General features: G+C 73.1%; 54 protein-coding genes, 1 tRNA gene, 1 pseudogene and 1 riboswitch (1 of these 57 only partly in view). Of the genes and pseudogenes, 37 read left to right on the forward strand and 19 right to left on the reverse strand.

The genetic code is table 11. The features are described from left to right. Window positions 1-469: 469 nt before the first annotated feature. The 5 genes from AC0AIB_RS19070 to AC0AIB_RS19090 all read right to left on the reverse strand — a co-directional run bounded on the left by AC0AIB_RS19070 (window position 470) and on the right by AC0AIB_RS19090 (window position 5,427). Window positions 470-1,579 carry a magnesium and cobalt transport protein CorA gene (locus AC0AIB_RS19070; RefSeq protein ID WP_442930735.1) on the reverse strand — a complete coding sequence of 370 codons (1,110 nt, stop codon included), beginning with the start codon at window positions 1,577-1,579 and terminating at the stop codon, window positions 470-472. 77 nt (window positions 1,580-1,656) lie between these two features. After that, window positions 1,657-2,289 carry a class F sortase gene (locus tag AC0AIB_RS19075; RefSeq protein WP_328347173.1) on the reverse strand — a complete coding sequence of 211 codons (633 nt, stop codon included), beginning with the start codon at window positions 2,287-2,289 and terminating at the stop codon, window positions 1,657-1,659. Window positions 2,290-2,444: 155 nt separating this feature from the next. Next, entirely contained in the window at window positions 2,445-2,933 is a 489-nt protein-coding gene (locus AC0AIB_RS19080) for a hypothetical protein (RefSeq protein ID WP_465097173.1), read from the reverse strand. A gap of 324 nt (window positions 2,934-3,257) precedes the next feature. After that, complete coding sequence (locus AC0AIB_RS19085) at window positions 3,258-4,118, reverse strand: class I SAM-dependent methyltransferase (RefSeq protein ID WP_328347170.1); 861 nt, start codon at window positions 4,116-4,118, stop codon at window positions 3,258-3,260. 211 nt (window positions 4,119-4,329) lie between these two features. Then, window positions 4,330-5,427, reverse strand: coding sequence for a serpin family protein (locus tag AC0AIB_RS19090; protein WP_465097174.1), 1,098 nt, complete (start codon window positions 5,425-5,427; stop codon window positions 4,330-4,332). Window positions 5,428-5,510: 83 nt separating this feature from the next. Here AC0AIB_RS19090 and AC0AIB_RS19095 point away from each other — a divergent pair, with 83 nt between their 5' ends. After that, window positions 5,511-6,701, forward strand: a complete 1,191-nt coding sequence (locus AC0AIB_RS19095; RefSeq protein WP_465097175.1) for a lycopene cyclase family protein — start codon at window positions 5,511-5,513, stop codon at window positions 6,699-6,701. 17 nt (window positions 6,702-6,718) lie between these two features. Here AC0AIB_RS19095 and AC0AIB_RS19100 read toward each other — a convergent pair whose 3' ends face one another. After that, window positions 6,719-7,825, reverse strand: coding sequence for a serine hydrolase domain-containing protein (locus AC0AIB_RS19100; protein WP_465097176.1), 1,107 nt, complete (start codon window positions 7,823-7,825; stop codon window positions 6,719-6,721). A gap of 152 nt (window positions 7,826-7,977) precedes the next feature. Between AC0AIB_RS19100 and rnhA the strand changes: the two genes are divergently transcribed. Further along, window positions 7,978-8,454 carry a ribonuclease HI gene (gene rnhA, locus AC0AIB_RS19105; RefSeq protein ID WP_328347164.1) on the forward strand — a complete coding sequence of 159 codons (477 nt, stop codon included), beginning with the start codon at window positions 7,978-7,980 and terminating at the stop codon, window positions 8,452-8,454. A 54-nt stretch (window positions 8,455-8,508) separates the two neighbouring features. On the opposite strand, the gene AC0AIB_RS19110 is transcribed toward rnhA, so the two are convergent. Both AC0AIB_RS19110 and AC0AIB_RS19115 read right to left on the reverse strand, forming a co-directional pair. After that, window positions 8,509-8,742 carry a hypothetical protein gene (locus tag AC0AIB_RS19110; RefSeq protein ID WP_465097177.1) on the reverse strand — a complete coding sequence of 78 codons (234 nt, stop codon included), beginning with the start codon at window positions 8,740-8,742 and terminating at the stop codon, window positions 8,509-8,511. A gap of 51 nt (window positions 8,743-8,793) precedes the next feature. After that, window positions 8,794-9,672 carry a pentapeptide repeat-containing protein gene (locus AC0AIB_RS19115; protein WP_328347162.1) on the reverse strand — a complete coding sequence of 293 codons (879 nt, stop codon included), beginning with the start codon at window positions 9,670-9,672 and terminating at the stop codon, window positions 8,794-8,796. 268 nt (window positions 9,673-9,940) lie between these two features. Here AC0AIB_RS19115 and AC0AIB_RS19120 point away from each other — a divergent pair, with 268 nt between their 5' ends. Beyond that, window positions 9,941-11,449, forward strand: coding sequence for a flavin-containing monooxygenase (locus AC0AIB_RS19120; protein ID WP_442930734.1), 1,509 nt, complete (start codon window positions 9,941-9,943; stop codon window positions 11,447-11,449). A 90-nt stretch (window positions 11,450-11,539) separates the two neighbouring features. Continuing rightward, complete coding sequence (locus tag AC0AIB_RS19125) at window positions 11,540-12,454, forward strand: SDR family NAD(P)-dependent oxidoreductase (protein WP_465097178.1); 915 nt, start codon at window positions 11,540-11,542, stop codon at window positions 12,452-12,454. A 39-nt stretch (window positions 12,455-12,493) separates the two neighbouring features. Here AC0AIB_RS19125 and AC0AIB_RS19130 read toward each other — a convergent pair whose 3' ends face one another. After that, the gene (locus AC0AIB_RS19130; RefSeq protein WP_465097179.1) at window positions 12,494-13,939 is read right to left on the reverse strand and encodes a cryptochrome/photolyase family protein; all 1,446 of its coding nucleotides are present in this window, start codon (window positions 13,937-13,939) and stop codon (window positions 12,494-12,496) included. Between the two features lie 218 nt (window positions 13,940-14,157). Here AC0AIB_RS19130 and AC0AIB_RS19135 point away from each other — a divergent pair, with 218 nt between their 5' ends. From AC0AIB_RS19135 to AC0AIB_RS19155, 5 genes are all read left to right on the forward strand, one after another. Next, window positions 14,158-15,663, forward strand: a complete 1,506-nt coding sequence (locus AC0AIB_RS19135) for an MFS transporter (protein ID WP_465097180.1) — start codon at window positions 14,158-14,160, stop codon at window positions 15,661-15,663. 68 nt (window positions 15,664-15,731) lie between these two features. Then, window positions 15,732-16,820, forward strand: coding sequence for an S-(hydroxymethyl)mycothiol dehydrogenase (locus tag AC0AIB_RS19140; RefSeq protein ID WP_328347154.1), 1,089 nt, complete (start codon window positions 15,732-15,734; stop codon window positions 16,818-16,820). Further along, on the forward strand, window positions 16,817-17,446 hold the full coding sequence (locus tag AC0AIB_RS19145) for an MBL fold metallo-hydrolase (RefSeq protein ID WP_465097181.1): 630 nt from the start codon (window positions 16,817-16,819) through the stop codon (window positions 17,444-17,446). The genes AC0AIB_RS19140 and AC0AIB_RS19145 overlap by 4 nt, the downstream gene beginning before the upstream one ends. 58 nt (window positions 17,447-17,504) lie before the next feature. After that, window positions 17,505-17,963 carry a VOC family protein gene (locus AC0AIB_RS19150; protein ID WP_328347150.1) on the forward strand — a complete coding sequence of 153 codons (459 nt, stop codon included), beginning with the start codon at window positions 17,505-17,507 and terminating at the stop codon, window positions 17,961-17,963. Between the two features lie 306 nt (window positions 17,964-18,269). Further along, entirely contained in the window at window positions 18,270-18,962 is a 693-nt protein-coding gene (locus AC0AIB_RS19155; protein WP_465097182.1) for a hypothetical protein, read from the forward strand. A gap of 64 nt (window positions 18,963-19,026) precedes the next feature. Here AC0AIB_RS19155 and AC0AIB_RS19160 read toward each other — a convergent pair whose 3' ends face one another. The 3 genes from AC0AIB_RS19160 to AC0AIB_RS19170 all read right to left on the reverse strand — a co-directional run bounded on the left by AC0AIB_RS19160 (window position 19,027) and on the right by AC0AIB_RS19170 (window position 22,551). After that, window positions 19,027-20,652, reverse strand: coding sequence for an alkaline phosphatase D family protein (locus AC0AIB_RS19160; RefSeq protein ID WP_328347148.1), 1,626 nt, complete (start codon window positions 20,650-20,652; stop codon window positions 19,027-19,029). A gap of 95 nt (window positions 20,653-20,747) precedes the next feature. Then, entirely contained in the window at window positions 20,748-22,223 is a 1,476-nt protein-coding gene (locus AC0AIB_RS19165) for an MFS transporter (protein WP_465097183.1), read from the reverse strand. 91 nt (window positions 22,224-22,314) lie between these two features. After that, the gene (locus AC0AIB_RS19170) at window positions 22,315-22,551 is read right to left on the reverse strand and encodes a hypothetical protein (protein WP_328347146.1); all 237 of its coding nucleotides are present in this window, start codon (window positions 22,549-22,551) and stop codon (window positions 22,315-22,317) included. Between the two features lie 130 nt (window positions 22,552-22,681). Between AC0AIB_RS19170 and AC0AIB_RS19175 the strand changes: the two genes are divergently transcribed. Beyond that, window positions 22,682-23,830 (forward strand): geranylgeranyl reductase family protein, encoded by a 1,149-nt coding sequence (locus tag AC0AIB_RS19175; RefSeq protein WP_328347144.1) that lies wholly within the window; start codon window positions 22,682-22,684, stop codon window positions 23,828-23,830. A 28-nt stretch (window positions 23,831-23,858) separates the two neighbouring features. Here the strand turns inward: AC0AIB_RS19175 and AC0AIB_RS19180 are convergent, their stop codons facing one another. Beyond that, window positions 23,859-24,893 carry an NAD(P)-dependent alcohol dehydrogenase gene (locus AC0AIB_RS19180; protein WP_465097184.1) on the reverse strand — a complete coding sequence of 345 codons (1,035 nt, stop codon included), beginning with the start codon at window positions 24,891-24,893 and terminating at the stop codon, window positions 23,859-23,861. A 79-nt stretch (window positions 24,894-24,972) separates the two neighbouring features. Between AC0AIB_RS19180 and AC0AIB_RS19185 the strand changes: the two genes are divergently transcribed. Beyond that, window positions 24,973-25,158, forward strand: a complete 186-nt coding sequence (locus AC0AIB_RS19185; protein ID WP_328347140.1) for a hypothetical protein — start codon at window positions 24,973-24,975, stop codon at window positions 25,156-25,158. A 59-nt stretch (window positions 25,159-25,217) separates the two neighbouring features. Here the strand turns inward: AC0AIB_RS19185 and AC0AIB_RS19190 are convergent, their stop codons facing one another. Then, complete coding sequence (locus AC0AIB_RS19190; protein ID WP_328347137.1) at window positions 25,218-27,020, reverse strand: bifunctional metallophosphatase/5'-nucleotidase; 1,803 nt, start codon at window positions 27,018-27,020, stop codon at window positions 25,218-25,220. A gap of 271 nt (window positions 27,021-27,291) precedes the next feature. Between AC0AIB_RS19190 and AC0AIB_RS19195 the strand changes: the two genes are divergently transcribed. Then, window positions 27,292-28,194, forward strand: coding sequence for an SDR family oxidoreductase (locus AC0AIB_RS19195; protein ID WP_465097185.1), 903 nt, complete (start codon window positions 27,292-27,294; stop codon window positions 28,192-28,194). Window positions 28,195-28,262: 68 nt separating this feature from the next. Here AC0AIB_RS19195 and AC0AIB_RS19200 read toward each other — a convergent pair whose 3' ends face one another. Beyond that, on the reverse strand, window positions 28,263-28,916 hold the full coding sequence (locus AC0AIB_RS19200; RefSeq protein WP_465097186.1) for a nucleotidyl transferase AbiEii/AbiGii toxin family protein: 654 nt from the start codon (window positions 28,914-28,916) through the stop codon (window positions 28,263-28,265). Next, entirely contained in the window at window positions 28,913-29,242 is a 330-nt protein-coding gene (locus AC0AIB_RS19205) for a hypothetical protein (RefSeq protein WP_328347131.1), read from the reverse strand. The genes AC0AIB_RS19200 and AC0AIB_RS19205 overlap by 4 nt, the downstream gene beginning before the upstream one ends. Window positions 29,243-29,636: 394 nt before the next feature. On the opposite strand from AC0AIB_RS19205, the pseudogene fdh reads away from it, so the two are divergent. The 8 genes and pseudogenes from fdh to AC0AIB_RS19245 all read left to right on the forward strand — a co-directional run. Beyond that, a pseudogene (gene fdh / locus AC0AIB_RS19210) lies at window positions 29,637-32,876 on the forward strand (formate dehydrogenase); the annotation flags it as partial. Window positions 32,877-32,934: 58 nt separating this feature from the next. After that, window positions 32,935-34,083, forward strand: a complete 1,149-nt coding sequence (locus AC0AIB_RS19215) for a 4Fe-4S dicluster domain-containing protein (RefSeq protein ID WP_465097187.1) — start codon at window positions 32,935-32,937, stop codon at window positions 34,081-34,083. Between the two features lie 227 nt (window positions 34,084-34,310). Further along, a complete protein-coding gene (gene nrfD, locus AC0AIB_RS19220; protein WP_465097195.1) occupies window positions 34,311-35,255 on the forward strand; it encodes an NrfD/PsrC family molybdoenzyme membrane anchor subunit in 945 nt (314 codons plus the stop codon). Window positions 35,256-35,300: 45 nt separating this feature from the next. Then, a tRNA-Sec gene (locus AC0AIB_RS19225) sits at window positions 35,301-35,396 on the forward strand. A gap of 22 nt (window positions 35,397-35,418) precedes the next feature. Then, window positions 35,419-36,717, forward strand: coding sequence for an L-seryl-tRNA(Sec) selenium transferase (selA, locus tag AC0AIB_RS19230; RefSeq protein WP_328347123.1), 1,299 nt, complete (start codon window positions 35,419-35,421; stop codon window positions 36,715-36,717). A 1-nt stretch (window position 36,718) separates the two neighbouring features. Further along, complete coding sequence (gene selB, locus AC0AIB_RS19235; protein ID WP_328347121.1) at window positions 36,719-38,479, forward strand: selenocysteine-specific translation elongation factor; 1,761 nt, start codon at window positions 36,719-36,721, stop codon at window positions 38,477-38,479. A gap of 87 nt (window positions 38,480-38,566) precedes the next feature. Continuing rightward, window positions 38,567-38,764: a hypothetical protein gene (locus AC0AIB_RS19240; RefSeq protein ID WP_091240450.1), complete on the forward strand. Its 198-nt coding sequence runs from the start codon at window positions 38,567-38,569 to the stop codon at window positions 38,762-38,764. Window positions 38,765-38,908: 144 nt separating this feature from the next. Continuing rightward, a complete protein-coding gene (locus AC0AIB_RS19245; RefSeq protein ID WP_328347116.1) occupies window positions 38,909-39,085 on the forward strand; it encodes a hypothetical protein in 177 nt (58 codons plus the stop codon). Between the two features lie 54 nt (window positions 39,086-39,139). On the opposite strand, the gene AC0AIB_RS19250 is transcribed toward AC0AIB_RS19245, so the two are convergent. After that, window positions 39,140-39,796, reverse strand: a complete 657-nt coding sequence (locus tag AC0AIB_RS19250) for a hypothetical protein (RefSeq protein ID WP_465097188.1) — start codon at window positions 39,794-39,796, stop codon at window positions 39,140-39,142. 140 nt (window positions 39,797-39,936) lie between these two features. Between AC0AIB_RS19250 and AC0AIB_RS19255 the strand changes: the two genes are divergently transcribed. After that, complete coding sequence (locus AC0AIB_RS19255) at window positions 39,937-40,137, forward strand: hypothetical protein (protein ID WP_328347112.1); 201 nt, start codon at window positions 39,937-39,939, stop codon at window positions 40,135-40,137. Between the two features lie 139 nt (window positions 40,138-40,276). Here the strand turns inward: AC0AIB_RS19255 and AC0AIB_RS19260 are convergent, their stop codons facing one another. Then, a complete protein-coding gene (locus AC0AIB_RS19260; protein WP_328347110.1) occupies window positions 40,277-40,486 on the reverse strand; it encodes a phosphatidylethanolamine-binding protein in 210 nt (69 codons plus the stop codon). Window positions 40,487-40,566: 80 nt separating this feature from the next. Then, entirely contained in the window at window positions 40,567-41,445 is an 879-nt protein-coding gene (locus AC0AIB_RS19265; protein ID WP_465097189.1) for a universal stress protein, read from the reverse strand. A gap of 260 nt (window positions 41,446-41,705) precedes the next feature. Between AC0AIB_RS19265 and AC0AIB_RS19270 the strand changes: the two genes are divergently transcribed. The 16 genes from AC0AIB_RS19270 to gcvP all read left to right on the forward strand — a co-directional run. Then, complete coding sequence (locus AC0AIB_RS19270) at window positions 41,706-42,872, forward strand: PP2C family protein-serine/threonine phosphatase (protein WP_328347106.1); 1,167 nt, start codon at window positions 41,706-41,708, stop codon at window positions 42,870-42,872. Between the two features lie 47 nt (window positions 42,873-42,919). Continuing rightward, a complete protein-coding gene (locus tag AC0AIB_RS19275) occupies window positions 42,920-43,387 on the forward strand; it encodes a MarR family winged helix-turn-helix transcriptional regulator (protein WP_328347104.1) in 468 nt (155 codons plus the stop codon). Between the two features lie 267 nt (window positions 43,388-43,654). Next, window positions 43,655-44,290: a CDP-alcohol phosphatidyltransferase family protein gene (locus AC0AIB_RS19280; protein ID WP_328347102.1), complete on the forward strand. Its 636-nt coding sequence runs from the start codon at window positions 43,655-43,657 to the stop codon at window positions 44,288-44,290. Further along, window positions 44,287-45,237, forward strand: coding sequence for a DUF881 domain-containing protein (locus AC0AIB_RS19285; RefSeq protein WP_328347100.1), 951 nt, complete (start codon window positions 44,287-44,289; stop codon window positions 45,235-45,237). Before AC0AIB_RS19280 ends, AC0AIB_RS19285 begins: the two co-directional genes overlap by 4 nt. Continuing rightward, a complete protein-coding gene (locus AC0AIB_RS19290; protein ID WP_067311500.1) occupies window positions 45,234-45,566 on the forward strand; it encodes a small basic family protein in 333 nt (110 codons plus the stop codon). Before AC0AIB_RS19285 ends, AC0AIB_RS19290 begins: the two co-directional genes overlap by 4 nt. A gap of 9 nt (window positions 45,567-45,575) precedes the next feature. After that, complete coding sequence (locus AC0AIB_RS19295) at window positions 45,576-46,520, forward strand: DUF881 domain-containing protein (RefSeq protein ID WP_465097190.1); 945 nt, start codon at window positions 45,576-45,578, stop codon at window positions 46,518-46,520. 55 nt (window positions 46,521-46,575) lie between these two features. Further along, the gene (gene gcvH / locus AC0AIB_RS19300) at window positions 46,576-46,956 is read left to right on the forward strand and encodes a glycine cleavage system protein GcvH (protein WP_328347094.1); all 381 of its coding nucleotides are present in this window, start codon (window positions 46,576-46,578) and stop codon (window positions 46,954-46,956) included. Between the two features lie 220 nt (window positions 46,957-47,176). Then, window positions 47,177-47,629, forward strand: a complete 453-nt coding sequence (odhI, locus tag AC0AIB_RS19305; RefSeq protein WP_067311506.1) for an oxoglutarate dehydrogenase inhibitor Odhl — start codon at window positions 47,177-47,179, stop codon at window positions 47,627-47,629. A gap of 50 nt (window positions 47,630-47,679) precedes the next feature. Continuing rightward, a complete protein-coding gene (gene ftsR / locus AC0AIB_RS19310) occupies window positions 47,680-48,375 on the forward strand; it encodes a transcriptional regulator FtsR (protein ID WP_328348793.1) in 696 nt (231 codons plus the stop codon). A 167-nt stretch (window positions 48,376-48,542) separates the two neighbouring features. After that, the gene (locus tag AC0AIB_RS19315; RefSeq protein ID WP_130401049.1) at window positions 48,543-49,007 is read left to right on the forward strand and encodes a bifunctional nuclease family protein; all 465 of its coding nucleotides are present in this window, start codon (window positions 48,543-48,545) and stop codon (window positions 49,005-49,007) included. A 174-nt stretch (window positions 49,008-49,181) separates the two neighbouring features. After that, complete coding sequence (locus tag AC0AIB_RS19320) at window positions 49,182-49,799, forward strand: MerR family transcriptional regulator (RefSeq protein ID WP_328347088.1); 618 nt, start codon at window positions 49,182-49,184, stop codon at window positions 49,797-49,799. 407 nt (window positions 49,800-50,206) lie between these two features. Next, on the forward strand, window positions 50,207-51,400 hold the full coding sequence (locus tag AC0AIB_RS19325) for a nitric oxide synthase oxygenase (RefSeq protein WP_328347086.1): 1,194 nt from the start codon (window positions 50,207-50,209) through the stop codon (window positions 51,398-51,400). 2 nt (window positions 51,401-51,402) lie between these two features. Further along, window positions 51,403-52,629: a globin domain-containing protein gene (locus AC0AIB_RS19330; protein ID WP_328347084.1), complete on the forward strand. Its 1,227-nt coding sequence runs from the start codon at window positions 51,403-51,405 to the stop codon at window positions 52,627-52,629. Continuing rightward, window positions 52,626-53,264: a hypothetical protein gene (locus AC0AIB_RS19335; RefSeq protein ID WP_328347082.1), complete on the forward strand. Its 639-nt coding sequence runs from the start codon at window positions 52,626-52,628 to the stop codon at window positions 53,262-53,264. The genes AC0AIB_RS19330 and AC0AIB_RS19335 overlap by 4 nt, the downstream gene beginning before the upstream one ends. Before the next feature lie 103 nt (window positions 53,265-53,367). Next, window positions 53,368-54,255: an NAD-dependent protein deacetylase gene (locus tag AC0AIB_RS19340; RefSeq protein WP_465097191.1), complete on the forward strand. Its 888-nt coding sequence runs from the start codon at window positions 53,368-53,370 to the stop codon at window positions 54,253-54,255. Window positions 54,256-54,312: 57 nt separating this feature from the next. Beyond that, window positions 54,313-54,410: riboswitch (glycine riboswitch) on the forward strand. Between the two features lie 75 nt (window positions 54,411-54,485). Beyond that, window positions 54,486-56,004, forward strand: partial view of an aminomethyl-transferring glycine dehydrogenase gene (gcvP, locus tag AC0AIB_RS19345; RefSeq protein ID WP_328347078.1) — the 5' portion only. 1,325 nt of this gene lie beyond the right edge of the window; only the first 1,519 of its 2,844 coding nucleotides appear in the window; its start codon is at window positions 54,486-54,488; the stop codon falls past the right edge of the window.

Consider the following 56,004-nt stretch of genomic DNA (forward strand, 5'->3'; position numbering starts at 1 on the left):
GGCCTGCGGGGGTAAGGGGGGATGGCCCGGCGGTCGGGGGGACCTGCTTCGGGTGTCCGAGGGGGTGTAACCAACCCGGTGGGGACCGCATTCCGTGGTCGGGGTTCCGGGGGCCGTCTCCCGGGGGCGGGAGAGTGGCGGTGGTATGCCAGGTACAACGCCGCGGCCCCGGCGGCGATTCCGCCGTGGGGGTGGCCCCGGCCACGGGACACCGGGCCCGGAACCGGACGCGCCGGTGGTCACCACACCACCGCCCGGCGGCGGAATCGGACACCGGCGGCGGGCACCCGTCCCCAGGATCACCGCCCCAACCGGGGCCGCCTGGACGAGTGGCCGGTGGACCGCGCCGCCGTCCGCCCACGGGACGACACCGCCGCCGCCCCGACCGACCCCGTGCGGGGTCGAAACGGACATTCGGCGCGATGGGGCGGAGTCGCCCCGGCCGCAGGGTCAGAACCGGCCGGCAGGGTCAGAGCCAGCCGGAGCGGCGGAACATCCGGTGCAGGGTGAACGCCGCCGTCGCCATCAGCGCCAGCGCGGCCGGGTAGCCGTACCGCCAGGACAGTTCGGGCATCCGGGCGAAGTTCATCCCGTAGACGCCGGCCACCGCGGTCTGGGTGGCGGCGATCGCCGCCCACGCCGCGATCTTGCGCATGTCGTTGTTCTGGTCGACCGCGAGCTGGGTCAGTCGGGACTGGAGGATCGAGTTGAGCAGCTCGTCGTAGGAGGTGATCCGGTCGACGGCCCGGGTCAACCGGCCCTCCACGTCGACGTACCAGCGGCGCAGCCCCGCAGGCGGGCCGCCGTCCGGGCCGGCGATCAGGGCGCGCAGCGGCTCCTGCAGGGGCAGCACCGCCCGCTTGAACTCCACCAACTCTCGTTTGAGCTGGTAGATCTGCTGGATGTCGGCGTTGCGGTCGGGGGCGAAGACGCTCTCCTCGACCCGTTCCAGGTCCTGCTCGAGGTGGGCGGCGACCTCCAGGTAGAGGTCGACCATCCGGGCGGTCACCGCGTACGCCACCGCCCACGGGCCCTCGGCGAGCAGTGACGGGCGGCCCTGGATCTCATGGCGGACCGGCGCGAGGGCGCCGGAGGCGCCGTGCCGGACGGTGACCACGAACCGGTCGCCGAGCAGCACCATCACGTCACCGGTGTCCACCACCTCGGAGGTCGCGGTCAGCTCGCCCTGGGCGACGTAGGCGGCGGTGCGCAGCACCAGCAGGGTGACCGGGCCGTGTCGTTGCACGGTGGGCCGGTGCCCGTCGGCGAGGGCCTGTGCGACGGTCAGCTCGTCGAGGCCGAAGACCTGCCCGACGGCGGCGAGCACCGCCGCGCCCGGGTCGTGCAGACCCAACCAGACGAACGTGTTGCGGCTGCGCCGGGCCCGGGCGTACGCGTCGGCGTAGTGCGGTCGGCCGGTCTCCCGGCGGCCGTTGACATAGACCGCGCAGTCGACGACGGCATCGGGGTTGACCCGTGGGGTGCGGCCGGTGGCGGTCTCCCCGGCCTGTCGGCGCAGCCGGCCGACCAGGGTGTGGAGCCGGGGACCGAGCAGGGTCGTCAGCGCTCGCCGCTCCACCGCGTACCTCCGCCTCGCCGCCCGTCCGCCGGCCCACCGTAGTAGGCCGGCGCGACAGTGGTGCGGTCGGGCGACTGTCAGCCGACGGCGGTGGCCCGCACGACGATGTTGTCGGAGTAGTCGCGGGACCGTTCGTCGAACCGCCCTCCGCAGGTCACCAGGCGCAACGCCGGCCCCGGTCCGCCCGGACCATAGACCAACGCGGTGGGAAAACTCCGCTTCGGGTACGTACCGACCCCGTCGACTGCGAAGTTCACCGCCCGCCCGTCGGCGCGGGTGACCCGGACGGTGTCGCCGGGGCGCAACCGCCCGAGGTCGAAGAAGACCGCCGGCCCGTCCCGGGTGTCGACGTGCCCGACGACGACGGCGTTGCCCGCCTCGCCGGGGCTGACCCCGGGCCGGTACCAGCCGGCGACGGTGGGGCGGTCCAGTGGCGGCACCTCGAGGGTGCCGTTCGGGTCACCTGCCACCGGCACCAGTTCGGCGTGTACGCCGATGGTCGGGATGTCGATGCGTACCGGGGTGGAACGGGGCAGCGCCGGGATCGGGGAGCGGCTGCCGTTGCCGCCGCTGACGTCGATGCTCGGCTGGGGTGGCCCGACCGGACCGATGGTCAGGCCGGCGGCGATCAGGGCGATCCCGGCGGTACCGCTGACCGTGACCGCCGTGACGGCGGTACGGGTCCGGACCGCCCATTCGCGTACGCCCATCGCCCGTCCTCCCCGACGTCCGATGTGATCGGGTGCCCGCACCGGTCCGCACCGGCGCGGGCACCCGTCCCAGGGATGGTGTTCTCGTCGTCGGCACCGCGGTCGCCGTGCCGGTCGGGCCGGTCTCGGCCGGGTCGCCGGGTGCGGTCGCGTCCTCAGCCGACGGTGGTCACCGCTCGGCGGCGGCGACGCAGCAGCACGGTGGCGCCGAGCGCGGCTGCCCCGGCGAGCGCGCCCCCGGCGGCCAGCAGGCCGGTGTTGTCGGCGCCGCCGCCCCCACCCGCGGGTGCCGCGCCGATCGGCGTGACGGCGAAGGTGGCGCTGCCGGCGGAGCTGCCGTCTCCACAGGTGGCGGCGACGGTGTAGGTGCCCAGGGTGAAGCCGGCGGTGAAGAGTTCGGCGCTCAGTCCGCCACCTGCGGCGGCGGTGGTGGAGCGCACGTTCTGGTCCCGGTCCGGGCCGGTGACGTGAAAGAGCACGTCACCCGCTTTGGGGTTGCAGGTGGTCGCGGTGAGCACCACCGTCCCGCCGACCGGCGTGGAGGCCGGCGACACCGTGGTGTCCGCGAGTGCGGCCGTCGGGAGCAGGAGCGTGCCGAGTCCCACGCCGAGCGCCGTCGATACGAGAACCTTCTGTGCCTTCATACGCGTCTTCCCTCACTTTTCGTCCGCTGTCTGCGTGGGACGTCGTTCGGGTGGCCAACTCCGTAACTAGCACCGGTGTGCCCAACACTAGGAGGGTTGGCCCCTCGTGCCGGGCAAAATGAGAAATCTTCGTTGCCGTCACGTGTTTTCCCCCGCGCCGCAGAGCGGCGGAAATGCCGGGACAGTGCGGACACCTGACCCCGACCCACAACCCAGCCTCCTAGGATGCTCTAGCGGGTGTGACCCACCGCGCACGACTTCACCGCATCAACCCGAGGAAGTCGCCGGCCGTCTCCCACCCTTGGGGCAGGAGACGGCCGGCGGTCAGCGGCGGCGGGCCTGGAGGGTGTAGGTCTGGGGGAGTCGCCACGGGCGTTCGGTCAGCCGCCACTCGCCGTGCGCGTCGCGGACCTGCCGCCCCGGCAGCGCGTCCCAGGGGGCGCTGTCGTGTTCGCGCAGCATGGTCAGCTCCAGCCCGGCGTCGAGCAGGGCGGTGACCACCTCGCCGAGACCGTGGTTCCACTCGTGCGTGGTGTTGTGCGTGAAGGTCGCCTCGGTGCTCACGTAGGTGCCGCCCTCGTCCCAGACCACCGGCTCGGCGCGCTCGAAGTACGGGTGGTCGACCACCAGCAGGCCGTCCGGGCGGGTCTCGTCGAGGGCCCACAGCATCGGGTGTCCCTCGCGCAGGAACAGCCGCCCGCCGGGACGCAGCAGGGCGGCGATCACCCCGGCCCAGCGGCGGATGTCCGGCAGCCAGCACAGCGCGCCGATGCCGGTGTACACCAGGTCGAAACCGCTGGTGCCGAGGACGTCGGGCGCGTCGTAGACGTCGGCCTGGACGAAGTCGACGGCCGCGCCGGTGCGGTCGGCCAGCGACCGGGCCTGCGCGAGGGAAGCACCGGAGAAGTCCAGCCCGGTCATCCGCGCGCCGAGCCGGTGCAGCGACACGGTGTCGGTGCCGATGTGGCACTGCAGGTGCACGCCGCGCAGCCCGGCCACGTCACCGAGGCGGGGCAGGTCGAACCGGACCACCTCACTGAGGTGGTCCGGTTCGGCGGCGAAGCGGTCCACGGCGTAGTCCGGCGAGGCGGCGTGGGCGGCGGCCCGGTCGTCCCAGCTGGCCCGGTTGAGGGTGCGGTAGTCGGTGCCGGGCCGACTGTGGCTCGTGTCGTCATTGTCAGTCACCGGCTGACGGTGGCAGATGTCGGTGGCACGCTCAACGGCAATTCGGCGGCCGAGCGGGTGCGCCAACTCGCTCAGCTGCACGTGTGCACCGCGTGCCGGGGGTCCACCGGCAGCGGTCCGCCCGCCACGCTGGTTCCCCGATCGTCGGCGCTGGTCGTCCGGTCGCACCGAACCTACGTGTCGCCGGGGGAGCGCCGGTGGCCGGTCCGGCTCAGGCCCCCGTCGGGTCGGTCACCCAGCCGGCGATCAGCACCAGGCCGGTGGGGTGGTGCACGGCGAGGAAACCGAACGGCCGGTCGACGTCGAAGCGCACCCGCCGTCGGCGGACGGTGGCGCGGGGTGGTGCGCCACCGGCCCGCATGGCGGCGGCGGTGACGGCTGCGGCGCGGAAGCCGGTGGCGGTGAACTCGGCCCGTGCGCTCTGCCGGGCGTCGGACACCGACAGCTGAGGGCTGATGTCGGGGAAGTGGTCGCCGTCGCGTCCGGCGGTGACCAGGCCGAACAGGTCGGCGTGGTCGAGGAGGTCGTGGTCGCCGGTGACGGTGAAGCCGACGGTACGCACCAGCAGCTCGGGCCGGTCGTCGTACCCCTCGACGGTGTCCTCGGTGACGCCCGGTCCGGCGGGTGCGGGCAGGGTCGCGGGGTGGTCGAGCGCGCCGAGGGCGGCCGGGAGCACCCGGGCGGCCGGCTGCCCGGCCGGGCCGAGGGCGAGCAGCACGTCGACGTCGGCGTTCCCGGCGACGGTCAGCAGGCTGATCGGGCCGGCGGGGGTGTCGGCCACCCGCAGCGCGGCCGGGTCGCCGCCGGGCCGGTGCAGTCCGGCCAGTGGGCGGTCCTGCCACGGTCCGGTCGTCGGCTGGCAGCGGTCCGGCCGGAACGGGGTGGCCCAGTCGACCAGCACGGTCAGCGCGTTCGCCAGCACCAGCGCGGTGCCCGGCCCGACCTGGACCGGCATCCGGTCGACCAGGCCGTCGGTGCGTTCCCGTGCCCACCGGTCGAGCCGTGGCTGGTCGACCGCCGGGTCGCCGGTCAGCTCGCCCCGGGTCGAGCCGTCCAGTTCGGCGAGCCACCGCCGGCCCAGCGGCAGGCCGGCGCGGGACCAGAAGCCGGTTGCCAGCCGGGTGCCGGGGGAGTCGACGGGGGTGGCCGGGGTGGGGGCGACGGCCTGCAACTCGTCGCGGGCCGGGCCGGTCGCGAATCGGGCCAGCAGGGCGAGCAGCGGATACACCCCGGCGCCGGACAGGACGGTCTGCCGGTCGTCCAGTCGGGACGCCCAGCGGGCGGTGAGGGCGTTGGCGGACGGGCTCATGGGGCGGCACGGTACCCGGGCTGCCCCGGCAGGTGGGGTGGGGTCCGTGCCGTCGCCGGCCGGTGGTGTGACAGCGTGGCCGGGTGAACTCCCGCGTACCGGTCGATGTCGACCTGGCCGTCGTCGGTGGTGGCGGGGCCGGGTCGCTGGTCCTCGCCGCGCTGGCCCGGCAGGAGCTGCCGGGGCTGCGGGTGGCCGTGGTGGACCCGGTGCGCAAGCGCGGTCAGGATCGCACCTGGGCGTTCTGGGGTGCCCCCGGTGGTGACCTGGAGCCGATGCTCAGTGCCAGCTGGTCGCGGGTGGAGGTGACCACCCCGGCCACCGCCCGGGTGCTGGAGCTGACCCCGTTGCGGTACGCGATGCTGCGTTCCGCGCCGGTGTACGAGCGGGCCGCCGAGGCGGAGCGGCGGCTCGGTGCGATCCGGCTCGACGCGGCGGTGGGGGCGCTCGACGACGACGGCGGCTCGGCGGTGACGGTCCGGGACACCGACGGGCGGGTGGTGGTGCGGGCCGGTTGGGTGCTCGACTCGCGTCCCCGCCCGCCCCGCCGGCCCGGTCGGACGGCCTGGTTGCAGCATTTCCGGGGCTGGTGGTTGGAGTCGTCGACGCCGGTGTTCGACCCGGGGCGGGCGGTGCTGATGGACTTCCGCACCCCGCAGCCGGCCCGGGGGGTCTCGTTCGGCTACGTGTTGCCGGTCAGCGACCGGTACGCCCTGGTGGAGTACACCGAGTTCTCCCCGACGGTGCTCGACGACGCGGGGTACGACGCCGGGTTGCGCGGTTACGCGGGGTTGCTCGGGTTGGACCTGGCCGAGCTGCGGGTGCGGGAGGTGGAGGACGGGGTGATCCCGATGACCGATGCGCCGTTCGACGCCCGGCCCTCGCCCCGGGTGGTCCGGCTGGGCACCGCCGGTGGGGCGACCCGCCCGTCGACCGGGTTCACCTTCTCCGCCATGCACCGGCAGGCCGGGCAGGTCGCCGCCGCGCTCGCGGCCGGTCGGCCGCCGGTGCCCCGGCCGGCGTACCCGGGGCGGCACCGGTGGATGGACGCGGTGGCGTTGCGGGCGTGGGATTCCGGTGCGGTAGGTGGTCCGGAGTTCTTCGACCGGCTCTTCGACCGCAACCCGGCGTCGCGGGTGCTGCGTTTCCTCGATGGGGCGACGAGCCCGCTGGAGGATCTGGCGGTGATGCGGTCCAGTCCGTTGCTGCCGATGACGTCGGCGGTGGTCGGTGACGCCGCCGGCCGGTTGCGGGCCCGGTTGTCCCGTCGCTGAGCGGGTTGCCGGGCCGGTCAGGTCGTGGCGCGGACGGTGTCGCGGATCAGCGCCCGCAGGCCCTCCATCGGGTCGCCGTCGTTCGCGCCGAGCCGGTTGCGGGTCGCCGCCACGGTCAGGCCCAGTTCCGGGTACGCGTAGGCGAGGCTGCCGCCGCTGCCGGCGGTGCCGAACGATCCGTCGTCGTCGACCGCGTAGCCGAGGCCGTACGCCGTCTCCTGGCCGAACACCCATTCGACGCCCCGGACGGCCACCGCGCCGAGCTGGCGCAGCCGGTCGGCGGAGACCAGGCGTACCCCGTCGACCTCGCCGATGAGCGCGGCGTACATCCGGGCGGCGGCGCGGGCGGTGAGGGTGCCCACGGCGGGCACGTCGGCGCGCAGCACGTCCGGTCGGCTGCCGATGGCGGCGTCGGGGCGTACGGCGGGTGGGGCGACGGCGTCGAAGTGCGGCAGGTGGGTGGAGGCGAACTCCATCAGGTCGGCCAGGCCGTTGTCCTCCAGGGTGGCCAGCCGGGGCAGGTCCGCCTCGGGTACCCCGAAGAACAGCTCCCCGGGTACGCCCAGCGGGGCGGCCACGTCCTCGGCCAGCACTGTGGAGATCCGGCGGCCGGTGACCCGACGGACCACCTCGCCGACCAGCCAGCCGTACGTCCACGCGTGGTAGGCGACCTGTTCGCCGGGCGCCCAGCGGGGCACCGCGTCGGCGATCAGCGCGCACATCGCGTCCCAGTCGGTGAAGTCGGCCGGGGTGGTGTCGGCGGGCAGGGCCGGCACCCCGGCGGTGTGGGTGAGTACGTGCCGCAGTGTGACGGCGTGCTTGCCGTGCCGGGCGAACTCGGGCCAGACGTCGGCGAGGCGCAGGTCGTAGTCGAGCTGGCCCGCTTCGGCGAGGACGTGCACGACGGTGCTGGTCAGGCCCTTGCCGGTGGAGACGCTGAAGATCGGGGTGTCGGCGGTCAACGGCCGTCCGGTGGCGGTGTCGGCGGTGCCGGCGGTCTCGTCGACGATCAGGCGACCGTGCCGGTAGGCCGCCACCTGCACGCCCGCCTCCCGGCCCGAGTCGACCAGGTCGTCGATGATCCTGCGTACCCGGGCCCGCAGGCCGTCCGTGCCGTCGGTCATGGTCGCCGACTCTGCCAGAACCGGTGCCGGCTCCGCCGCCGGTTTTCGGTGCGGGTCCGTGGGTGCCGGGGCGCTGGTCCTGGTCGGTGGGCACCGGTGTGGTGGCGGGTGCCGTGTGTCCGGTGTGCATCGGTACCGGTAGGTTCGGCGGCATGGTGGACGCGGCGGCCGACAGGGTCGTGGAGATCTGGACCGACGGGGCGTGCAGCGGGAACCCGGGGCCTGGTGGGTGGGGTGTGCTGCTGCGCTACGGCGGGCACGAGCGGGAGCTGTGCGGTGGCGAGGCCACCCCGACCACCAACAACCGGATGGAGCTGACCGCCGCGATCGAGGCGTTGGAGGCGCTGACCAGGCCGGCGACCGTGCGGCTGCACACCGACAGCACGTACGTCCGTAACGGCATCACCGGGTGGTTGGCGTCGTGGAAGCGCAACGGCTGGCGTACCGCCGCGAAGCAGCCGGTGAAGAACGCCGACCTGTGGCAGCGGTTGGAGGCGGCGTGCGCCCGGCACGAGGTGAGCTGGCACTGGGTGAAGGGGCACAACGGTCATCCGGAGAACGAGCGCGCCGACGCGCTTGCCAACCGGGGGATGACCGAGGCGCGCTCGGCGGTCGGCACGCCCCGCTGAGCGCTACCGATGCCGCACTCCGGCTCCGGTGTCGTCGGTCGTTGGTGGGTCGGGTCATTCGGTGGGTGGGTTGGCCGCTTCCTCCTCGGCGGGGTCACCCGCACCGGAGACCGCGTCCACGTCGTAGCCGGCGCGGCTGGTGTCCCGGGCCGACAGGTCGGCGAAGTCGTCGCCGGTGTCCCCGCCGCCGCCCAGCGACTCGCCCGGCGGGCGCAGCGACGCCTCGTACGCCGGTACGCCGTCCGGTTCGTCGGTGTCGGCCAGGTCGGTACGTGGTTGCTCCGTCATAGCCGTCTTCGTGCCCACCAGGCTGCCCGGCAAACCCGCCGTACCGTGGGTTCAGCGGCGGGGGCGGCGACTGCGGCGGGTGGTGCCGGCGGTGCGGGTGGCGGGTGGCCGGATCGGCGTGAGGGTCAGCCCGGTCCAGTGCCCGGGGTGCCGCAGCGTCGGCGGGAGGGCGGTGCGCCGGTCGCCGCGGGCCGCCTCGAGTTGAGACTGGTGCAGGAAGAGGGTGCTCGACAGGTCCGCCCCGCGCAGGTCCGCCCCGCGCAGGTCGACGCCGGTGACGTCGGCCCGGCGCAGGTCCGCCCCGCGCAGGTCGGCGCCGACCAGGCGGGCCCCGCGCAGGTTCGCCCCGACCAGGTCCGCGCCGCGCAGGTCGGCGCCGAGCAGCATCGCGCCCCGGTGGTCGGCCCCGGCGGTGCCGGCGCGGGCGGCCTCGCTCGCGGCCGAGAGCAGCGGATTGATCCGGTCCCGGTGGGCGTCCACGTCGACCGTGGGCAGTTCCCCGGGGGTGCCGGCGGCCATGATGTCGGTGTCGTCGCGGGCGGCGCGCAGCTGGTCGCGCAGCGGGCCGGCCGGGGTGAGGGCCAGCGCTTCGGTGAGGTACCAGAGCAGTTCGTGCAGGGGCCGGGCGACGGCGAACGCGGCGAACATGCCGGCGGCGGTGGCCGGGTCGTCGCGCCAGTCCCGCCCCGGGTAGGTGACCTGGCTGACCCGCTGGCCGGCGCCGAAGCAGTCGAACACGACGCAGCCGGGGTAGCCGCGGTCGCGCAGTTCGTCGTGGATGCCGCACCGGGAGTCGGTGCGCAGGTTCGGGCAGGGGCGGCCGGCGGGTTTGTGCTGGGCGAAGTCGGCGGAGGCGGCGAAGGCCGGGGCGACGCAGCACAGCCCGACGCAGCGGGCGCAGTCGCCGCGCAGCTCGATGGTTTCCGCCATGCTGCCTGGTTTCTCCCTGCCTCGACTGTCGTGCCGGCTGATCGGACGCGCCGACGACCCGACCGGGCAGGGCCGAGCCGGGCCTGGACCATTGTCCCTCGGGCGGCACCCCTGCCGGCGGTCGGGGCGGGCACCGGTCGCCCGCCCGGAGCGGTCGGCCATGCGCACGCCTGCCGGCCCGACCTGCCGGGGCGGGTCGGGCGGGTCGGGGTGCCCGCCGGGCCGGGCCGGGAGGGCACACGGCACGCGTCCTCACCGAGGGTGGGATATGGTCCGGGTCACCGCCTCGGACCCGGGAGATGCGATGGCCGACCACGTCGACGTGCTCATCGTCGGCGCCGGGCTGTCCGGGGTCGGTGCGGCCTGTCACCTGCGGCGCGACTGCCCCGACAAGACGTACGCGGTGGTCGAGGCCCGCGACGCGATCGGTGGCACCTGGGACCTGTTCCGCTACCCGGGCATCCGCTCCGATTCGGACATGTTCACCCTCGGCTACTCGTTCGCGCCGTGGACCGACCCGAAGGCCATCGCCGACGGCGACGCCGTGCGCCGCTACGTCCGCGACACCGCCCGGCGGTACGGCGTCGAGGAGCACATCCGGTTCCGTCACCGGGTGTCGCGTGCCGAGTGGGACGGCACCACCGCCCGGTGGACGGTGCACGTCCGACGCGACGACACCGCCGAGGACGTGGTGCTGACCTGTGACTTCCTCTTCGCCTGCACGGGCTACTACCGGTACGACGCCGGGTACACCCCGGACTTCCCGGGCGTCGAGCGGTTCGCGGGGCGGGTGGTGCACCCGCAGCACTGGCCCGCCGACCTCGACCACTCCGGTCGGCGGGTGGTGGTGATCGGCAGCGGCGCCACCGCGGTGACCCTGGTGCCGGCGTTGGCGCAGCGGGCCGGGCACGTCACCATGCTCCAGCGGTCGCCCACGTACGTGATCGCGTTGCCGGCCCGCGACCGGGTGGCCGACGTGCTGCGCCGCCGGTTGCCCGCCCGGCTCGCATACCGGCTGGTACGCGGGAAGAACGTGTTGTTCGGCATGGTCAACTACCAGCTCAGCCGGCGGGCACCGAAGCTGGTGCGGTCGTTCCTGCGGCGGGCGGCCAAGGGGCGCCTGCCGGTCGGTTACGACGTGGACCGGCACTTCTCGCCCCGCTACGACCCCTGGGACCAGCGGCTCTGCGTGGCACCCGACGGGGACCTGTTCGCGGCCCTGGCGTCCGGCAGTGCCTCGGTGGTGACCGACACCGTCGACACGTTCACCCCCGACGGCGTCCGGCTCGGCTCCGGCGTCGAACTGCCCGCCGACGTGGTGGTCACCGCCACCGGGCTGCAACTGCTGGCCCTCGGCGGGATGACCCTCACCGTGGACGGGGTCGACGTCGACCTCGGCGCGACGGTGGCGTACAAGGGCATGATGCTCTCCGGGGTGCCGAACTTCGCGTTGACCATCGGTTACACCAACGCCTCCTGGACGTTGAAGGCCGACCTGGTCGCCAGCTACGTCTGCCGGTTGCTGCGTCATCTGGACGCCACCGGTCAGCAGGTCGTCACCCCGGTCGCGCCCGCCGACGGCGAGCTGTCGCCGATCATCGACCTGCGTTCCGGGTACGTGTTGCGCAGTGTGGACACGCTGCCCAGACAGGGCCCCCGGGCACCTTGGCGGCTTTATCAGAACTATCCCCGGGACGTCCTGCTGATGAAACACGGCCGGCTCGACGACGCGGGGGTGCGCTTCTCCCGGGCGACCGCCGACGCCCCGGTCGGCTGAGCCGTCCCCGACTTCCGACCGTCCCTTCACACCGCAACGATCGTCCCTTCACGCAGCAACGATCGTCCCTTCACGCAGCAAGGAGGCCGCGTGCGTAGCTTCGACTTCACCGCCGGGACCGCCGTGGTCACCGGTGCCGCCAGCGGAATCGGCGAGGCGCTCGCCCACGGGCTGGCCCGGCGCGGCAGCGACCTGGTCCTGCTCGACCGAGACGGTGACCGGCTCGACGCGGTGGCTGCCGCGATCCGTGCCGCCCACCCCGGTCGTCGGGTCGACACCCACCTGGTCGACCTGGCCGACCTGTGCACCACCGCCCGGGTGGCCGAGGAGATCCGGGCCCGGCATCCCCGGATCCGGCTGCTTGTCAACAATGCCGGGGTGGCCCTCGGTGGCCGGTTCGACCAGGTCACCATGGACGAGTTCCACTGGGTCGTCGACGTCAACTTCCGGGCGCCGGTGCAGCTCACCCACGCCCTGTTGCCGGCGTTGCGGGCCGAGCCCGGCGCGCACCTGGTCAACGTGTCCAGCCTGTTCGGGCTGATCGCCCCGGCCGGGCAGACCGCCTACGCGGCAAGCAAGTTCGCCGTCCGTGGCTTCACCGAGGCGCTGCGGCACGAGTTGACCGACGACGGCATCGGGGTGACCTCGGTGCACCCCGGCGGGGTGGCCACCCGGATCGCCCGTAACGCCCGGGTCGGCAGCGGGATGGCCCGTGAGGAGTTCGAGACCGCGCGGCGGCAGTTCGAGAAGCTGCTGTCCATCCCGCCCGCGCGGGCAGCCGAGGTGATCCTGCGTGGGGTGGAACGTCGTCGCGCCCGGGTGCTGATCGGCTGGTCGGCGAAGCTGCCCGATCTGCTGGCCCGGGTGGCGCCGGGCTCGTACGGCCTGCTGCTCGCCGCCGGGATCCGCGTCGCGGCCGGTGCGGCCCGGCATACCCCGGCCACCCGCGCCCCGGCCGCCGCCGAGCTGCCGGCCGGGGAACTGCCGGCTGGGGAGATCGCCTGACCGCACCCGGGGTGCCGGGGAATGCCCGGCCCCCCGGGATCAGGGCGGGTTGCTGCCCCGCTTCTCCTCCTGCGCCAGCACCGCCTCCCGGCGGTCCGGGTCGTCCCGGGCGGCCAGTTCGGCGGCGAGCCGGGGGTCGGCCACCAGCTTCTCCCGGTTACGGTGCAGGAACGCGGCGAACCCCCCGGTGTACGGGCAGGCGAGGTCGCCGAGTTCCCGGTCGGGCCGGTAGCGGCAGTCGGTGCAGTAGTCGCTGATCTCGTCGATGTACCGCCCGTCCACCGCGTACGGGCGGGTGTCCACCCGGGCCAGGTCGGCGTACTGACTCATGCCGATCACTGTGGTGTTCATCACCCAGTCGACGCCGTCGACGAAGCTGCGTTGGAACCAGTCGGCCAGCTCGGTCGGCCGCCAGCCGCGCTGCAACGCGTGGTTGCCGAGCACCAGCAGCCGTTGGGCGTGGTGCACCCAGGCCCGGTCCCGGACCCCGGCGAGCACGTCGGCGAGGCAGCGGGCCTCCACCGCGTCGGCGTCGAGGTCGACGAACCACTGCGGCAGGGACTCGGTCGCGGCCAACCAGCCGGTGCCCCGGTAGGGCGGCTCGACGTACCAGTAGAGCTGCCAGAGGAACTCCCGCCAGCCGAGCAGGCCCCGGACGAACGCCTCCACCGAGGCCGAGGGGGCCTCGCCGGCCCGCCAGGCCGCCTCCGCCCGGTGCAGGGCCACCGCCGGGTCGAGCAACCCGAGGTTGAACGAGGAGGAGAGCATCCCGTGCGCCAGGACCGGGTCGTCGGCGCTCATCACGTCGCCGTAGCGGCCGAACGCGGGCAACCGGTAGCGCAGGAAGTGCGCCAGCCGCTCCTCGGCCTCGGTGTGGCTGGCCGGATGCGTGCGGGGGGCGTCGCGACCGACGAACCGGACCCCGTCGCGTTCCCACCGGTCCAGGTCGGCCCGGACTCCGGCGTCGATGTCGTCCTCGACGATCGGCGGCGGGGGCGGTACGTCCAGGGTGGGTCCGCTGGTGGTGGTCGGCCGTCCGGTCGGTCCCGGGCCGGTGAGCACCCCGTGCCGGCGCTTGGCGTACCGGTAGAAGTCGACCATTCGCAGTTGCCCGCGTCGGGGCCGGTCCGCCCAGTCGGCGAAGTCGGCCAGGTCGGTGACGAAGCCGCGGGGTGGCAACATGGTCAGCCCGGGGACGGACCTGACGAAGTCGAGGGTCGCCCGGGTGCTCGGGTGGCAGACCTCGACCGGGCCGTCGACCGATGCCAGGGCCTCCCGGAACGTCCCGGTACGCAGCAGCAGCGCCCGGTCACCCAGTTCGGCGGCGCGGTGCCGTAGGGCGCTGAGGATCAGATGCGCCTTCTGCCGGTGCAGCCGCCGACGCCGGAACAGCTCGCTGACCTCGACCAGCAGCACCGGTTGCCGGTCGTCGTCGAGGAAGTGCGGCCCGAGTTGATCGGCGAGCAGCCACCGGCGGGGAGACATGGGTCGATTGTGCCCAGTCGCCCGGTCACCCCGCGTGGCGGGGTCGATCGGCGGGGTGATGATCCCCGGTGGTGGCCCGCCGGACGGGGCAGATCCGCCCACCCGCTCAGCCACTCGGGGCCCTCCGCGAGGGTCCGCCCGCAGTGGCGCGGACCACCGGCGGTGCACCCGCCGTCGCCGGTCCGCCCGCCGGGGACGCACCATTGGGGTATGACGCAGTGCGGTACGTCGATGCCGGCGGTCGTCGCGTCGACTTCCGGGTGGGCCTGCCGGCGGCGGCGAGGGTGCGGTGTCGGGGTGGGCCGGTCGCCCGGCGGGTCGGCGCGGCGGTGAACGTCCTTCCCGCATCCGGGCGTCGCCAGGCCGGTGTGGTCTGGGCAGTGGCCGTCACCGCCTACCTGGCGGCGGTGTTCCACCGCAGCTCCCTCGGGGTGACCGGAGTGGACGCCACGCACCGCTTCGGCCTCAACGCCTCCGCCCTGGCCGTGTTCTCGGTGGCCCAGCTCGCCGTGTACGCGGCCATGCAGATCCCGGTCGGGGTGCTCCTGGACCGCTACGGTTCACGTCGGTTGCTGCTGGCCGGTGGCGCGCTGATGGTCGCCGGGCAGCTCTGCTTCGCCGTCGCCACCGACGTCCGGCTCGCCGTCGCCGCCCGGGTGCTGGTGGGACTCGGCGACGCGATGACCTTCATCAGCGTGCTGCGGATCGTTGTGTACTGGTTCCCGGGCCGCCGCAATCCGCTGCTGGTGCAGCTCACCGGCACCTTCGGTCAGCTCGGTGCGATCCTCGCCGCGGTGCCGCTGGTGGCGTTGCTGCACCACGCCGGTTGGACCCCGGCGTTCCTGTTCGCCGCCGGGCTCGGGGCGACGGCGGTGCTGCTGGTGCTGGTCGCCGTCCGCGACGGCCCGCACGTCGGGCGGGACACCGTCGCCGCCCCGACCCTGTCCACCGTACGGCGGGAGCTGGTGGCCGCCTGGGCGCAGCCGGGCACCCGGCTGGGCCTGTGGTCGCACTTCGTGGCCCAGTTCTCCGGTGCGGTCTTCGCCCTGCTGTGGGGGTACCCGTTCCTGGTGCAGGGGCAGGGTCTACCGCCGACCGCCGCCGCGTCCCTGCTCACCCTGATGACCGTCGGCGCGCTGCTCGCCGGGCCGCTGGTCGCCCACCTGTGCGCCCGGCACCCGTTCCACCGGTCGGTGCTGATCTTCGCGGTGACCGGGGCCAGCGCCGGGGTGTGGGCGGTGGTGCTGGCCTGGCCCGGCCGGTCCCCGCACTGGCTGCTGGTGATCCTGGTGCTCGTGCTGGCCCTCAACGGCCCCGGCGCGGTGGTCGGGTTCGACTACGCCCGGACGTTCAATCCGGTGCACCGCATCGGCAGCGCCATCGGCATCGTCAACGTCGGCGGGTTCGTCGCCTCGATCGTGCTGGTGCTGGCGATCGGGGTGGTGCTCGACCTGACCACCCCGGCGGGTGCGAGCGCTCCACCGCTCTACGCGTTCCGTTGGGCGTTCGCCGTGCAGTACCTGCTCTGGGCGCTGGGCGCCGTTCAGGTGCTGCGTTACCGCAACGCCGCCCGCCGGCACGCCGGTCGACCCGACGGCACCGGCACCGTCCGCGTGGCGGAGCCGGGTGCGGTGGTGCGCGTACCGCCGGGGGACCGGGCCGGGGGTGGGGGCGACCGGTCGGCGGGCGGTGAGTCCGGCGGACCGGTGGGTTGGGCGGCATGATCGCGGTAGGTTCGCCCGAGGAGCGGGAACCACCCGGCCGTCGTGCCGGCAGGCAGGGAGGACACAGCGTGAGCCAGGAAGTCCGGGGCGTCATTTCACGGAGCAAGGGCGCTCCGGTCGAGGTCACCACCATCGTGGTGCCCGACCCGGGGCCCGGCGAGGCGGTGGTGCGGGTGCAGTCCTGCGGGGTCTGCCACACCGACCTGCACTATCGCGAGGGCGGCATAAACGACGACTACCCGTTCCTGCTCGGTCACGAGGCGGCCGGGGTGGTGGAGCAGGTCGGCGAGGGGGTGACCGAGGTCGCCCCCGGTGACTTCGTGGTGCTCAACTGGCGGGCGGTGTGCGGTGAGTGCCGGGCCTGCCGGCGGGGCCGCCCGTGGTACTGCTTCGACACCCACAACGCCGCCCGGAAGATGACCCTCACCGACGGCACCGAGCTGACCCCTGCCCTGGGCATCGGCTCCTTCGCGGAGAAGACGCTGGTCCACGCCGGCCAGTGCACCAAGGTCGACCCGGCGGCCCGGCCCGCCGCCGTCGGGCTGCTCGGCTGCGGGGTGATGGCGGGGCTCGGCGCGGCGATGAACACCGGGCAGGTCACCCGGGGTGACTCGGTCGCCGTCATCGGTTGCGGCGGGGTCGGTGACGCGGCGGTCGCCGGTGCCGTCCTGGCCGGGGCGACCACGATCATCGCGGTGGACACCGACGGTCGTAAGCTCGACTGGGCGCGGAAGTTCGGCGCCACCCACACCGTCGACGCCTCCGCCGAGGACGCCGTCGAGGCGATCCGGGCCGCCACCGGCGGGTTCGGTGCCGACGTGGTGATCGACGCGGTGGGCCGACCGGAGACCTGGAAGCAGGCGTTCTACGCCCGGGACCTCGCCGGCACCGTCGTCCTGGTCGGGGTGCCCACCCCGCAGATGACAGTCGACCTGCCGCTGCTGGACGTCTTCGGCCGTGGCGGCGCACTCAAGTCCAGCTGGTACGGCGACTGCCTGCCCAGCCGGGACTTCCCGCTGCTCACCCAGCTCTACCTGCAGGGCCGGCTCGACCTGGACGCCTTCGTCACCGAGGAGATCGCCCTGGACCAGGTGGAGGAGGCGTTCCGCCGGATGCACGACGGTGACGTGCTGCGTTCGGTGGTGGTGTTCCCGTGACCGCCCGGATCGACCACGCCGTCACCTCCGGCACGTTCTCCCTCGACGGGCAGACCTTCGACGTCGACAACAACGTCTGGGTCGTCGGCGACGACACCGAGTGCGTGGTGCTCGACGCCCCGCACGACGTCGCCGCGATCCGCCGGGCCGTCGGCGACCGCCGGGTGGTGGCGATCCTCGCCACCCATGCCCACGACGACCACGTCCGGGTCGCCCCCGAGCTGGCCAAGGTCACCGGTGCGCCGATCCTGCTGCACCCCGACGACCGGGTGCTGTGGGATCTGGTGCACCCCGGCCTGGCCCCCGACGGGGAACTGTCCGACGAGCAGGAGATCACCGTCGGCGACACCGTCCTGCGGGTGCTGCACACCCCCGGCCACAGCCCCGGCGCGTGCAGCTTCCACGCCCCGTCGCTGGGCGCGGTGTTCACCGGTGACACCCTGTTCGCCGGTGGTCCGGGGGCGACCGGCCGGTCGTACAGCGACTTCGCCACCATCGTCGAGTCGATCCGGACCCGGCTGCTCACCCTGCCGGCCGACACCGTGGTGCACACCGGGCACGGCGACGACACCACCGTCGGCGCGGAGGCCCCCCACCTGCAGGAGTGGCTGGCCCGCGGCCACTGACCGGCACCGGCCGGGCGGCATCCACCGTCGCCCGGCCCGGCGGGCCTAGGATCGTCCGGTGACCGACGACCACCGGCCCCCGGCCGTACGGCAGCTCCGCCTGGTGGTGGAGGCCGAGGACTACGACGTGGCGGTCGCCTTCTTCCGGGACGCCCTGGGCCTGCCGGAACAGGCCGCGTACTCCGGTGCCGGGGAGGCCCGGGTGGTGATCCTGGAGGCGGGCCGGGCCACCCTGGAGATCGCCAACCCGGCGCAGAAGCGGATGATCGACGACGTCGAGGTGGGCCGTCAGGTGGCCCCGAGGCTCCGGCTGGCGTTCGAGGTGGACGACGCCGCCGCCGTCACCGGCCGGCTCGTCGCCGCCGGGGCCACCGAGGTCGCGCCGCCCACCGTCACCCCCTGGCACTCGCTGAACGCGCGGCTCGACGCGCCGGCCGGCCTTCAGCTCACCCTCTTCCAGGAGTTGCGGGCCGTCGACGAGCGGTCCACCGCCGACGGCTTCGGCACCAACGGCTGACGCCGGCGCTGTTCCCTTCTCCCGGGGACCTGCCGGCCGGGTCCGCCCCCTGACCCCGCGCGGGCTGCCGCGCCACGTGTGCCGGGTAGCGCGCGATTCGGGTGATTTGTTCGGTATGAAACCGCAAGGGTGGCTTGCCGGTGACCCGGGCCACAGCCCGGGGCGGTGGCGGCATTTCCGGAATGACCGATACGCGCGGCGGGTTGTGTTCCCCATACGCCGGTCACCACACCCCGGCCGGCGTGGCAGTTCCCCCGAGGCCCGCTCACCCCGGAGCGCGTCGCCACGATCGAAAGGGCAACCATCGTGAAGCTGGACTTCACCCGATGGCTCCCGGCCATCGCGAAGGACCGCAGGACCGCACTGAGCATCGCCGGCGTCGCCGCCCTCGGCGGCCTGGCATTCGGCCCGGCGGCCGTGGCCGCCCCCGTCGCCACCGGGCCCCACGAGGGGGCCCGCGCCGCGATCGACCTGGCGACCGGCAAGAGCCGGCAGGGCGTCACCGTCGAGTCCGGCCTGACCACGGGCAGCCCCACCACCGAGGTGCCGGCCGGCAAGCCGAGCACCGACGACCTCATCCCGCACGGGTTGGAGGGTGCCCAGTCCCGCGTCCCGCTGGACGACGCGCAGGTCGCCAACGCCAAGGCGATCATCGCGGAGGCCAAGCGGACCGGGGTGGGGGAGCGTGGCGCGGTGATCGGCGTGGCCACCTCCTTGCAGGAGTCGAAGCTGTACAACCTGGGGCACCTCGGCGCATACAACGACTACGACTCGCAGGGCCTGTTCCAACAGCGTCCGTCGTCGGGTTGGGGCACGCCGGAACAGATCACCGACCCGGGGTACGCCTCCCGGGCGTTCTTCGACGCGCTGAAGAACGTGCCCGGCTGGGAGGACCTGCCGCTGACCACCGCCGCGCAGACCGTGCAGGTCTCGGCCTACCCGTACGCGTACGCGCAGTGGGAGCAGCAGGCGGCGGACATCGTCCAGCAGCACTGGTGACCCGCTGAGGCGACGCCGACCGGCCGGTTCCCGCCACCGGGACCGGCCGGTCGGCGTCGACGCGTCACGCCGGGGAGTCCTCCCGGCGCAGCTTCGCCGAACCGGTGCCCACCGAGAACCCGGCGGCCCAGCGGCTCGCGCTGTCGGCCCGGGTCCGGTCGAGCAGGTGGTACCAGTCCATCCGGCAGCGCTGTGGGGTCACCTCCAGCACGCCGTAGCCGTGCCCGTCCAGCTCCGTCCACTTCACGTGTGGGTTGGTCGACCGCAGCAGGGTCGCCCCGAGCAGGCTCAGCCCGTTGCCCGCCGGCAGCCCGAGGACGTCGTCGAGGTTGTCGCTGGTCACCGAGGGCACCACGAACTCGGCGGCGGCCGGGTTGGTCAACCCGGTCGACCGGGTGGTCACCTCGTTGGCCCACGAGGTGTGGATGTCGCCGGTGAGGAAGACCACGTCCCGCGTTCCGGTCGCCCGCAGGTGGTCGACCAACCGGTCACGGTCGGCGTTGTAGCCGTCCCACTGGTCGGGGTTGAGCACCGCCCCGTTCTGCGGGATGCCCAGCAGCTCGCCCAGCGGACCGAGCAGCCACGCCGGCAGCGAGCCGACGTCGACCCGGGCCATCATCACCGGGTTGCCGACCAGCTTCCACTGCGCCGTCGAGGTGGCCAGCCCGTCTTTGAGCCAGCGCAACTGGGCCTCGCCGGTGATGGTGCGGGTCGGGTCGTCCACCGCCGTGCCGGTGGCCTGCTGCGACCGGTACGACCGCAGGTCCAGCATGGACAGCTCGGCGAGCCTGCCGTAGCGCAACCGCCGGTAGATCGCCCCGTCCGCGCCGATCCGCACCGGCATCCACTCCTGGTAGGCCTGCCGGGCGGCGGCCACCCGGTCCGACCAGGTGCCCTCGGTGCCCGGGGTGTGGTTCTCCGCCCCGCCGGACCAGGCGTCGTTGGCCACCTCGTGGTCGTCCCAGGTGATCACCCAGGGCAGTGCGGCGTGCAGGGCCTGCAGGCTCGGGTCGGTCTTGTAGAGCCCGTGCCGGATCCGGTAGTCGGCCAGGGTCAGCGTCTCGTGCGTCGGCGCGACCGGGCGGACCACCGTGCCGCCGGCGTCGAACTCGCCGGTGCCGTACTCGTAGAGGTAGTCGCCGAGGTGCACGACCAGGTTGAGGTCGCCCCGGTCGGCCAGCCGCCGGTAGGCGGCGAAGTGCCCGGCCTCCCAGTTCGCGCAGGACACCACGCCCAACCGCAGCCGGTCGATCGCCGCGTCGACCGGAGGGGCGGTCATCGTCCGGCCGGTCGGCGACCACCCGTCGCCGTGGCCGAACCGGTACCAGTACGTCGTCGCCGGGGCCAGCCCGGTCACCACCACCTTGACGGTGTGGTCGTGGGCCGGGCCGGTCGGCGTCACGCCCTGGGTGGCCACCGTGGTGAAGTCGGGGTCGGTGGCGACCTGCCAGCGGACGTCGACGTCCGGGCCGAGCCCGGAGCCGGGCACCGCCTCCGGCACGGGGGTGACCCGGGTCCAGAGCAGGATGCCGTCCGGCAGCGGGTCGCCCGAGGCGACCCCGTGTCGGAACGCGCCTGCCGCCGCGTGGGCGGGACCGCTCGCGGCCAGGGTGGAGCCGGCGAGTACGGCGGTGCCGGCGGACGCACCGGCGAGGCGCAGCAGGGTACGACGGTCGAGGGTGTTCGTCATGGTCTATGTGTCTACCGGTTGCCGCGCTCCGTCCGCAGCCCCGTACGGTGAGTGTTCGCCGACGGTTCCCCTGCGGTTGGCGGTGGACGGCCCGCTCAGCGGCGGTGGGCGGCACGGTGGTTGAGGGCGATGTCGACCACCGCGGCGACCAGGGCCAGCGTGACGATGCCGATGGCCAGCAGCAGGGAGTGCCGGAACGCGGCCGACCACTGGCCGTCGGTGCTGGCCAGCGAGGAGAAGAACAGCGCGCCGACGGCGGCGATGCCGGCGGCCGAGCCGATCCGCTGCCCGGTCTGCAACATCCCGGCGGCGCTGCCCGCCTGCGGCACCGGCACCTCGGAGAGGGTCAACGTCTGGTTCGGGGTGATCACCAGACCGCTGCCGAGCCCGGCGAACAGCAGCGGCACCGCGGTGAGCAGCGGGATCGAGCCGTGCGGGTTGCCGCGCAGCACGAAGACCACCCCGGCCAGCCCGACCAGCACCAGGACCAGCCCGATGGCGACCAGCGGGCGGCCGAACCGGGTGACCAGCCGGCCGCCGAGGGCGGCGGCGAGCGCCGAACCGAGGGCGAACGGGGTGATCGCCAGGCCGGCGGTCAGCGCCCGGTAGCCCAGGCCGTTCTGCAGGTAGAGGGTGAAGATGAAGAAGATCGCGGTGAACCCGCCGAAGTAGATGAGCGCGATCACCGCGCCGATGGTGTAGGACCGCAACCGGAAAAGCCCCAGGTCGAACAGGGGTGTCCGGGTGCGTCCGTAGTGGCGTTCCCACAGGCCGAAGGCGGCCAGCAGGGCCAGCCCGGCCGGGATCAGCGCCCACTTCCATGCGCTGGCCCACTGTTCCCGCTGCACCAGGGGCAGCAGCAGGAACGTCACGCCGACCCCGAGCAGCAGCACCCCGACCGGGTCGAGCCGGTGCCGGTCGAGCCGGCCGGCGGCCCGGGTGGGCAGCAGCCGCCAGCCGAGCAGCACCGCGACCACCCCCACCGGCACGTTGACGAAGAACACCCACCGCCAGCCGTGGTCCTCACCGCCGAGCTGGATGAGCAGGCCGCCCAGCAGCGGGCCGACGGCGGTGGAGATGCCGATGGTCGCGCCGAGCAGGCCGAACGCGCGGCCCCGCTCCGCGCCCCGGAACAGTTGCTGGATCAGGCCGGTCACCTGGGGGTTGACCACCCCGGCGGCGACGCCCTGGAGCAGTCGGGCGGTGACCAGCCAACCGGGGGACTGGGCGAGCCCGGCCAGCGCGCTGGTGACGGTGAACAGGGCGACCCCGACCACGAAGGCGTTGCGCCGGCCCCGGGCGTCGCCGAACCGACCGGCGGGCACCAGGACCAGCCCGAAGGTCAGCGCGTACCCGGACAGCACCCACTGCAGGTCGCTCGGGCTGGCCTGCAACGACCGGTCCATCGAAGGGATGGCGACGTTGACGATGCTGACGTCCAGCAGCGTCATGAACGCCGCGACCAGACCGACCCCGAGGGCCTGCCAACGGCGTCGGTCGTCCGGCGAGTTCACCACGGCACGGCGGTCGGGCGTGTCGTGGCTCTCGGATGTGGCATCGCGGTCGGGCATGGACCGATGATCGGGCATGCCGCAGCGCTACCCGGCGACCGACGGGGCAAACCGCCGATCGGGCCGGCTGCGGGGCGGGGCGGACCGGCGCTCACGCCGGCTGGCGGGCGCACCAGCGGGGGCCGAAGTCCAGCCCGGCCAGCGGCGAGTCCTCCCGGTGCAGCAGACCCTTCTCGGTGAGCAGACGCAGCGGGGCGTGCACGTCCTGCTCGGTCAGCCCGGCCTCCTCGGCGATCAGGTCCGGGTACGGCACCTGACCGCGCGTCTCCAGCACGGTCACCGCCTCGTAGACGCGTACCTCGGCCTCCGACAGACGTACCTGCTGCATGATCCCCTCCTTGCGGTGGCCCGGCCGACCGGTCGGGTGGCCCGGCTTACCCGCTGGTGGCCCGACAATGCCTGCCGGGTGGGCCTGCCGGATGGGCCTGTGGGCGGGCCGGTGCCCTAGGCTGGCCGGCATGATCAGCTGGGATCTCGTCGTCGTCGGCGCCGGGCCGGCCGGGCTCAGCGCGGCCCGGGAGGCCGCGACGGCCGGCGTGCGGACGCTGGTGCTGGACCGGGCCGTGCACCCCCGCTACAAGACCTGCGGAGGCGGCCTGATCGGCACCTCGCTGTCGGCGGTGGCGGGCCGGATCGAGGTGCCCGCGCACGACCGGGTCGACCGGGTGACCTTCACCCGGGACGGGCGGCGGGGCTTCACCCGACGGCACGGCACACCGCTGGTGACCATGGTGCGCCGCGACGAGTTCGACGACCGGCTGCGCGCGGCGGCGGTGTCCGCCGGGGCCGAGGTCCGTGGGGGCGTCGCCGTCCGCGCCCTCGACCAGGACCCCGACGGGGTACGCGTACGGCTGGCCGACGGCACCGCCGTGACCGCCCGTACGGTGATCGGGGCGGACGGCTCCGCCGGGGTGACCGCCCGGCACGTGGGGGTCCGCTACGGTCAGGTGGACCTGGGCCTGGAACGGGAGCTTCCGGTGTCACCGGCGCAGGCGGCCCGGTGGCGGGGACGGCTGCTGTTGGACTGGGGCCCGTTCCCCGGCGCGTACGGCTGGGTCTTCCCCAAGGGCGACCGGCTCACCGTCGGCGTGATCGGCGCCCGGGGTGAGGGCGACCGGACCCGGGCCTACCTGCGGGACCTCCTCGACCGGCTGGGCCTGGCCGGGGTGACCGCCGAGCACGACTCCGGGCACCTGACCCGCTGCCGGGTCGACGACGCGCCGCTGCGGCACGGCCGGGTGCTGGTGGCCGGGGACGCCGCCGGCCTGCTGGAGCCGTGGACCCGGGAGGGGATCAGCTACGCCCTGCGCTCCGGGACGCTGGCCGGTGCGGCGGTAGCCGCCGGTGACCTGGACCGCTACCCCCGGGACGTGCACGAGCGCCTGGTGCCGTCGATGCGCGCCGGCCGTCGGTTGCTGGAGATCTTCGCCCGTCGCCCCGAGGTGTGCCACGCCTTCCTTGCTACCCCGGTCGGCTGGGCGATGTTCGTCCGCTTCTGCCAGGGCCGGTCGAGTTTCGACCGGACCCTGGACCGGGGGTCGGTGCGGGCGGCGCTGGCCCTGCTGGACCGGCTGGCCAGCCGGCGCGCCCACCTCGCCGGCCGCTGACCCCGACCGCCCGGCGGGGCCACCGACGTCAGGGCACGATCACCGCACGGCCGTGGATGTCGCCGGCCCGCAGCAGGTCGTACGCCTCCGGGGCGCGGTCCAGTGGAAAGGTCTGCACGTCGGCGGTGAGCAGCCCGGCCCGACCGAGGGCGATCACCTCCTGGAGTTCCGCCCGGGTGCCCCAGAACGGGACCTCGACGCTGGTCTCCAGCGGCACCGTGGGCGGTTCGTCGGCGACCGGCCGCACCGGCAGGGTGCCGCCGGCCAGCCCCACCAGCAGCAGCCGCCCGCCGGTGGCGACGACGTTGCGGGCGGTGGTGAGGGTGACGTCCGCCCCGACGCAGTCGACGACCACGTCGGCGCCGTCCGGTGCGGGGCCGACGAGTTCCCGGATCCGGTCGACAGTGTCCGGGCCGGCCGGCAGCACGTGGTGCGCGCCCACCCGGGTCGCCAGGTCCAGGGCGGCGACGTCGCTGTCCACCGCGATGATCCGCACGGCGGTGGTCGCGGCCAGGATCTGCACCGCCATGTGCCCCAGCCCGCCGATGCCGATCACCACGCAGGACGTCCCGGGCCGCAGTGCCGGCCGGGCCAGCTCGATCGCGTGGTACGGGGTCAGCCCGGCGTCGGTCAGCGGCGCCGCCTGTGTCAACTCCAGGTCGCCGACGGGCAGCAGCCGGGAGGCGGGCACCAGCACGTGCTCGGCCAGCCCACCGTCACGGCTGAGCCCGACGCCACCGACCGGCACCTTCCGGCACTGGTTCTCCCGGCCACGCAGGCAGCCCCGACAGGAGCCGCAGCCGATGATCCCGTAGACGGCCACCCGGTCCCCGGCGGACCACCCGGTGACCCCGTCGCCGACGGTGTTCACGGTGCCGGCGATCTCGTGCCCGAGGGTGAGCGGGGTGGGGAAGGTCCCCGGCGGGGCGTCGAGGATGTGCAGGTCGGAGTGGCAGGCCCCGACCGCGCCGACGCGTACCCGCACCTCACCGGGGCCGGGCGTGGGGGTCGGGACCTCGACCTGTTCGAGCACCCCGGGAGCGGTCATCCGTACCGCGCGCATGGTCTCGTCCTCTCGTCGCCGACGGTTCCGCGCGCTTACCCCTCCCACCGGCCTTGATGCCGGGCGCACACTACGAGTCATGAGCGAACCCACCGCACCGTTCACCGACGAGCAGCACGCGTTCCTGCGGCACGTGCGCTTCGGCGAGCTGCCGCCGCCGGTACGCCCCGAGGACCGGGGGGCGTCGACCGAGACCGAGCCACCCCGCTTCAGTCCCGACCCGACCCCCGGCCAGTACGAGCAGGACTCGCGCGCGGGCGGCTGATCGGGCGACGGACCGGGCCGGGTGGGCGCGGCACCCACCCGGCCCGGCCGCCCGTGCGCTCAGAAGACCGGCACGCCGGCGCGGACCAGCCGCCAGTTCGGCACGAAGAAGTCGGCCGGGTCGATCGTCCCCTTCGCCTGCGCCCAGTCGATGAGCAGCTGGCGGATCTCCTGCTGCGCGTTGTACACCTGGGTCTTGACGATGCCGGGGAAGTTGCCGCCGCCGCTGCGCCGGTAGTTGTTCACCGCGACGACGAACCGGGCGTCGGCGGCGACCGGGGTGTCGGTGCCCGGCAGCACCAGCCGGGTGATCCGCTGGCCGACCGGCCGGGAGACGTCGATGTCGTAGTCGAGCCCCGAGATCACGTCGTAGTTGTAGTCCGGGACCGCCGGGTCGCTGACGGTCGCCGGGTCGACCGGCGCGCCGACCGGCAGGGTGGTGAAGTACTTCGCCGAGAACTCCAGGTACGCCTTCACCTCGGCACCGGTGAGCACCACCGCCTCCAGGGTGTTGTCGTAGACGTACAACCCGGCGACGTCCCGGATGCGCACGTCGCCCTGCGGGAAGACGGCGGTACGGCTGAACGGCGCGGCGATCGACAGCACCGGCAGCGACCCGTACGCGCCGCCGGCGAGGGCGGCGGTGACCACCTCGGTCTGGACGTGGTTGATGAAGTCCAGGATCGGGGTGTCCCGGTAGCGGGATTCGGCGGCGGACAGCTCCTGCGCGGACCGGGCGACCACCGTGTTGACGTAGCCGACCGTCTTGGCGTGCTGGCCCCGGACGGCGGCGAGCACCCGGGGGTCCTCGGCCACCGTGTTGGTGTCGAGCATGGTGGCGCCCTTGCCGACGACCTTCCAGCGGCCCCGCTCCCGGGTCAGGGTGAAGTCCATCCGGGTCAGCCGCTGGCCCCACTTCGACGGTTCGGCGGTGAGGACCTGTGCCCCGGTGGCGGTGTTGGTGACGAACTTCTGCACCACCTCGTTGTGCGCGTGGCCGAAGAGGATCGCGTCGATGCCGGGGACCTGCTGGGCGATCAGCGCCACCGGGTTCTCGTTGGGCAGTTCCGGGCCGTAGCTGGAGGTGCCGCTGTCGCCACCGTGGGCGGAGACGACGACCAGGTCCGCGCCCCGGGCCCGCATGATCGGCACCCATGTGGCGGCGGTCTCCACCATGCCCGGGAAGACCAGCCTGCCCTCGACGTTGCCCCTGTCCCAGATGGCCACCCCGGGGTTGGTCAGGCCGAGGATGCCCACCGTCAGCGTCGGCGCTCCGGGCCCGCCGAGCCGCACCCGCTTGAGCACGTACGGCCGGAACGCCGGCTTGCCGGTCTTCGCGTTCACCGCGTTCGCGGCCAGCGCGGGGAAGCCCAGCTGGTCGATCCAGGTCGCCAGCAGCGGCAACCCGTAGTTGAACTCGTGGTTGCCGAGGGTGACCGCGTCGTACCGGAGGATGTTCATGGCGCGGGCCATCGGGTGCGTCTCGCCGGTGACGGTGATCGGCTCCTGCTTGGCGTAGTACGTGGCCAGCGGGGTGCCCTGGATGGTGTCCCCGGCGTCGAGGACCAGGGTGGCCCGGCCCCGGCGCTCGGCGCGGATCTGGTTGACCAGGGTGGCCAGCTTGGCGATGCCGACGTCGTTGTGTCTGCTGTCGTCGAACTCGGCGTCGCGGTAGTAGTCCCAGTTGTAGACGTTGCCGTGGGTGTCCGAGGTGCCCAGCACGGTCAGGTCCCAGGTCCGCGGCCCCTTCGGGGGCTTCCGTTCGGCCGCGCGGGCGGGTTCGCCGGCGATCAGCGGGGCGGTCGCCGCAGCGGCGGCGACGGCCAGCACCTGGCGGCGCGAGGCGTCGGGGAAGGAGGTCATGAGGGTGCCCTTCGATGGGGGTGGATGCGCCTCGTGGGCGCCGCTGCGCACCATAACGACAAGCGGCCGCTCCTGCCACAGTGGCCGGAACTGTTCACCGCGCCGACCCCGCAGGCCACCTTCCCGCCATCGCGGCGACCCCGCCTGCGGGTGTTTCCGGCCCGGCGGTCGGCTTGTTTCCGGCCTGGCCGTCGGGCTTGTTTCCGGCTCGGCCGTCGGGGTAGGTGAGCCTTGGACCCAGAACGGACGAAACCAGGCAGGGAGCCGCACGGTGAGCCAGGACCAGTACACCCCCCAGGACCCGACCGAGCAGTACGGCCACCAGGACGGTCAGCCGGTCCAGCAGCAGTCGGTGCCCGGCCGGACCGACGAGATGGGCCCCGAGCCCGACCACGGCGAGACGTCGTACCGGGGCAGCGACCGGTTGACCGGCAAGCGGGCCCTGATCACCGGTGGCGACTCGGGCATCGGCCGGGCGGTGGCGATCGCCTTCGCCCGGGAGGGTGCCGACGTGGTCGTGTCCTACCTCAGCGAGGAGGAGGACGCCGACGCCCGGGAGACGGTGCGGCTGATCGAGGAGGCCGGCCGGCGGGGTGTCGCGGTACGCACCGACCTGACCGACGAGCAGCACTGCCGTGACCTGGTCGACCGGACCGTGACCGACCTCGGCGGGCTGGACATCCTGGTCAACAACGCGGCCTACCAGATGGCCCAGGACGACGGCATCACGTCGATCAGCACCGAGCAGTTCGACCGGGTGATGAAGACCAACCTGTACGCCATGTTCTGGCTCTGCCGCAGCGCCGTCCCGCACCTGAAGGAGGGCGCGACGATCATCAACACCACCTCCATCCAGGCGTTCGACCCGTCGCCGCCGCTGCTGGACTACGCCACCACCAAGGCGGGCATCGCCAACTTCACCAAGGGCCTCGCCGCGCAGCTCGCCGACCGGGGGATCCGGGTCAACGCGGTCGCGCCCGGTCCGATCTGGACGCCGCTGATCCCGGCGACCATGCCGCCGGAGAAGGTGAAGCAGTTCGGCACCGACACCCCGATGGGCCGGGCCGGGCAGCCCGCCGAGTTGGCCCCCGCGTACGTCTTCTTCGCCTCCCAGGAGTCCAGCTACGTCACCGGGGAGATCCTCGGCGTCACCGGTGGCCGCTTCACCAAGTGAGCGCGCGGGTCCACCGGCCGGCGCCCGGGTCCGGCCCGGCCGGTGGACCCGGCAGGATGGGGCGGGATTCAGCGGGGCCAGCCGGTCAGCCGGTGCCGCACCTGGGCGATCTGCGCCGGGTCCAGGCCGTAGCGGGCGAGTCGCCGGTCCGGCAGCCGGTCCAGGTAGCGGCCGGCGGCCCGGACGTCCTCGTCCTCCAGCGCCGGGTCCACCTGCCGGGCCAGCGCCAGTAGCTCGTCGACCGGGTAGTGGGCCAGCGCGGCGGCCACGTCGATGTAGTCGCGGGCCTCCCGCCTGTTGACCAGGGCGGCGGTCTTGTTGGCGAGCAGGTCGCGGACGTCCATCACCGGGCCGAGGTCCATCACGACAGGTGAGCGGTACCTGTCGAGCCGGGCCAGGGTGAGCCGGATCCGCCTGTCGTCCCGGCCGACCACGAAGTCCCTGATGTCCCGGTCGAAGCCCTCGAACAGATCACCGAGGTCGCTGTCCGGGTCGGCCACCGCGACGGTGTACCCGGCCCGCTCCAGCGCCGTCCGCACCTCTTCCGCCGCCGCCTCGGCGGCCCCCTCCACGTCGGCGAACAGGTCGACGTCCTCGGTGGGGCGGGTGACCAGGCCGTGCGCCGCCCAGGCCACCCCGCCGCCCAGCACGAACCGGTGCGGCCCGGCCGCGGTCAGGGCGACCCGGGCCACCTCCCGGTAGAAGTCGTGCAGGTGGGTCACGCGGTACGCAGACCCCGGTGCCGGCTCTCCCAGGCCTGCCGTACCCCCCGGGGCAGGTTGAGCCGCCGCCACACCCGACGCAGGGTGCGCCCGTCGATGAGCGCCCGCAGGTCGTCGGCCCGGGTGGTCTCCCGTAGCACGTTCTCGTACAGCCAGAGCAGATCGTCCGGTTCGGCCAGGTCGAAGGTCCGCTCGCTGCTCCACATCAACCGGACCGGCAGCTCCACCAGCCCACCGGTGGGGCCGGTCAGCTCGGCGAGGGTACGCGCCACCACCACCGGGCGGCCCGGTCGGGCCAGGTGGGTGGTCGCCAGGGTGGCCTGCATGGTGTCAGGGTAACGCCGGTGCGACCAGCTCAGGTACGTGCCTTTCCCGACCCGCCGATCTTTTGGCGTCTGCCCACCGTTGCGGCTCCGCGCGGAAGGGGGCGGTGAAGCGCCGGGCGAGGTATCCTGGTGACCGGAGCGTCGGTGTGTCCAGTGTCCCCGGGCCTCACCTGAATTGCCGTCGCGGAGTTCCGTTCGGCTGGAGCCGCGTTGCGCCACGCGCCGAGAGGCGACATGCACACCGGCGCTCTGCCACCGCCCCCGACCCCGCCAGGTCGGGGGCGGTGCCGTCTGTCGCGGAAAGATCCTCGCGCTCCGCTCGCGGACCACGCCGCGCTGGCCTATGTTCAGGGGGTCGGCCGTGTGACGGATCATGCCGGGAAGGGGGAGCGCAGTGGGTTTGCGTACCTTCATCGCCGGCTGGCCGGTCTACCGCCAGCTCACCGGCACCGACCCGCTGGGCCGGGGCGCGGCGGCGCAGTCCGACCGTTCCGCCGAGCTGACCGCCCGCACCGAGACCGCCGACCGGGTGGCCCGCTCGGTCTGCCCTTACTGCGCGGTCGGCTGCGGGCAGCGGGTGTTCGTCACCGACGACCGGGTCACCCAGATCGAGGGCGACCCGGACAGCCCGATCTCCCGGGGCCGGCTCTGCCCGAAGGGTTCGGCCAGCAAGAGCCTGGTCACCAGCCCGCTGCGGCAGACCACGGTCCGCTACCGCCGACCGTATGCCACCGACTGGGAGGACCTCGACCTCGACACCGCGCTGGACATGATCGCCGACCGGATCCTCGCCGCCCGCGAGCAGACCTGGGAGGACGTCGACAGCGAGGGCCGGCCGCTGCACCGCACGCTGGGCATCTCCAGCCTCGGCGGGGCGACGCTGGACAACGAGGAGAACTACCTCATCAAGAAGCTGTTCACCGCGATGGGGGCCCTCCAGATCGAGAACCAGGCCCGGATTTGACACTCCGCCACCGTCCCCGGTCTGGGGGCCAGCTTCGGTCGCGGTGGCGCGACGGACTTCCAACAGGACGTCGCCAACGCTGACGTCATCGTCATCCAGGGTTCGAACATGGCCGAGGCCCACCCGGTGGGCTTCCAGTGGGTCATGGAGGCCAAGCGCCGCGGCGCGAAGGTCTTTCACGTCGATCCCCGGTTCACCCGCACCAGCGCGGTGGTCGACACCTATCTGCCGATCCGGGCGGGCACCGACATCGCCCTGCTCGGTGGCGTCGTGCGCTACATCCTGGACAACGAACTGGATTTCCGGGAGTACGTGCTGGCGTACACCAACGCGGCGACGATCGTCAGCGAACAGTTCGTCGACACCGAGGACGGCGACGGCCTGTTCTCCGGCTACGACCCGAAGACCGACAGCTACGTGCAGACCAGCTGGCAGTACGCCGGGCACGAGCAGGACTCCGGCAGCGGGCACACCGCCAAGGAACGCGACAGCGCGGCAGGTCTGCTCCACGAGTCGCACGGCGCGGGGGTGCACGGCCAGGCGGAGCGGGACGAGACCCTCCAGCATCCGCGCTGCGTCTACCAGATCCTGCGCCGGCACTTCGCCCGCTACACCCCGGAGATGGTCGAGCGGGTCTGCGGCATCCCCCGGGAGAAGTTCCTGGAACTGGCGCGGGCCTGGACGGAGAACTCGGGCCGGGAACGCACCGGCGCGCTGATCTACTCGGTGGGTTGGACCCAGCACAGCGTCGGCGTGCAGTACATCCGCACCGGGGCGATCATCCAGTTGCTGCTGGGCAACATGGGCCGGCCGGGCGGTGGCATCCTGGCGCTGCGCGGGCACGCCAGCATCCAGGGCTCGACCGACATCCCCACCCTGTTCAACCTGCTGCCGGGCTACCTGCCGATGCCGCACCACGCCGACCACCCGACCTTCGACGACTGGGTGGACAGCATCTGCCACCCCGGGCAGAAGGGCTTCTGGGGCAACGCGCGGGCGTACGCGGCGAGCCTGCTCAAGGCGTACTGGGGGGACGCGGCGACCCCGGAGAACGACTTCTGCTACGAGCACCTGCCCCGGATGACCGGCGACCACGGCACCTACCAGCAGGTGCTGAACATGATCGACGGCAAGATCAAGGGGTACTTCCTGCTCGGTCAGAACCCGGCGGTCGGCTCGGCGCACGGGCGGGCGCAGCGCCTCGGCATGGCCAACCTGGACTGGCTGGTCGTCCGCGACCTGTTCATGATCGAGAGCGCCACCTTCTGGAAGAACGGCCCGGAGGTGGCCACCGGCGAGATCGTGCCGCAGGAGTGCCGTACCGAGGTGTTCTTCCTGCCGGCCGCGTCGCACGTGGAGAAGGAGGGCACCTTCACCCAGACCCAGCGGCTGGTGCAGTGGCGGGAGAAGGCCGTCGAACCGCCGGGCGACGCCCGCTCCGAGCTGTGGTTCTTCTACCACCTGGGGCGGCGGCTGCGGGAGAAGCTGGCCGGTTCCGCCCACCGGCGCGACCGCGCCCTGCTCGACCTGGCCTGGGACTACCCCACGCACGGCCCGCTGGCCGAACCGAGCGCCGAGGCGGTGCTGCGCGAGATCAACGGGTACGACGTGTCCACCGGCCGCCCACTCGCCTCGTTCGCCGAGGCGAAGGACGACGGGTCCACGGCGGTGGGCTGCTGGATCTACACCGGCGTCTACGCCGACGGGGTCAACCAGGCCGCCCGGCGCAGGTCCCGGCACGAGCAGGACTGGGTCGCCGCCGAGTGGGGCTGGGCGTGGCCGGCGAACCGGCGCATCCTCTACAACCGGGCGTCGGCCGACCCGCAGGGCCGACCGTGGAGCGAGCGCAAGAAGTACGTCTGGTGGGATCCGCAGGCCGGCGAGTGGACCGGCTACGACGTGCCGGACTTCGAGAAGACCAAGCCGCCGACGTACCGGCCGCCAGAGGGCGCGTCGGGTACCGAGGCGTTGGCCGGGGACGACCCGTTCGTCATGCAGGCCGATGGCAAGGGCTGGCTGTACGCCCCGAGCGGGGTGCTCGACGGTCCGCTGCCGACGCACTACGAGCCGGCAGAGTCGCCGATGCGCAACCCGCTCTACGGTCAGCAGGCCAACCCGACGCGGAAGGTCTACGCCCACCCGGTGAACTCGGTGAACCCGAGCCCGCCACAGGAGCACAGCGCCGTCTTCCCGTACGTGTTCACGGTCAGCCGGCTCACCGAACACCACACCGCCGGCGCGATGAGCCGCACCGTGCGACCGCTTGCGGAGCTGCAACCGGAGATGTTCGTGGAGGTGTCCCCGGAGTTGGCCGCCGAGGCGGGGCTGACCCACCTGGGGTGGGCGCACCTGGTCAGCGGTCGGGCGGTGATCGAGGCGAAGGTGCTTGTCACCGACCGGCTCACCCCGTTGCGGGTGGACGGCCGGGTGATCCACCAGCTCTGGTTGCCGTACCACTTCGGGTACGAGGGCCTGGTCACCGGCGACTCGGCCAACGACCTGTTCGGCATCACCCTGGACCCGAACGTGCTCATCCAGGAGAGCAAGGTCGGCACCTGTGACATCCTTCCGGGGCGGCGGCCGACCGGCCCACCGCTGCGGGACCTGGTCGAGGACTACCGTCGACGGGCCGGGATCGTCCCCGGTGAACGCCCGCCGACGGTGACGACCCGGGTCCGCCGGCCGGCGGGTCCCAGTGACGACGGGCCACGGGAGAAGGGCGCCGACCATGCCTGACGGCAACAGTCTCTACGGTCCGCTCGATCCGGCCCCGGACGCGGGCTGGACGTCTGCCGGCCCCCGGATGGGGTTCTTCACCGACACCAGCGTCTGCATCGGCTGCAAGGCCTGCGAGGTGGCCTGCAAGGAGTGGAACGCCGTCCCGGAGTCCGGCTTCGACCTGCTCGGCATGTCGTACGACAACACCGGCGCGCTGACCGCGAACTCCTGGCGGCACGTGGCCTTCGTCGAGCAGCCGGTGCCGGCCGGTCACCGCAGCGCGCCGTTCGCCGGGAATCCGACGGGCGGGGCGGCGAGCGCCGCGTCGGCGGCGGTCGCCGCCGGCACCGGCAGCGCCAGCGGCACCGACCCGGGCGTCCCCCCGGGCAGCGCCGACGCCGCTGCCCGGATGGCCACTGCCACCACTGCCACGGCCCCGACCACCGCCGGGCCGGGCGGCACCGCCCCGACCACCGCCCCGGGCGGCACAGGCGGCGTGCCTGCGGGCGGGGCCGTCGGCACGGGAACCCAGTTCCTCGGGATGCCCGGGGCCGTCCCGCCGGGCCGGGGGACCGGTGTCGAGACCCGCACCGACTTCCGCTGGCTGATGATGTCGGACGTCTGCAAGCACTGCACCCACGCCGCCTGCCTGGACGTCTGCCCCACCGGGTCGCTGTTCCGCACCGAGTTCGGCACCGTCGTGGTGCAGGAGGACATCTGCAACGGCTGCGGCTACTGCATCTCGGCCTGCCCCTACGGGGTGATCGACCAGCGTAAGGGCGACGGCCGAGCGTGGAAGTGCACGCTGTGCTACGACCGGCTCGGCGCCGGCATGACGCCGGCGTGCGCCCAGGCCTGCCCGACCGAGTCCATCCAGTACGGTCCCCTCGACGAGCTGCGGGAGCGGGCCGCCCAGCGGGTCAGCGCGCTGCACGACCGGGGCGTGCCGGAGGCCCGACTGTATGGCCACGACCCGACCGACGGCGTCGGCGGCGACGGCGCGTTCTTCCTGCTCCTCGACGAGCCCGAGGTGTACGGCCTGCCGCCGGACCCGGTGGTCACCACCCGGGATCTGCCGAGGATGTGGCGGCGGGCCGGGCTGGCCGCGCTGGCCATGACGGCGGCGGCCGTCGCCGCGTTCGTCGGAGGGGCCTCGTGACCGCGGGCCGGGTCCCGCTGGGGCAGCGGTTCCGGGGCTTCCGCGAGCGGCTGGCGGCCGACGGTGTCCTCCAGCCGGTGCGGTCCTCGGCACGGCTCGGCCACGGGTCGAAGGTCGGTGCCGGCCCGGCCGGAGGGCCGGCCGACACCCCGGTCGTCGTACCGCCCCGTGACGTTCCGCCTGTCGACAGGCGGCGGCGCGGACGGGGTCGGCGGGGCGGCGAGGAGCTGCGGGTCCCGGAGGCGGAGTTCACCTCCTACTACGGCCGGCCGATCCTCAAGGCCCCGGTGTGGCGGTGGGACATCGCGGCCTACCTGTTCACCGGTGGGCTGGCCGCGGGTTCGTCGCTGCTGGCCGCCGGGGGGCAGCTCACCGGCCGGCCGGCGTTGCGGCGGGCCGGCCGGGTCACCGCGTTGGGTGCGGTCACCGCGAGCGCGTACTTCCTGGTCAACGATCTGGGGCGGCCTTCACGGTTCCACCACATGCTGCGGGTGGCGAAGCCGACCTCGCCGATGTCGGTGGGCACCTGGATCCTCACCGCCTACGGCCCGGCCGCCGGGCTCGCCGCCGTCGCCGAGGGGGCACCACTGCTGCCGGAGCGCGGCGTGTCCGGGCTGGCCCGTCGACTGCTGCCCCCGGCCGGGCAGGTCGCCGGGTTGGCCGCCGCCGCCGTCGCGCCGGCGCTGGCCACGTACACCGGTGTGCTGCTGGCCGGGACGGCGGTGCCGTCCTGGCACGAGGCGTACCCGGAGCTGCCGACCATCTTCGCGGGCAGCGCGCTGGCCAGCGGCGCCGGCGTCGGGCTGCTCGCCGCGCCCTGCGCGCAGGCCGGGCCGGCCCGGCGGATGGCGGTGGCCGGGGCGGCGCTGGAGCTGTGGGGCGCCCACTCGGTGGAGACCCGGCTGGGCCTGCTCAGCGAGCCCTACCGGGAGGGCACGGCGGGTCGGCTGCTGCGTGCCGGTCGGCTGCTCACCGCCGCCGGGGTGGTCGGGGCGCTTGTCGGTCGGCGCAGCCGGGCGTTGTCGGCGCTGGCCGGCACGGCGCTGCTGGCCGCCTCGGTGGCCACCCGGTTCGGCATCTTCCACGGCGGGGTGGCCTCGGCGCGGGACCCGAAGTACACGGTGCTGCCGCAGCGGGAACGGATCCGTCGCCGCGAGGCCGGGCAGGTCTGACACCTCGCCGCGCCGCCGGGACGGCCCTGTGGTTGACTCGGAGGCGGAGGCGTTCAGGCGGCTGGTGCCCCTCCCAGCCTTCAAAGCTGGTGTGGTCCGGGATCCGGGCCAGGCGGGTTCGATTCCCGTCCGTCTCCGCCAACCACCGGGGGAGTTGACACGCATGGGCGAGGCGTCGACGGATCCGCGACGGCGGGTGCCCCGTACCGACGTCCTGCTGGCCGACCCGAGGTTGGCCGCCGCGACGGCCGCCCTCGGCCGCGCGCGGGTCAAGGTCGCCGTCGCCCACGCCCAGCAGCGGGCCCGGCACGGTGAGATCACCCCCGACGAGGTACGCGACGCCGCCCTCGCCGCGCTGCCCGCCCCGGATCCGCGCGCGGTGCTCAACGCCACCGGCGTGGTGCTGCACACCAACCTCGGCCGGGCCGCGCTGTCCGCCGCCGCCGTCGACGCGCTGGTCGCCGCCGCCGGCTGCACCGACGTGGAGCTGGACCTGGAAACCGGTCGGCGGGCCCGCCGCGGACGCGACGCGCTGGACGCGCTGGCCGCCGCGGTGCCCGACGCCGCCGCCGTGCACGTGGTCAACAACGGCGCGGCGGCCCTGGTGCTCGCGGCGACCGCCTTGGCGGCCGGGCGGGAGATCGTGGTCAGCCGGGGTGAGCTGGTGGAGATCGGCGACGGGTTCCGCCTGCCCGACCTGCTGGCCAGCACCGGCGCCCGCCTGCGGGAGGTGGGCACGACCAACCGCACCACCCGCGACGACTATGCCGCAGCCGTCGGGCCGCAGACCGGCTTCGTGCTCAAGGTGCACCCGTCCAACTTCGTGGTCACCGGCTTCACCTCGGCCGTCGACGTCGGAGAGTTGGCCACCCTCGGCGTGCCGGTGGTGGTCGACATCGGCTCCGGCCTGCTCACCGCCGACCCGCTGTTGCCCGCCGAGCCGGATGCCGCGGGCACCCTGCGGGCCGGTGCGCACCTGGTCACCGCCAGCGGCGACAAGCTCCTCGGCGGCCCGCAGGCCGGGCTGCTGCTCGGCGACGCCGACCTGGTCGACCGGTTGCGTCGGCACCCGCTGGCCCGGGCGCTGCGGGTGGACAAGCTGACCCTCGCCGCGTTGACGGCCACCCTGCGCGGGCCGGACACCCCGACCCGGTCCGCCCTGCACGCCGACCCGGTCGTGTTGCGGGACCGCTGCGAACGGCTGCGCGACGCCCTCGGGGTCGAGGGCCGCAAGGCCGAGGTGGTGCCCAGCGTCGCCGTGGTCGGTGGGGGCGGGGCACCCGGCGTCGAGCTGGACTCCTGGGCGCTGAGCCTGCCCGAGCGGTACGCCGCACCGTTGCGCCGGGGCGATCCGCCGGTGCTCGGCCGGGTGGTGCGGGGCCGGCTCCTGCTGGACGTGCGCTGCGTCCCCGCCGACGCCGACGGCGCGCTGTGCGACGCGGTGCTGCGGGTGGCCGACTGAGATGCACGTCGTCGCCACCGCCGGGCACGTCGACCACGGCAAGTCCACGCTGGTCCGGGCGTTGACCGGGATGGAGCCGGACCGGTGGGCGGAGGAACGCCGCCGGGGGATGACCATCGACCTGGGCTTCGCCTGGACCGCCCTGCCCACCGGCGACACGATCGCCTTCGTCGACGTGCCGGGGCACGAGCGTTTCGTGCCGAACATGCTCGCCGGGGTGGGTCCGGTGCCGGCGGCGCTGGTCGTCGTCGCCGCCGACGAGGGGTGGATGCCGCAGTCGGCCGAGCACCTGGCCGCCCTGCACGCCCTGGGGGTGTCCCACGGGCTGTTGGTGGTGACCCGGGCGGACCTGGCCGACCCCGGACCGGCGTCGGCGCAGGCCCGGGCGGAGATCGCCGCCACGTCGCTCGGCCCGGTGGAGTCGGTGCCGGTCAGTGCCGTCACCGGTGCCGGCCTGCCCGACCTGCGCGCCGCCCTGGGCCGGCTGGTCGGTCGGTTGCCCGCGCCGGAGACCGACCGGCCGGTGCGGCTGTGGATCGACCGGGCGTTCACCATCCGGGGCAGCGGCACGGTGGTCACCGGCACCCTCGGCGGTGGCAGCCTGCGCGTCGGCGACCAGTTGGAGGTCGCCGGCAGCGCCGAACCGGTCCGGGTCCGTGGCCTGCACCGCCTCGGCGTGGCCGAGCAGCGGGTCGCGGCGGTGGCCCGGGTGGCGGTGAACCTGCGCGGGGTGCCTCGGGACCGGCTCGGTCGGGGCGACGCGCTGCTCACCCCCGACGCGTTCCACCGGACCGGCCTGCTCGACGTGCGGCTGGCCGGTGACCCGGCCGGTGACCTGCCGGCCACGCTGACCCTGCACGTCGGCTCGGCGGCCGTGCCGGCCCGGGTCCGGCCGCTCGGCGGGGACACCCTGCGGCTGCGGTTGGCCCGTCCGTTGCCGCTGCTGGTCGGGGACCGGGCGCTGCTGCGCGATCCGGGGCGGCACCACGTCTGCGGTGGGGTGACCGTGCTGGACGTGGCGCCGCCGCCGCTGACCCGGCGGGGCGCCGCCGCCGCCCGCGCCGCCGTCCTCGTCGACCTGGACGGGCGTCCGGACCTGGCCGGCGAGCTGCGCCGCCGCCGGCTCGTCCGGGCCACCGACCTGACCCGGATGGGGATCACCGGTGACGCCGTCCCGGTCGCCGGGGAATGGCTGGCCGACCCCGGGCACTGGCGGCAGCTGGGGGTACGGCTGGTCGAGGAGGTCACCGCCTGGGCTGCCGCGCACCCCCTGGAGCCGGGCGCCCCGGTGGAGGCGCTGCGGCAGCGGCTCGGCCTGCCCGACCGGGCGCTGGTCGAGGCGTTGGTCCGGTCGCCGTTGACGCTACGGGCCGGCCGGATCGGCGTCGGTGACACCGGCGGGCTGCCCGAGCCGGTGGCCCGGGCGGTCGACCGGGTCCGCCGTGAGTACGCCGCCCACCCGTTCCGCGCGCCGGAGGCCGACCGGCTGGCCGCGCTGGGCCTCGGGCCCCGGGAGGTCGGTGCCGCCGTCCGGGCCGGGGCGCTACTGCGGCTGGCGGAGAACGTGGTGCTGCTGCCCGACGCGGCCGACGACGCGGTACGGGTGCTCGCCCGGCTGCCGCAACCGTTCACCCTCAGCGCCGCCCGGCAGGCCCTGGACACCACCCGGCGGGTGGCGGTGCCGCTGTTGGAGCTGCTGGACCGGCGCGGGCTGACCCGCCGGCTGCCCGACGACGCCCGCGAGGTGACCGGCTCCGGTTGACCGGCCGAGGCGTCGTGCCGGGGCGACCGGTCGGGGCGCGCTGGTGAACCGTCCTCCCGCCGGCTCCCGGTCGCCTACCGTGACGCCATGGACCCTTCGGCGGTCTGGCGGGACCGGAACCACCGCTGGCGGATCGAGGCCTACCGCGCGCCGGACCTGCGGTTCGCCATCTTCGCCACCAACGGACCCACCGAGTCCGCGCCGTTGTGGTTGTTCGGCATGGCGGCGCTGGCCCGCTGGTTGATGACCCACGCGATCTCCCTGGACGACCTGGAGACCGACTGACCCGGGCAGGAGAGCGGTTGATCCGGATCGGCGGCCTGCCGCCCCTCGTCCAGCCCGGCGTCGCCCGGACGAGGGAAGCGTGTCCGATACGTCTACTTCGGTCGTGTTGCTGCTCGTACCGTGCGGGGCGTGAAGGATCGAGGGATGCGGACGTTCCTGGCGGTGCTCGCCGGTCTCGCGGTGATCTACTTCGGGGTGACCGGGCGTAGCTCCACCGAGGAGGGCGGCGGGGTCTCCGGTGGGGTGGTGTTGCTGGCCCTGCTGGCCGCCCTGCTGGTGTGGCACCTGACCAAGCCGGCGGGCAACAAACCGGTCGACTGAGCCGTCGGTCGATCCGGCGGAGCGGCGCGACCACGGCCCGGGTCAGCTCACCTCTCAGCGGGTCGCGGCGGCGGCCCGGGTCACCTCGCCGGCCGACTCCTCGCCGAGGGCCACCCGCACCAGCGCCGACGCCAGCCGACCGAAGTCCGGCTCGGCGACCAGCCCGGCCAGCCCGTGCGGGTCGGCCGGCAGACCGAGCCGTTCCGCCCCGGCCAGGGTGCGCCGGTCGGCGTACGGGCGCACGTCCGGCCAGACCGTCTGCGCCTCCCGCAGGAAGATGTCCGCCCCGGTCGGGCCGATGCCGGGGAACCCGGTCAGCCCCCGCCGCAGCGCCGCCGGCTCGCCCCCGGTCTCCCGGTGCAACCGCCGCAGGTCACCGTGCCAGCGGTCCAGACACAGTCGGGCGCCCGTGCCCAGCATCGTGGCGGTCCGCTCGTCGTAGCGGCGGTAGTGGCCGCGACCCAACGCGTCCACCCGGTCCTGCCAGCGTGACGCCTCCATCGCCTGCGGCGTACGCCAGCCGGCGGCGAACAGCTCCCGGGCGGCGGCCACCGCCACCTGGGCCCGGATTCGGGTGCTCAGCAGCGTGGTGAGCACCAGCAGTTGATAGAGCGGACCGGGCCGGTCGGCCAGCGTGATGCCGGCCTCCTCGGCGTAGGTGCGGCCGTGCCGCTCCAGCAACGTCCGGGCCACCCGTCGGTCGTTCCCCATCTCCCGGTACTACCCGTCCTGCCGCACCTCAGCCCTGCACCCGGGGGCGGAATGCCCCGGGGCCGCATGCGTCAGGCGGTGGCGGGTAACCGGCTGGCGGGCGCGGAGGGCCGTGCCCGTCCATCCGGAAGGAGACACCCGTGACGAACGTGCAGCAGCCCGAGATGCGTCGCAACGGGAACAACCCGACCGTGCAGGACAGCAAGGGCCCAGGTGTGACGGGCCATCCCGCGAACCGGGGCACCTCGCCGGGTGACCGGGGCCGACCGACGCCCCGTGGCCAGGCCTCCCCGTACGGTCCGGGCCAGCAGCGCGCCGACGACCACAGCGACCGGGGCTGACCACCGCCCGGTGGTGTCCGCCGCCGGGCTACCGGCCGCGTCCGTCGTGCCGCCCCACCCGGACCACCCCGGCCGGGCGGCACGACGCGGGCACCCCGCCGCCGGACCGGGTCGGGCGTCGGCGGGGTGCCCGCGTGCCTCACTTCGGGTCGCCGGGTTCGCGTTCGCCCTTGGGGCCGTAGGTCCGTTCGCCCCGGACCACGCCACGCTGGCCCCGGTCGTCCTGGAGGATCCGGTTGGCCACCTGGTTGGCTTCCTGGTCGGAGGCGCGTCCCGACTGCTCGACCAGGTCACGCAGCCGTGCCCGTTCCTTGTCGTACGCGTTGCTTCCTGGCCGTGGTCCTGGCATCGCCGCCTCCTCGGTCCGTCCTCGCCTGCGGTACCCGCGCCGACTACCCTTCCTCCGTCCGGCCAACCGCGCCGGTCCGCTCAGTCGGGGCTGCGCACCACCGCGACCGGGCAGGCGCTGTGGTGCAGCACCCCGTGGCTGACCGACCCGAGCAGCAGACCGGTCAGCTCGCCGTGGCCCCGGCCACCCACCACCACCAACTGCGCCCGACGGGACGCCTCGGTGAGCGCGGCGACCGGTCGGGCGCGCACCGGTTCGGCGTCTACTGGCACGTCGGGGTGTCGTTCGGCGAGGCCGACGAGGCTCTCGGCGAGTACGTCGGCCTCCTCGTCGCGCAGCCGGGCCTCGTCGTACACCAGGGGTTGGATGTCTCCTGGACGGGCGGACGCCGGATGGGTGTAGGCGTGCACGGCCCGCAGCCGGGCACCCCGGGCGGACGCCTGCGCCGCGGCGTACTCCACCGCGTCAAGGGACGCCGCGCCGTCGACCCCGACCACCACCGGGCCGCCGGCGTGTTCCTGGCCCCGCGCGACCAGCACCGGGCAGTCTGCGTGCGTGGCGATCTGGATCGCCACCGAACCGACCACCAGGGCGGTGAATCCGCCGAGGCCCCGGTCGCCCAGGACGATCACGGCCGCGGTGGGTGACTCACCCAGCAGCACCGCCGAGGCCTCACCGTCGAGGATCTCGCCGGTCACCCGGATCCCGGGGCTGACCGCCCGGGCCTCGGCCACCGCCGCCTCGACCAGGTTCTTCGCTTGCTGACGCAACCCGCCGCCGGGTGGGTTCCCGGCGACCGGATCGATCGGCACCCGCAGCAGCGGCCAGATGAAACCGTGCACCACCCGTAGCGGCCGGTGTCGCCGCGCCGCCTCCGTCGCGGCCAGCCGGACGGCGCGCAGCGCCGGCTCCGAACCGTCCACGCCCACCACCACCGCCGCGTCGTTCGCCGAGTTCACCCCGCGCACCTCCTGCCCGCGCCAGTATCGCGGCCGGGCGGGTCCCGGCGGGGCGATACCGCAACCATGGCCGGGGCCCGACCGTTCCGCTCGTGACCCGTGCGACGGGCCGTCTACGCAACGGCCCGCTCGTGACCCGCCGACCGGGGGTGCGCAGCGCCGTCTGCTCGGTGACCTGGCGCACCGGTGGCCCGGGACCGGGGTGGGGTGACCGCTCCGTATGATGCTTGCCCTGTAGCAAGAATCTCGGAGGGACGAACATGCCGGATGCGCTCGCAGCGATGTCGCGTGCGCTACGTGAGGCTCCACCCGACCAGCTCGTGGAGGCCGTCGACCGGGCTCTCCGGTCCACGTTCGCCGCCGTACGGGTCGACGTGTTCCTGGCCGACTACCGGATCAGTGGGCTGTGGTCGGTGCTCGACCCGGAGCTGTCTGCCGGCTCCCTCAGCGGCCAGGGCGTCGCGCAACGCTGTTTCAGCAGCCAGCAACCGGTGCTCGATCCGTACGACGGCGGGCATTGTCGGGTGTGGGTGCCGCTGACCGCCTGGGGGGAACGGCTGGGGGTGCTCCTGGTCGAGCTGGCCGACAGCCCGGACCGCCCGACGCTGGACCTGATCGCCGATCTGGCCGTCGACCTGGCCACCACCCTGCGGGCCGCGGACCGGGAGACCGACCGTTACCGGCGGACACGTCGTCGGGAGCGACTCAGCATGGCCGCCGAGATGCAGTGGGACCTGTTGCCCGGGCGGAGCGTCACCCACGAGGCCTTCCTGTTGGCCGGGCAGCTGGAGCCGGCGTACTCCGTGGGTGGTGACCATTTCGACTGGTCGGTCGATCCCGGGCGGCTCACCCTGACCGTCCTCAACGGCACCGGCACCGGACTGGCCGCCGCGATGCTCACCGCCCTCACGGTCAACGCCATCCGCAACGCGCGGCGCTCGGGCGGCGGCCTGGTGGAGCAGGCCGAGCTGGCCTCGGACACCCTGTTCTACCAACACCGCGGCCAGCGGCACGTGGCGACGTTGCTGTTGGCGGTGGACACCGCCACCGGCCGGGTGCGGGCGGTGGACGCCGGTTCGCCGCGCGTGCTGCGACTGCGGGGGACCACCGTCGAACGGATCGCCCTGGAACAGCAACTGCCGTTGGGCATGTTCCCCGAGACCCGGTACACGGTGCAGGAGTTCGACGTGCGGCCCGGCGATCGACTCTTCGTGGTCAGCGACGGCGTGTACGACGCGCAACCAGGTGGCCAGGAGGCCTACGGTGAGCGGGCGATGGCCCGGTCGATGCGGTCGACTCGGCTGCAACCGGCGACGGAGGCGGTTGGTACGGTGATGCGCGAGCTGTTCGCATATCATGCCGACACTGATCTACGTGACGACGCCGTCGTCGTGTGCCTGGACTGGTGCGGGCGGCGCGGACGATGATCGGTGGTCAGCGCCACACGACAGCGGACAATCGCAGGGGACAGCGGGTGGATCGACCTCCGGATCTTGCTGCGGCGATCGACGCCGCGGCCGAGGCGTTCGTCGGCGTGCTCGACTCGGCCACTTCCCGTCACCAGGTGACGATCCCGCCGACCCAGCTACGGGTGCTGGCGTTGATCAGGGAACGACCGGAGACGAACGTCAACGGGCTGGCCGAGCTGCTGGACGTGGTGCCCTCGTCGGCCAGCCGGCTCTGTGACCGGTTGGAGGCCACCGGGCTGTTGCGCCGCACCCCGGACCCTCGGGACCGGCGGGAGGTGCGACTGGTCCTCACCGCCGCGGCGGTGACCCTGTTGGCCGAGGTACGCCAGCGGCGGCACCGGGCGGTGCAGGCGGTGTTGGACCGGATGCCGCCCCGGGCCCAGCACGAGTTGCTGCTGGCGTTGCTGGCCTTCGGGCAGGCGGCTGCCTCGGGGACGCCGCCGCAGGCAGACCCCGCCGTCCGCACCGCCTGAACGCTGCCGTTCCCGTCCCCTTGTGTCCTAGGACGCTTTACGGATGGTTGCTCAGCGCGCCACGGCACCACGGCCACGCGTCCCGCCGGACAAGGCGAGAGCGCCCGATATAGTGGCTGCCGGCCCAGGGTGTCGACCATCCCGGACCGGATCAGGGGGAGGTCCCGGCCCGGGATCACCGAGGCGCCGGCACTCGCCGGCCCGGTAGCGCACGGCTGACCGTGGTGCCCACGTGGGCACCCGGATCGTGCTGCGGAGGGAGGTTCGGTGTCACGTCGGCCGGCTCGGGCAGAGCATCCGCGTGCATCGGGTGGTGACGCCGGCGCGACGGACCGGGTGCTGACGTTGCCGAACCTGATCAGCTTCGTCCGCTTGCTCGGCGTGCCCCTGTTCCTGTGGCTCTTCCTGGTCGTGGAGGCGGACGTGGCGGCGATCGTGGTACTCGCCGCCGGCGGCACCTCCGACTGGGTGGACGGGTGGATCGCCCGCCGGCTCGGGCAGGTCAGCCGGGTCGGCGAGCTGCTCGACCCGCTGGCCGACCGGCTCTACATCCTCGCCACGCTGCTCGCCTTCACCGCCCGCGAGGTGGTGCCGTGGCAGTTCACGGTGGCGCTGCTGGCACGGGAGGTGCTGCTGCTCGGGTCGTTGGCGGTGCTGCGCCGGTACGGCTACGGGCCGCCGCCGGTGCACTACCTCGGCAAGACCGCCACCTTCATGCTGCTGGCCGCCTTCCCGGTGCTGCTCCTGGCGTCGACGACCACGTCGGTGACGGCGACGACCGCCGCGGCGATCGGCTGGGGGGCGGCCTGGTGGGGTCTGGTGCTGTACTGGGTGGCCGGGGCGATGTACGTGATGCAGGCGTCCCGGTTGGTCCGTGCGGCCCGCTCGGGGGCCGCCGCGTGAGCGCGCCGCAGGACGGGCCGAAGCCGCCGGTCCGGTTGTTCACCCCGGACTTCCTCACCGAGCTGTTCCAGAATCCGTTGGATCCGGGCTATGCCGACGCGGCGGCCCGGCGGCGGGAGGCACCGGCGCCGAGGGGGTGGCGGAGTGCGTCCGCGCGGGCGGTGGCGATCGTGGTGGTCGCCGCTGTGGGTTTCCTGTTCGCGGTGGCGTACCGGGAGACGATGGCCGACGAGCCGAGTCGCAGTCAGGCGCGGGCTGCGTTGATCGCGCAGATCAAACAGCGGGAGGCGGAGACCGACGAGATGACCGTGCGGGCCGGGCGGCTGCGCGAGGAGGTCGGCCGGCAACGGGACGCGGCGTTGAGTGGTTCGCAGGCGGCCCGGTTGCGCAACCTTGAGGCCGGTACCGGGCTGGGCCGGGTGCGGGGGGACGGGGTGGTGGTGCGGTTGGCCGACGCGCCCGTGCAGGACGACGGGGCGGTGGGCGGTGACTCGGGGGCCGGGCCGTCGCGGGTGATCTACTCGGATCTGCAGAAGGTCGCGAACGACCTGTGGGCCGCGGGTGCGGAGGCGATCTCGATCAACGGGCAGCGGTTGACGGCGACGTCGACGATCCGGTCGGCGGGGGCGGCGATCCTGGTGGACTTCCGTCCGGTGACCAGCCCGTACGAGGTGTCGGCGATCGGGCCGAGGTCGTTGCGGGACAAGTTCGACGACAGCCGGTCGGCGTATCTGATGCGTCGGGTGGCCCGGGACACGGGGTTGTCGTTCGAGGTGCGTGAGGCGGACGACCTCACGCTGCCGGCCGCTCCGGAGCCACGGCTACGCTACGCGGAGCCGTCGGTCAGTCCGAGTCCGTCGTCGACGGGTTCGGGTGCTGTTCGTCCGTCCGGTACCGGGTCGTCCGGTCCGGGTCCGTCTTCCCGCTCTTCCGGAGGTGTCCGATGATCGCGGTGCTGGCGTTGCTCGCCGGTGTGGTGCTGGGGATCTATCTTGATCCGACGGTGCCGGCGGCGTTGCAGCCGTACCTGCCGATCGCGGTGGTGGCCGCGCTCGACGCGGTGTTCGGTGGGGTGCGGGCGAAGTTGGACCGGATCTTCGACGACAAGCAGTTCGTGGTGTCGTTCATCTCGAACGTCCTGGTGGCCGGGTTGATCGTGTATCTGGGTGACCAGTTGGGGGTGGGTGGTCAGTTGTCCACGGGGGTGGTGGTCGTGCTGGGGGTGCGGATCTTCGGCAACGTGGCGGCGATCCGCCGGCACCTGTTCCGGGCGTAGGTTGGTGGCGTGAGCGACGAGCATCGGGAGACGGGTACCGGGTGGCCGCAGCCGGCGGACCCGGTCGGGCCGACGGATGAGCCGGATCCGCGGCCGGACGCGCCGGATCCGGACGAGTTGAGTCCGTTGGTGCCGGATGAGCCGCCGGAGGGTCGTCCGGCGGAGTCCGGTGACGACGATGGGGCGACGGTGAATCTGGCGGAGTTGGCGTCGCCGGGGGCGCAGCCGTCGGGGTCCGCCGGGTCCTCGGGGGCGGCTCGGAAGGTGTCGTCGGCGGGGGTGATGATCGCGGCGTTGCTGGCGTTGTTGGGGTTCACGCTGGTGGTGCAGTTGAAGACCACGTCGACGGATCCGACGCTGGCGGCGACCCGGCAGGAGGACCTGGTACGGATCTTCTCGGATCTGGATTCCCGGGAGAAGCGGTTGCAGCAGGACATCGAGGGCCTGGAGGACAGTCAGCGGCAGTTGCGGTCGGGGGAGCAGGGTCGGCAGGCGGCGTTGCAGGAGGCGACGAAGCGGGCCGACGAGTTGGGCATCCTGTCGGGTGCGTTGCCGGCGCGGGGGCCGGGTCTGGCGGTGCGGTTCGACCCGGGTGGCAAGCCGATCCGGGCGGATCGGGTGCTGGACGCGGTGCAGGAGCTGCGGGGTGCGGGTGCGGAGGCGATGCAGATCTCCGGTGGGGATCGGGCGTCGGTGCGGATCATCGCCTCGACGTACTTCCTGGACGGGTCCGGGGACGTGTTGGTGGTGGACGGGCGGGCGTTGACGGGTCCGTTCACGATCACGGTGATCGGGGATCCGGAGACGATGCGTACCGCGTTGAACATTCCGGGCGGGGTGGCCGCATCGGTTCGCGGTGACGGCGGTAACGTGAGCGTCGAGGAGCGTGAGGTTGCCGAGGTTTCGGCGCTGCACGCGCCGTTGAAGCTGGAACACGCCCGTCCGGTCTCCTGACCGGCGCGGCCGCGCCGGGTCCGTCCCGGCGTATCGATGGATGAGGGACGCGCTGGTGATTCCTGAGGGTCTGCGTTACACCGCCGAGCACGAGTGGGTGGCCGGTGCCGAGGGCGGTAACGTCCGGGTCGGTATCACCCAGTTCGCGCAGGATGCGTTGGGTGACATCGTGTTCGTCCAGTTGCCGGACTCCGGTGTGGTGGTGGAGGCCGGTGAGTCGTTGGGCGAGATCGAGTCGACCAAGAGCGTGTCGGAGATCTACGCGCCGGTGAGCGGTACGGTGGCGGCGCGGAACGAGGCGTTGGGTGATTCTCCCGAGGTGATCAATTCGGATCCGTACGGTGCGGGTTGGTTGGTGGAGATCGCACCGGCGGATCCGGCGGCGGTGGACGGTTTGTTGTCCGCTGATGAGTACCGTGAGCTCACCGAGAACTGAGTGGTGTCGTGCCGGGCGTGGGTGATGTTCTCCGCGCGTCCGGTTGCCCTGCATTTCGGCGCTGGCTAGGCTCGCCCAGTCGACCGAGAACCCCAAAAATGGTGAGCGTTGGGTGATTGCCTTCCTGGGCACGGGGAGCCAGCCGCTGGGTGTGTGATCTGCCCGGTGGCCATCCCGCCGTCACCTTGACGTTGACCGAACTGATCCGTGAGGTGGTCCCATGACGCGCCCAGGCGACGAGTTCCCCCCGCTCGACGTCACTTCGACGCTCAATCTCGGTTCGCTGGACGAAGTGCTGGAGGGTCCGGACACCGATGTGGTGCCGAGTCGGATGTCCGGCTCGTTGCCGCCGGGTATGGCGCTGCTGGTGGTTCGTCGGGGCCCGAATGCGGGTGCCCGGTTCCTGTTGGATCATGATGTGACGACGAGTGGCCGGCATCCGGACAGTGACATCTTCCTGGACGATGTGACGGTGTCGCGGCGGCACGCGGAGTTCCATCGGGATTCGGGGACGTTCACGGTGCGGGACGTGGGGAGCCTGAACGGCACCTACGTGAACCGGGAGCGGGTCGAGGCGGCCACGTTGAGCAATGGTGACGAGGTGCAGATCGGTAAGTTCCGGGTGGTCTTCATCGCCGGTCCTCGCCCGGAGGAGGAGGCCGGCCGGGGGTGAACGAGCCTGCGGCCTCCGTACCGTCCGGGGCGGCCCGGTCGCACCCGCTGATGAGTATCGGTGAGGTGTTGGGTCAGCTGCGGGTGGAGTTTCCGGACGTCACGATTTCGAAGTTGCGGTTCCTTGAGGCCGAGGGTCTGGTGGAGCCGCAGCGGACGGCGGCGGGTTACCGGAAGTACAGCTGGGACGATGTGTCCCGGTTGCGGTTCGTGCTGACGGCGCAGCGGGATCAGTATCTGCCGTTGCGGGTGATTCGCGAGCAGTTGGCGCAGTGGGACGGTGGCGACGAGGCGCCGGGTCGTCAGCGTCCGACGTTGGTGGCGGTGGGTCCCGGTGGTGAGGTGCCGGGCCGGTCGGTGGAGGAGCCTGAGTCGCAGGTGCGGCTCGGGCGGGCCGATCTGGTGGCGCGTAGTGGGATCGCCGAGTCGACGTTGGGTGAGTTGGAGCGGCTGGGTGTGTTGGTGCCGGATCCGCCGGGGTGGTATGACGCGGATGCGTTGATCATCGCGCAGGCGGTGGCGGGGCTGGCGGCGTACGGCCTGGAGCCTCGGCATCTGCGGGGTTACCGGTCGTCGGCGGATCGTGAGGTCGGCCTGTTCGCGCAGTTGGTGGCGCCGTTGGCGCGGCAGTCGGATCCGGCGGCGCGGGCGCGGGCGGCGGAGACGGCGCGGGAGTTGGTGGCGTTGTCGCAGCAGTTGCACGCGGCGTTGGTGCGGGTGGGGTTGCGGTCGACGTTGGGTCGGTGAGGTGTGCGGAAGGTTCTGCCCCGGGAAGCGTGCCGTAGGCTTGCCGGGGTAATCCCTTTTCTGGCGCGTGGTGTGTGCTGGTGCGGATGGGACGGCCGTGTCGCGGTCCGTGTACCGTGCAGGGACAGGGCGCGGCGGGTGTAGGTGACAACGACACGGAGGCGGCGGTGCGCGAGCTGAGCGTGGTCGGGGTTCGGGTGGAGTTGCCCAGCAACCAGCCGATCGTCCTGCTCAGGGAGGTCGAGGGCGACCGCTATCTGCCGATCTGGATCGGTGCGGTCGAAGCCACGGCGATCGCCTACGAGCAGCAGGGGGTCAAACCGGCCCGGCCGTTGACGCATGATCTGTTGCGGGACGTGCTGGCGGCGTTGAAGGCGCCGTTGCAGGCGGTGGAGATCACGGAGTTGAAGGAGAACGTCTTCTACGCTGATCTGTTGCTGGGTGACGGGGTGCGGGTGTCGGCCCGGCCGAGTGATTCGATCGCGTTGGCGTTGCGGGTTGGTGCGCCTATTCGTTGTGCGGAGCAGGTCCTCAGTGAGGCGGGGATCGTGATTCCCGACGAGCAGGAGGACGAGGTGGAGAAGTTCCGGGAGTTCCTGGAGCAGGTGCGTCCGGAGGATTTCGCCGGCTGATCGCCGGTTCTCGTCGGTGTCGCGGTGGCGGTGCCGTGGTGCGGTGTGTCGTCGCGCGGCGTGTCGCGCCGGTTTCTCCGTGGTAACCCCTGGGTGCGGCGTTAGGGTTGCCGTGTCGAGGGGTGCACGTCGTGGGAAACGGCGGGTTGCCGCACTGACGGGGAGGTTGTCGGGATGCACGAGCCGCGGGATCCTGAGCCAGGTGTGGAGCGGGGCGAGCCGCCGGTGGTGTCGTCGCCGGTGCCGTTGGACGGTGACGGTGCGGTCGGATACCGGGGTGTGACCGCGTGTCATGCGGCGGGGATCAGTTACCGCCAGTTGGATTACTGGGCGCGGACGACGCTTGTGGTGCCGAGTGTGCGGGACGCGTCGGGTTCGGGTACGTCGCGGTTGTACTCGTTCCGGGATCTGGTGGTGTTGAAGGTCGTCAAGCGGTTGTTGGATGCCGGGGTGTCGTTGCAGAACATCCGTAAGGCGATCGAGGCGTTGCGGTCGCGGGGGGTGGAGGACCTGGCGGGGATCACGTTGATCTCGGATGGGACGACGGTGTACGAGTGTCGTTCTCCGGAGGAGGTGGTCGACCTGTTGCAGGGTGGGCAGGGTGTGTTCGGGATAGCGATCGGTGGGGCGTTCAAGGAGATCCAGGGTTCGTTGTCGCATCTGCCGGCGGAGCCGGCGGTGGCCGGTGGTGGGGTGTCGGTGCCGGCCGGTGGTGAGGTTGCGGAGGGTTCGTCGTCGGGTGTGGTGGGTGACGAGCTGGCGGCGCGGCGGGCGCGGCGTAGGGCGGGTTGAGCGGGGTGTCGGGGACGCCGCGGCCGGGTTCCGGTCGCGGCGTTTTTTCGTGGGTGGGTAGTGATTTTTGTCGCATCGATGCAGGTCGTGGCTGGCGTGGTGCCCTGGGTGGGACTGGGGTGTGGCGGCGTCCACTGTGGATTTCCGGTGGTGGGGTCGTGTTGTTGACAGCTGTGGTGGGGCCAGGAATCCTGTCCAGGGCGATCACGGGGGACATCGACTGATCACGTTGGGTGATGGTTGGTGGTGGCGTCGAGCTGATGCGTGGACCATGGTGCGGGGGTCGCATCCGTGGTCCCGCCGAGGACGGGAAACGAACCGAAGTGCACATTGATCACTATGTCGGTCTGGGTTCCGCGCGGGCCGGTGGTGCTGTCGCCGATCTTGCCGCCGGGGCGCGTTGCCCGGTGACGGCCGCACTTCCGCCGGCTGAACCGGTCGGTGCCGGTGTGGACGTGGCGGCGGAGGCGGCGGAGTTCCTGGAGTCGATGTACGCCGAACGGCAGTTGTCGGGGTTGGCGGCGCGGTGGGCGGAGGTGCGCGAGGAGATCGCGTTGACCGGTTCCTACCGGCACACCCGGGAGGAGCTGGTGTACGGGGCGCGGGTGGCGTGGCGGCAGTCGGCGCGGTGTGTGGGGCGGGTGCGGTGGGCGGGGTTGCGGGTGCGGGACCGTCGGCACGTGTCGACGGCGGCGGGTATCGCCCAGGAGTTGTCGGCGCATCTGGCGGCGGGGGACAACGGGGGGCGTATCCAGTCGGTGATCACGGTGTTCGCGCCGGATCGGCCGGGGGTGGGTCCGCGGGCGCGGATCTGGAACGACCAGTTGGTCCGTTACTGCGGTCATGTGCGTGCTGACGGTTCGGTGGTGGGGGATCCGGCGCAGGTGGGGATGGTGCGGGCGGCGCGCCGGTTGGGGTGGCGTCCGCCGCCGGTGCCGGGGCGGTTCGACCTGTTGCCGTGGGTGATCGAGACGGCGCAGGAGCGGCCGACGGTGTGGGAGGTGCCGCGGGAGCTGGTGCGGGAGGTGGCGTTGAGTCATCCGGATCATCCGTGGTTCGCGGATCTGATGCTGCGTTGGCATGCGCTGCCGGTGATCAGTAACATGCGTCTGCGTGTCGGCGGGGTCGACTACAGTTGCGCGCCGTTCAACGGGCATTACCTGGGTGACGAGATCGGGACCCGGAACATGGGCGACCGGGAGCGGTACGACCAGTTGCCTGTGGTGGCGGCGGGGTTGGGGCTGGACACGTCGCGGGAGGACACGCTGTGGCGGGAGCATGCGGCGTTGGTGTTGAACCAGGCGGTGTTGCATTCGTTCCGGGTGGCGGGGGTGCGGGTGTCCGATCCGCACACCGAGTCGGAGTTGTTCATGAAGTTCTGTGCGCAGGAGGAGCGGGCGGGTCGGCCGGTGCACGGTGACTGGTCGTGGCTCAACGGGAGTGTGGGGTGGGCGGCGTTGCACGCGGTGCATCACCGCTATTACGACACCCGGGTGCCGAATCCGAATCTGTGGCAGGCTGACCGCGCTTACGACCCGGACGGTGTGGTGGAGATGACGTTGCGTGAGCGTCATGACCTGGCTCGCGCGCAGGAGGACTGAGGATGGACAACGCGGCGTTGCGCCAGAGTTGGAGCCAGTTCTCCGCTGCCGGGCCGGAGGCGGCGAAGTATTTCTATGCCACGTTGTTCGTGGTGGCGCCGGAGGCCCGGTCGATGTTTCCGACGAACATGCAGTATCAGGAGGACAAGCTCCTGGCGGCGTTGGGGCACATCATCACCAGTCTGGACGATCCGGGGGCGTTGACGACGTTCGCGCAGCGGTTGGGTGCCGACCACCGTCGGTTCCACGGTCGGGACCAGCGGGGTAATCCGGTGGCGTTGGGGGAGCGGCACTACATCTGGGTGGGTCAGGCGTTGTTGGCGACGTTGGAGCGGTTCCTCGGCCCGTACTTCACTCCGGCGTTGCGGGCGCAGTGGGCGGCGGCGTACGAGTTGGTGGCGAAGGTGATGCTCGACGGCGCGGCGGAGGCGGAACGGACGTCGCCGCCGCACTGGGAGGCGGAGGTGTTGACGGTGGAGCGGCGGCGCGCCGACGTCGTGGTGTTCACGGTGCGTCCGAATTATCTGTGTGCGTACCGGCCGGGTCAGTCGTTGCCGGTGCAGGTGCCGCAGTTGCGGACGTGGCGGTATCTGTCGCCGGCGAACGCGCCGCGGGCGGACGGGACGATCGAGTTCCATGTCCGGGCGGCGGGCCGGTTCTCCACGCATCTGGTGCGTAGGTTGCGGGCGGGTGAGCGGTTGTTGTTGGGGCATCCGACGGGGACGGCGTTGTCGTCGTACGACAGGTCGCCGCAGTTGCCGTTGTTGTTGATCGCCGGGGGGACGGGGTTGGCGCCGTTGCGGGCGGTGGTGGAGGCGGTGCAGCAGGGCGCGGGGCGGCGTACGACGTTGGTGGTGGGTGGGCGTACTCCGGACGACCTGTATGACGAGCCGACGTTGTCGCGGTTGGCGTCGATGCCGCCGGCGGCGGGTTGGCAGGGTGGGTCGGGGTGGTTGCGGTACGTGCCGACGGTGGAGACGGGTTGGGGTTGGCGGGGTGCGGTCGGGCGGGCCGGTGACACGGCGGTGCGGTTGGGGCCGTGGTCGGACACGGAGATCCTGGTGTGTGGGAGTCCGGAGATGACCCGGGAGACGGTGGCGATCCTGGTGCGCTCGGGTGTGGAACCGGAGCAGATCCTGACGGAGAGCTATGATCATTCTCTTTATCCGCCGCTCGCCGAGGCCGTTTCCGGTGCTCCGCGTGACTTCAGTGGGACAGGTGCACGATGAGCGTCGACCGTTCCGACCGGGTCGGGGCCGAGCAGGGTGAGATCACCCGCCAGTTGTCGGTGTTGGAGGAGCGGCGGTTCCGGGGTAGTCACTGGTTGTCCGCCGACGAGGTGGCGTCGGTGGTGCGGTCGGCGGATGACCGGATCGGGTTGTTGACGGCGGAGTTGGAGCGGCAGCGGCGGGAGAACCAGGGGCTGCTGAGTCAGGTGGAGATGCTGCGGCACGGGACGTTGCCGAGCAGTGCGCCGCAGGGCCCGGATCCGATGGTGGTCGAGTTGGCGATGCGGGCGCAGGACGAGGCGAACCGGACGATCGGTGAGGCCAGCGCGGAGGGTGCGGAGATCATCGCGGATGCCCGGCGGCAGGCGGAGGAGATCCTGGCGGAGGCGCATCGGCGGGCCGGTGACGTGGGCGGGTCGGGTCCGCTGTCCGGTGGGGGGCCGTCGCCGGAGTTGGCCGGGAAGTTGCAGGCGTTGGAGGAGCGGCATGCGGCGGCGTTGGCGGCGGTCGCGGCGGCGCAGCAGCAGCTGAACCGGTGGCAGGCGTACCTGTCGGCGCAGTCGGAGCAGTTGCGGGCGGATGCGGCGGCGGCGGGTGGGGCGAGCGCCCAGTTGCGGGCGGTGCTGGGCGGCTGATCCGCTGCGGTGGGTGTGGTCTGCCGCGGGGTGTGGGGCCGGTGCGGCGGGTGCAGGTGTCTTCGGGTCGCCGCGGGTGGGTCGGCTGAGGCAGCATGGACCGGTGACGGAGACGAGCGACGCGTTGGCCGGGCTGGTCGCCGCCGGTGGGGTGGTGGTGCTCAGCGGGGCGGGGTTGTCCACCGAGTCGGGTATTCCCGACTACCGGGGGCCGACCGGTGCGGCCCGTCGGCACACCCCGATGACGTACCAGACGTTCACCGGGGATCCGGTGGCCCGGCGGCGGTACTGGGCGCGTAGTCACCTGGGGTGGCGGTTGATCGCGCGGGCGGCGCCGAACGACGGTCATCGGGCGGTGGCCCGGTTGCAGGCCGCGGGTCTGGTCGACGGGGTGATCACTCAGAACGTCGACGGTCTGCACTCGGCGGCGGGTAGTCGGCAGGTGGTGGAGTTGCACGGCCGGCTCGACACGGTGGTGTGTCTGCGTTGCGGTGACCGTACGTCGCGGGAGGATCTGGATCGGCGGTTGGTCGCGGCGAACCCGGGGTTCGACGTGAGGGTCGACGTGGTGAATCCGGACGGTGACGTGGAGCTCGACGACGACCGGGTGGCCGGGTTCCGGATGGTCGACTGCACGTGTTGTGGTGGGGGGATGCTGAAACCGGACGTGGTGTTCTTCGGGGAGGCGGTGCCCGCGGAGCGGGTGTCGCGGTGTTTCGCGATGGTCGGTGGGGCGCGGTCGTTGTTGGTGTTGGGGTCGTCGTTGACGGTGTTGTCGGGGCGGCGGTTCGTGTCGCGGGCGGCGACGTTGGGCATCCCGGTGGTGATCGCCAACCAGGGTGCCACCCGGGGTGACGGGTATGCGGCGCTGCGGGTGGACGCCCCGTTGGGGCGGGTGCTGACCGGGTTGGCCGACCGGGTGGCCGCCGCCGTGCCGTCGGCGCGCGGCGGGTCGGGTCCGGTGCCGGCGGCGACGCCGGTGGCGGGCTGACCCGGGGGTACGACATCCGCCGGTAACAGCGGCGCTGGTAGCGTTGACCATGCCGACACCACCCGCGCGGGAGAGATCGCCCAGTTGTATCCGGGCGGCGCCGAAGGGGCAGATTCTCCCCGGAACCTCTCAGGCAGAAGGACCGCGACGGGCAGGCACTGTGGAGCGCCGTGCGCGTGACTCAGGGGGAGGTTGATCCGTCGACCTCGCCGTGAGTCTGGAGCGCACGCATGACCGTAGAGCAGTTCGCCGACCGGCATATCGGTCCCGGTGCCGACGATGAGCGTCGCATGTTGGAGGCCGTCGGGTACGGCTCGATCGACGAGCTGATGGACGCGGCGATTCCCGAGGTGATCCGCTGGCACGGCACCCTGGATCTGCCGGCGCCGGCCACCGAGCGGGAGGCGATCGCCGAGCTGCGGGCGTTGGCGGCCCGTAACACGGTGGCGGTGTCGATGATCGGCCTGGGTTACCACGGTACGCACACTCCGGCGGTGATCCGCCGTAACGTGTTGGAGAACCCGGCCTGGTACACGGCGTACACCCCGTATCAGCCGGAGATCAGTCAGGGTCGGCTGGAGGCGCTGCTGAATTTCCAGACCATGGTCACCGACCTGACCGGGCTGGCCACGGCGAACGCGTCGATGCTCGACGAGGCGACCGCGGCGGCGGAGGCGATGACCCTGGCCCGCCGGGCGTCGAAGAGCCGCAGCGCGGTGTACGTGGTCGACGCGGACGCGTTGCCGCAGACCGTCGCGGTGCTCGCCGGCCGGGCCGAGCCCCTCGGTATCGAGGTGCGGGTGGTCGACCTGGCGGTGCAGGAGTTGCCGGCGGAGTTCTTCGGGCTGCACCTGCAGTACCCGGGGGCGTCGGGTGCGGTGCGGGATCATGCGCCGTTTGTCGACGCCGCGCACGCGGTGGGGGCGTTGGTGACGGTGGCGGCGGACCTGTTGGCGTTGACGCTGCTGCGGGCGCCGGGGCGGATCGGGGTGGACATCGCGGCGGGCACGACGCAGCGGTTCGGGGTGCCGATGGGCTTCGGTGGGCCGCATGCCGGTTATCTGGCGGTGCGGGCGGGGTTGGAGCGGATGTTGCCGGGCCGGCTGGTCGGGGTGTCCCGGGACGCGGCAGGTGAGCCGGCGTACCGGTTGGCGTTGCAGACCCGGGAGCAGCACATCCGGCGGGAGCGGGCGACCAGCAACATCTGCACCGCGCAGGTGCTGTTGGCGGTGATGGCCGGCATGTACGCGGTGTACCACGGGCCGGAGGGGTTGCGGCGTATCGCGCGGCGTACCCACGGGATGGCGGTGCGGCTCGCGGCCGGGTTGCGGGCCGGTGGCGTCGCCGTCACCGACGTCGCGTTCTTCGACACGGTGACGGCGGTGGTGCCGGGTGGGGCGGCGCGGGTGGTGGCGGCGGCGGCGCAGCGGGGGGTGAACCTGCGGCTTGTCGACGCCGACCGGGTGGGGGTGTCGTGTGACGAGACGACCACGGCGGCGCACCTGGCGGCGGTGTGGGCGGCGTTCGGGGTCGACCCGGTCGACGGGGACGTCGAGGTGGCCCTGCCTGCGGCGGAGGTGGCCCTGCCTGCGGCGTTGGTGCGGGACGGGGACTTCCTCACCCATCCGGTGTTCCGCAGTCACCACTCGGAGACGGCGATGCTGCGCTATCTGCGCCGGTTGGCGGACTTCGACTACGCCCTGGACCGGGGGATGATCCCGTTGGGGTCGTGCACGATGAAACTGAACG

Source organism: Micromonospora sp. DSM 43699 (assembly GCF_055517075.1).

Bases quoted from the DNA above. Each gene is read 5' to 3' on its own strand.
- AC0AIB_RS19175 (WP_328347144.1), top strand. From the start codon at position 22,682: ATGATCAGCTGGGATCTCGTCGTCGTCGGCGCCGGGCCGGCCGGGCTC.
- AC0AIB_RS19110 (WP_465097177.1), bottom strand. From the start codon at position 8,742: ATGACGGAGCAACCACGTACCGACCTGGCCGACACCGACGAACCGGAC.
- AC0AIB_RS19250 (WP_465097188.1), bottom strand. From the start codon at position 39,796: ATGGGGAACGACCGACGGGTGGCCCGGACGTTGCTGGAGCGGCACGGC.
- AC0AIB_RS19290 (WP_067311500.1), top strand. From the start codon at position 45,234: ATGATCGCGGTGCTGGCGTTGCTCGCCGGTGTGGTGCTGGGGATCTAT.
- AC0AIB_RS19120 (WP_442930734.1), top strand. From the start codon at position 9,941: ATGGTCCGGGTCACCGCCTCGGACCCGGGAGATGCGATGGCCGACCAC.
- AC0AIB_RS19245 (WP_328347116.1), top strand. From the start codon at position 38,909: ATGCGGACGTTCCTGGCGGTGCTCGCCGGTCTCGCGGTGATCTACTTC.
- AC0AIB_RS19330 (WP_328347084.1), top strand. From the start codon at position 51,403: ATGGACAACGCGGCGTTGCGCCAGAGTTGGAGCCAGTTCTCCGCTGCC.
- AC0AIB_RS19270 (WP_328347106.1), top strand. From the start codon at position 41,706: ATGCCGGATGCGCTCGCAGCGATGTCGCGTGCGCTACGTGAGGCTCCA.
- rnhA (WP_328347164.1), top strand. From the start codon at position 7,978: ATGGTGGACGCGGCGGCCGACAGGGTCGTGGAGATCTGGACCGACGGG.
- AC0AIB_RS19080 (WP_465097173.1), bottom strand. From the start codon at position 2,933: ATGAAGGCACAGAAGGTTCTCGTATCGACGGCGCTCGGCGTGGGACTC.
- AC0AIB_RS19160 (WP_328347148.1), bottom strand. From the start codon at position 20,652: ATGACGAACACCCTCGACCGTCGTACCCTGCTGCGCCTCGCCGGTGCG.
- AC0AIB_RS19100 (WP_465097176.1), bottom strand. From the start codon at position 7,825: ATGACCGACGGCACGGACGGCCTGCGGGCCCGGGTACGCAGGATCATC.
- AC0AIB_RS19320 (WP_328347088.1), top strand. From the start codon at position 49,182: ATGCACGAGCCGCGGGATCCTGAGCCAGGTGTGGAGCGGGGCGAGCCG.
- AC0AIB_RS19185 (WP_328347140.1), top strand. From the start codon at position 24,973: ATGAGCGAACCCACCGCACCGTTCACCGACGAGCAGCACGCGTTCCTG.
- AC0AIB_RS19215 (WP_465097187.1), top strand. From the start codon at position 32,935: ATGCCTGACGGCAACAGTCTCTACGGTCCGCTCGATCCGGCCCCGGAC.
- AC0AIB_RS19090 (WP_465097174.1), bottom strand. From the start codon at position 5,427: ATGAGCCCGTCCGCCAACGCCCTCACCGCCCGCTGGGCGTCCCGACTG.
- AC0AIB_RS19165 (WP_465097183.1), bottom strand. From the start codon at position 22,223: ATGCCCGACCGCGATGCCACATCCGAGAGCCACGACACGCCCGACCGC.
- selA (WP_328347123.1), top strand. From the start codon at position 35,419: ATGGGCGAGGCGTCGACGGATCCGCGACGGCGGGTGCCCCGTACCGAC.
- AC0AIB_RS19115 (WP_328347162.1), bottom strand. From the start codon at position 9,672: ATGGCGGAAACCATCGAGCTGCGCGGCGACTGCGCCCGCTGCGTCGGG.
- AC0AIB_RS19170 (WP_328347146.1), bottom strand. From the start codon at position 22,551: ATGCAGCAGGTACGTCTGTCGGAGGCCGAGGTACGCGTCTACGAGGCG.
- AC0AIB_RS19075 (WP_328347173.1), bottom strand. From the start codon at position 2,289: ATGGGCGTACGCGAATGGGCGGTCCGGACCCGTACCGCCGTCACGGCG.
- AC0AIB_RS19335 (WP_328347082.1), top strand. From the start codon at position 52,626: ATGAGCGTCGACCGTTCCGACCGGGTCGGGGCCGAGCAGGGTGAGATC.
- AC0AIB_RS19260 (WP_328347110.1), bottom strand. From the start codon at position 40,486: ATGCCAGGACCACGGCCAGGAAGCAACGCGTACGACAAGGAACGGGCA.
- AC0AIB_RS19190 (WP_328347137.1), bottom strand. From the start codon at position 27,020: ATGACCTCCTTCCCCGACGCCTCGCGCCGCCAGGTGCTGGCCGTCGCC.
- selB (WP_328347121.1), top strand. From the start codon at position 36,719: ATGCACGTCGTCGCCACCGCCGGGCACGTCGACCACGGCAAGTCCACG.
- AC0AIB_RS19240 (WP_091240450.1), top strand. From the start codon at position 38,567: ATGGACCCTTCGGCGGTCTGGCGGGACCGGAACCACCGCTGGCGGATC.
- AC0AIB_RS19180 (WP_465097184.1), bottom strand. From the start codon at position 24,893: ATGCGCGCGGTACGGATGACCGCTCCCGGGGTGCTCGAACAGGTCGAG.
- ftsR (WP_328348793.1), top strand. From the start codon at position 47,680: ATGAGTATCGGTGAGGTGTTGGGTCAGCTGCGGGTGGAGTTTCCGGAC.
- AC0AIB_RS19130 (WP_465097179.1), bottom strand. From the start codon at position 13,939: ATGTCTCCCCGCCGGTGGCTGCTCGCCGATCAACTCGGGCCGCACTTC.
- odhI (WP_067311506.1), top strand. From the start codon at position 47,177: ATGACGCGCCCAGGCGACGAGTTCCCCCCGCTCGACGTCACTTCGACG.
- AC0AIB_RS19205 (WP_328347131.1), bottom strand. From the start codon at position 29,242: ATGCAGGCCACCCTGGCGACCACCCACCTGGCCCGACCGGGCCGCCCG.